Source organism: Mycobacterium sp. PO1, from assembly GCF_017312405.1.
Lineage (GTDB): Bacteria > Actinomycetota > Actinomycetes > Mycobacteriales > Mycobacteriaceae > Mycobacterium.
Map to the genome: position 1 here is coordinate 243 of NZ_BLTG01000011.1, position 57064 is coordinate 57306.

At 68.5% G+C, this 57064-nt stretch carries 52 protein-coding genes, 1 tRNA gene, 1 other RNA gene and 1 pseudogene (1 of these 55 running past the window's edge); 26 read left to right on the forward strand and 29 right to left on the reverse strand.

Annotated elements, in window-relative coordinates:
- The 3 genes and pseudogenes from J3476_RS27820 to J3476_RS04445 form a co-directional block, all read right to left on the reverse strand.
- Positions 1–266 (reverse strand): annotated as a pseudogene (locus J3476_RS27820) (BMC domain-containing protein); the annotation flags it as partial.
- Positions 267–269: 3 nt separating this feature from the next.
- Positions 270–1817, reverse strand: coding sequence for an aldehyde dehydrogenase family protein (locus J3476_RS04440; protein WP_207065331.1), 1548 nt, complete (start codon positions 1815–1817; stop codon positions 270–272).
- On the reverse strand, positions 1814–3094 hold the full coding sequence (locus J3476_RS04445) for an aminotransferase class III-fold pyridoxal phosphate-dependent enzyme (protein WP_207065403.1): 1281 nt from the start codon (positions 3092–3094) through the stop codon (positions 1814–1816). Before J3476_RS04445 ends, J3476_RS04440 begins: the two co-directional genes overlap by 4 nt.
- A 184-nt stretch (positions 3095–3278) precedes the next feature.
- Here J3476_RS04445 and J3476_RS04450 point away from each other — a divergent pair, with 184 nt between their 5' ends.
- Genes J3476_RS04450 through J3476_RS04465 form a run of 4 tightly spaced genes read left to right on the forward strand, consistent with a single transcriptional unit; the run spans position 3279 to position 9133 of the window.
- Entirely contained in the window at positions 3279–4811 is a 1533-nt protein-coding gene (locus J3476_RS04450) for an APC family permease (RefSeq protein WP_207065332.1), read from the forward strand.
- A 34-nt stretch (positions 4812–4845) separates the two neighbouring features.
- Positions 4846–7083 (forward strand): propanediol/glycerol family dehydratase large subunit, encoded by a 2238-nt coding sequence (locus J3476_RS04455; protein ID WP_207065333.1) that lies wholly within the window; start codon positions 4846–4848, stop codon positions 7081–7083.
- Positions 7080–7421, forward strand: a complete 342-nt coding sequence (locus J3476_RS04460; RefSeq protein ID WP_207065334.1) for a diol dehydratase small subunit — start codon at positions 7080–7082, stop codon at positions 7419–7421. Before J3476_RS04455 ends, J3476_RS04460 begins: the two co-directional genes overlap by 4 nt.
- The gene (locus tag J3476_RS04465) at positions 7418–9133 is read left to right on the forward strand and encodes a diol dehydratase reactivase ATPase-like domain-containing protein (protein WP_286182602.1); all 1716 of its coding nucleotides are present in this window, start codon (positions 7418–7420) and stop codon (positions 9131–9133) included. Before J3476_RS04460 ends, J3476_RS04465 begins: the two co-directional genes overlap by 4 nt.
- Here the strand turns inward: J3476_RS04465 and J3476_RS04470 are convergent.
- Positions 9130–10008, reverse strand: a complete 879-nt coding sequence (locus tag J3476_RS04470; RefSeq protein ID WP_207065335.1) for an LLM class F420-dependent oxidoreductase — start codon at positions 10006–10008, stop codon at positions 9130–9132. The two genes, J3476_RS04465 and J3476_RS04470, sit on opposite strands and share 4 nt — an antisense overlap.
- Positions 10009–10023: 15 nt before the next feature.
- Positions 10024–10674, reverse strand: coding sequence for an MBL fold metallo-hydrolase (locus J3476_RS04475; protein ID WP_207065336.1), 651 nt, complete (start codon positions 10672–10674; stop codon positions 10024–10026).
- A gap of 134 nt (positions 10675–10808) precedes the next feature.
- Here J3476_RS04475 and J3476_RS04480 point away from each other — a divergent pair, with 134 nt between their 5' ends.
- Entirely contained in the window at positions 10809–12611 is a 1803-nt protein-coding gene (locus J3476_RS04480; RefSeq protein ID WP_207065337.1) for an HNH endonuclease signature motif containing protein, read from the forward strand.
- Positions 12612–12615: 4 nt separating this feature from the next.
- Here J3476_RS04480 and J3476_RS04485 read toward each other — a convergent pair whose 3' ends face one another.
- Together J3476_RS04485 and J3476_RS04490 are read right to left on the reverse strand one after the other, a co-directional pair.
- Positions 12616–14970 carry an arylsulfatase gene (locus tag J3476_RS04485; RefSeq protein WP_207065338.1) on the reverse strand — a complete coding sequence of 785 codons (2355 nt, stop codon included), beginning with the start codon at positions 14968–14970 and terminating at the stop codon, positions 12616–12618.
- 56 nt (positions 14971–15026) lie between these two features.
- Positions 15027–16112 (reverse strand): ATP-dependent DNA ligase, encoded by a 1086-nt coding sequence (locus J3476_RS04490; RefSeq protein WP_207065339.1) that lies wholly within the window; start codon positions 16110–16112, stop codon positions 15027–15029.
- A gap of 59 nt (positions 16113–16171) precedes the next feature.
- Between J3476_RS04490 and J3476_RS04495 the strand changes: the two genes are divergently transcribed.
- Genes J3476_RS04495 through J3476_RS04510 form a run of 4 tightly spaced genes read left to right on the forward strand, consistent with a single transcriptional unit; the run spans position 16172 to position 19503 of the window.
- Positions 16172–17209, forward strand: a complete 1038-nt coding sequence (locus tag J3476_RS04495; RefSeq protein ID WP_207065340.1) for an ATP-dependent DNA ligase — start codon at positions 16172–16174, stop codon at positions 17207–17209.
- Positions 17209–18258, forward strand: a complete 1050-nt coding sequence (gene ligD / locus J3476_RS04500; protein ID WP_207065341.1) for a non-homologous end-joining DNA ligase — start codon at positions 17209–17211, stop codon at positions 18256–18258. Before J3476_RS04495 ends, ligD begins: the two co-directional genes overlap by 1 nt.
- 28 nt (positions 18259–18286) lie before the next feature.
- Positions 18287–18754 carry a hypothetical protein gene (locus tag J3476_RS04505; RefSeq protein ID WP_207065342.1) on the forward strand — a complete coding sequence of 156 codons (468 nt, stop codon included), beginning with the start codon at positions 18287–18289 and terminating at the stop codon, positions 18752–18754.
- Entirely contained in the window at positions 18751–19503 is a 753-nt protein-coding gene (locus J3476_RS04510) for a thioesterase II family protein (protein WP_207065343.1), read from the forward strand. Before J3476_RS04505 ends, J3476_RS04510 begins: the two co-directional genes overlap by 4 nt.
- A 5-nt stretch (positions 19504–19508) precedes the next feature.
- Here the strand turns inward: J3476_RS04510 and J3476_RS04515 are convergent, their stop codons facing one another.
- The 4 genes from J3476_RS04515 to J3476_RS04530 form a co-directional block, all read right to left on the reverse strand.
- On the reverse strand, positions 19509–20576 hold the full coding sequence (locus J3476_RS04515) for a dihydrodipicolinate reductase (protein ID WP_207065344.1): 1068 nt from the start codon (positions 20574–20576) through the stop codon (positions 19509–19511).
- A gap of 50 nt (positions 20577–20626) precedes the next feature.
- On the reverse strand, positions 20627–21640 hold the full coding sequence (locus tag J3476_RS04520) for a S1C family serine protease (protein ID WP_373889022.1): 1014 nt from the start codon (positions 21638–21640) through the stop codon (positions 20627–20629).
- A gap of 46 nt (positions 21641–21686) precedes the next feature.
- Positions 21687–22424: a hypothetical protein gene (locus tag J3476_RS04525; RefSeq protein ID WP_207065347.1), complete on the reverse strand. Its 738-nt coding sequence runs from the start codon at positions 22422–22424 to the stop codon at positions 21687–21689.
- Positions 22425–22484: 60 nt separating this feature from the next.
- Positions 22485–22570: transfer RNA gene (locus J3476_RS04530), tRNA-Ser, on the reverse strand.
- Positions 22571–22663: 93 nt separating this feature from the next.
- Here J3476_RS04530 and ffs point away from each other — a divergent pair.
- From ffs to J3476_RS04545, 3 genes are all read left to right on the forward strand, one after another.
- An RNA gene (gene ffs, locus J3476_RS04535) (signal recognition particle sRNA small type) lies at positions 22664–22758 on the forward strand.
- 32 nt (positions 22759–22790) lie between these two features.
- A complete protein-coding gene (locus tag J3476_RS04540) occupies positions 22791–24089 on the forward strand; it encodes an aminotransferase class I/II-fold pyridoxal phosphate-dependent enzyme (RefSeq protein ID WP_207065348.1) in 1299 nt (432 codons plus the stop codon).
- A gap of 27 nt (positions 24090–24116) precedes the next feature.
- The gene (locus J3476_RS04545) at positions 24117–26048 is read left to right on the forward strand and encodes a DNA polymerase III subunits gamma/tau (protein WP_207065349.1); all 1932 of its coding nucleotides are present in this window, start codon (positions 24117–24119) and stop codon (positions 26046–26048) included.
- A gap of 1 nt (position 26049) precedes the next feature.
- On the opposite strand, the gene J3476_RS04550 is transcribed toward J3476_RS04545, so the two are convergent.
- Positions 26050–26625 carry a TetR/AcrR family transcriptional regulator gene (locus tag J3476_RS04550; RefSeq protein ID WP_207065350.1) on the reverse strand — a complete coding sequence of 192 codons (576 nt, stop codon included), beginning with the start codon at positions 26623–26625 and terminating at the stop codon, positions 26050–26052.
- 124 nt (positions 26626–26749) lie between these two features.
- Here J3476_RS04550 and J3476_RS04555 point away from each other — a divergent pair, with 124 nt between their 5' ends.
- Together J3476_RS04555 and J3476_RS04560 are read left to right on the forward strand one after the other, a co-directional pair.
- A complete protein-coding gene (locus tag J3476_RS04555; protein WP_286182603.1) occupies positions 26750–27196 on the forward strand; it encodes an MmpS family transport accessory protein in 447 nt (148 codons plus the stop codon).
- Complete coding sequence (locus J3476_RS04560) at positions 27193–30111, forward strand: RND family transporter (RefSeq protein ID WP_207065352.1); 2919 nt, start codon at positions 27193–27195, stop codon at positions 30109–30111. The genes J3476_RS04555 and J3476_RS04560 overlap by 4 nt, the downstream gene beginning before the upstream one ends.
- Here J3476_RS04560 and J3476_RS04565 read toward each other — a convergent pair.
- From J3476_RS04565 to J3476_RS04575, 3 genes are read right to left on the reverse strand one after another with little or no spacing between them, the layout of a single operon-like run.
- Complete coding sequence (locus J3476_RS04565) at positions 30108–30479, reverse strand: phage holin family protein (RefSeq protein WP_207065353.1); 372 nt, start codon at positions 30477–30479, stop codon at positions 30108–30110. The two genes, J3476_RS04560 and J3476_RS04565, sit on opposite strands and share 4 nt — an antisense overlap.
- Before the next feature lie 17 nt (positions 30480–30496).
- Positions 30497–31816 carry a class I SAM-dependent methyltransferase gene (locus J3476_RS04570; RefSeq protein ID WP_207065354.1) on the reverse strand — a complete coding sequence of 440 codons (1320 nt, stop codon included), beginning with the start codon at positions 31814–31816 and terminating at the stop codon, positions 30497–30499.
- Positions 31813–33192 (reverse strand): FAD-binding oxidoreductase, encoded by a 1380-nt coding sequence (locus tag J3476_RS04575; RefSeq protein ID WP_207065355.1) that lies wholly within the window; start codon positions 33190–33192, stop codon positions 31813–31815. The genes J3476_RS04570 and J3476_RS04575 overlap by 4 nt, the downstream gene beginning before the upstream one ends.
- A gap of 67 nt (positions 33193–33259) precedes the next feature.
- Between J3476_RS04575 and J3476_RS04580 the strand changes: the two genes are divergently transcribed.
- A complete protein-coding gene (locus J3476_RS04580) occupies positions 33260–33733 on the forward strand; it encodes an SRPBCC family protein (RefSeq protein WP_152519935.1) in 474 nt (157 codons plus the stop codon).
- 12 nt (positions 33734–33745) lie between these two features.
- Here the strand turns inward: J3476_RS04580 and J3476_RS04585 are convergent, their stop codons facing one another.
- On the reverse strand, positions 33746–34477 hold the full coding sequence (locus tag J3476_RS04585) for an Rv3717 family N-acetylmuramoyl-L-alanine amidase (protein ID WP_163679625.1): 732 nt from the start codon (positions 34475–34477) through the stop codon (positions 33746–33748).
- A gap of 164 nt (positions 34478–34641) precedes the next feature.
- Between J3476_RS04585 and J3476_RS04590 the strand changes: the two genes are divergently transcribed.
- From J3476_RS04590 to J3476_RS04600, 3 genes are all read left to right on the forward strand, one after another.
- Entirely contained in the window at positions 34642–34980 is a 339-nt protein-coding gene (locus tag J3476_RS04590; protein WP_163672092.1) for a YbaB/EbfC family nucleoid-associated protein, read from the forward strand.
- An 11-nt stretch (positions 34981–34991) separates the two neighbouring features.
- Positions 34992–35603 (forward strand): recombination mediator RecR, encoded by a 612-nt coding sequence (gene recR / locus J3476_RS04595; protein WP_207065356.1) that lies wholly within the window; start codon positions 34992–34994, stop codon positions 35601–35603.
- 158 nt (positions 35604–35761) lie between these two features.
- On the forward strand, positions 35762–36649 hold the full coding sequence (locus J3476_RS04600) for a hypothetical protein (RefSeq protein WP_207065357.1): 888 nt from the start codon (positions 35762–35764) through the stop codon (positions 36647–36649).
- A gap of 7 nt (positions 36650–36656) precedes the next feature.
- On the opposite strand, the gene J3476_RS04605 is transcribed toward J3476_RS04600, so the two are convergent.
- Together J3476_RS04605 and J3476_RS04610 are read right to left on the reverse strand one after the other, a co-directional pair.
- Entirely contained in the window at positions 36657–37373 is a 717-nt protein-coding gene (locus J3476_RS04605) for a type 1 glutamine amidotransferase (RefSeq protein WP_207065358.1), read from the reverse strand.
- Positions 37370–38590 (reverse strand): Mur ligase family protein, encoded by a 1221-nt coding sequence (locus tag J3476_RS04610; protein WP_207065359.1) that lies wholly within the window; start codon positions 38588–38590, stop codon positions 37370–37372. The genes J3476_RS04605 and J3476_RS04610 overlap by 4 nt, the downstream gene beginning before the upstream one ends.
- 77 nt (positions 38591–38667) lie before the next feature.
- Between J3476_RS04610 and J3476_RS04615 the strand changes: the two genes are divergently transcribed.
- Entirely contained in the window at positions 38668–39669 is a 1002-nt protein-coding gene (locus tag J3476_RS04615) for a DEDDh family exonuclease (protein ID WP_207065360.1), read from the forward strand.
- Between the two features lie 9 nt (positions 39670–39678).
- On the opposite strand, the gene J3476_RS04620 is transcribed toward J3476_RS04615, so the two are convergent.
- The 10 genes from J3476_RS04620 to J3476_RS04665 form a co-directional block, all read right to left on the reverse strand.
- Entirely contained in the window at positions 39679–40062 is a 384-nt protein-coding gene (locus J3476_RS04620; protein ID WP_207065361.1) for a PLDc_N domain-containing protein, read from the reverse strand.
- A 111-nt stretch (positions 40063–40173) separates the two neighbouring features.
- Positions 40174–40650, reverse strand: coding sequence for a hypothetical protein (locus J3476_RS04625; protein ID WP_207065362.1), 477 nt, complete (start codon positions 40648–40650; stop codon positions 40174–40176).
- Between the two features lie 14 nt (positions 40651–40664).
- Complete coding sequence (gene leuA / locus J3476_RS04630; protein WP_207065363.1) at positions 40665–42482, reverse strand: 2-isopropylmalate synthase; 1818 nt, start codon at positions 42480–42482, stop codon at positions 40665–40667.
- Positions 42483–42717: 235 nt separating this feature from the next.
- Positions 42718–43374, reverse strand: a complete 657-nt coding sequence (locus J3476_RS04635) for an XRE family transcriptional regulator (RefSeq protein WP_152519932.1) — start codon at positions 43372–43374, stop codon at positions 42718–42720.
- Positions 43375–43432: 58 nt separating this feature from the next.
- The gene (locus J3476_RS04640; RefSeq protein ID WP_207065364.1) at positions 43433–44629 is read right to left on the reverse strand and encodes an FAD-binding oxidoreductase; all 1197 of its coding nucleotides are present in this window, start codon (positions 44627–44629) and stop codon (positions 43433–43435) included.
- On the reverse strand, positions 44626–45993 hold the full coding sequence (locus J3476_RS04645) for an FMN-binding glutamate synthase family protein (protein ID WP_207065365.1): 1368 nt from the start codon (positions 45991–45993) through the stop codon (positions 44626–44628). The genes J3476_RS04640 and J3476_RS04645 overlap by 4 nt, the downstream gene beginning before the upstream one ends.
- Complete coding sequence (locus J3476_RS04650) at positions 45993–46688, reverse strand: protein glxC (protein WP_207065366.1); 696 nt, start codon at positions 46686–46688, stop codon at positions 45993–45995. Before J3476_RS04650 ends, J3476_RS04645 begins: the two co-directional genes overlap by 1 nt.
- On the reverse strand, positions 46676–47584 hold the full coding sequence (locus J3476_RS04655; RefSeq protein ID WP_207065367.1) for a glutamine amidotransferase: 909 nt from the start codon (positions 47582–47584) through the stop codon (positions 46676–46678). Before J3476_RS04655 ends, J3476_RS04650 begins: the two co-directional genes overlap by 13 nt.
- Before the next feature lie 29 nt (positions 47585–47613).
- On the reverse strand, positions 47614–48939 hold the full coding sequence (gene glnT, locus J3476_RS04660; RefSeq protein WP_207065368.1) for a type III glutamate--ammonia ligase: 1326 nt from the start codon (positions 48937–48939) through the stop codon (positions 47614–47616).
- A 126-nt stretch (positions 48940–49065) separates the two neighbouring features.
- Positions 49066–49653 (reverse strand): nitroreductase family protein, encoded by a 588-nt coding sequence (locus J3476_RS04665; protein WP_207065369.1) that lies wholly within the window; start codon positions 49651–49653, stop codon positions 49066–49068.
- Positions 49654–49750: 97 nt separating this feature from the next.
- Here J3476_RS04665 and J3476_RS04670 point away from each other — a divergent pair, with 97 nt between their 5' ends.
- The 7 genes from J3476_RS04670 to J3476_RS04700 all read left to right on the forward strand — a co-directional run bounded on the left by J3476_RS04670 (position 49751) and on the right by J3476_RS04700 (position 56557).
- Entirely contained in the window at positions 49751–51016 is a 1266-nt protein-coding gene (locus J3476_RS04670; protein ID WP_152519040.1) for an aspartate kinase, read from the forward strand.
- 2 nt (positions 51017–51018) lie between these two features.
- Positions 51019–52053, forward strand: a complete 1035-nt coding sequence (locus J3476_RS04675) for an aspartate-semialdehyde dehydrogenase (RefSeq protein WP_163672080.1) — start codon at positions 51019–51021, stop codon at positions 52051–52053.
- Positions 52054–52108: 55 nt separating this feature from the next.
- Complete coding sequence (locus J3476_RS04680; RefSeq protein WP_163679616.1) at positions 52109–53185, forward strand: DUF4185 domain-containing protein; 1077 nt, start codon at positions 52109–52111, stop codon at positions 53183–53185.
- Between the two features lie 56 nt (positions 53186–53241).
- Positions 53242–53679 (forward strand): hypothetical protein, encoded by a 438-nt coding sequence (locus tag J3476_RS04685; RefSeq protein WP_207065370.1) that lies wholly within the window; start codon positions 53242–53244, stop codon positions 53677–53679.
- A 104-nt stretch (positions 53680–53783) separates the two neighbouring features.
- Positions 53784–55229 carry a catalase gene (locus J3476_RS04690; protein ID WP_207065371.1) on the forward strand — a complete coding sequence of 482 codons (1446 nt, stop codon included), beginning with the start codon at positions 53784–53786 and terminating at the stop codon, positions 55227–55229.
- A 120-nt stretch (positions 55230–55349) separates the two neighbouring features.
- A complete protein-coding gene (locus J3476_RS04695; RefSeq protein WP_207065372.1) occupies positions 55350–55715 on the forward strand; it encodes a nuclear transport factor 2 family protein in 366 nt (121 codons plus the stop codon).
- A complete protein-coding gene (locus J3476_RS04700; RefSeq protein ID WP_207065373.1) occupies positions 55712–56557 on the forward strand; it encodes an SDR family NAD(P)-dependent oxidoreductase in 846 nt (281 codons plus the stop codon). Before J3476_RS04695 ends, J3476_RS04700 begins: the two co-directional genes overlap by 4 nt.
- On the opposite strand, the gene J3476_RS04705 is transcribed toward J3476_RS04700, so the two are convergent.
- A protein-coding gene (locus tag J3476_RS04705; RefSeq protein WP_207065374.1) for a MerR family transcriptional regulator crosses the window boundary here: on the reverse strand, positions 56548–57064 show its 3' portion. 299 nt of this gene lie beyond the right edge of the window; the window shows 517 of its 816 coding nt (coding positions 300–816); the start codon falls outside the window, past its right edge; it ends in the stop codon at positions 56548–56550. The genes J3476_RS04700 and J3476_RS04705 overlap by 10 nt on opposite strands.

The following is a 57064-nucleotide window of genomic DNA, read 5'->3' on the forward strand; positions in this document are numbered from 1 at the left end:
GCGTCGGCGGCGGCCTTGACCGCACCCGTCTCACCGTGGAACTCCAGGTAGCCGAACTGGCGTTCCACCACCAGCACGCCCGCCTGGACCTCGGCGTGCTTGAGGGCCACATCGGTGACGCCTTCGATGTCCAGTCCCGGTGCCACCTCGATGATCTGGGCGGCGACATCGGCGCGCGGCAGAGCACCCTTGATCCAGGTGCCCAGATACGACATGGTCTGCGGCTGCAGCCTGTCGATGAAGATGAACGAACGTAGTTCAGCCACGGGTCACCTCTTGATGAGTTGGGCGAGCTCCTCGACGACCAGCGCGCGCAGCTCGGCGCGCAGCGTGTCGAGGGTCGGATCGGCAGAGCGGGACACCGGGGCGGGGCGCCTCGGCGGGACGGGAAGTGCCACGGAGTCGTCGTTGGAGGCGCGGGGATAGGCCGGCACCGCGGAGTCGGGACTGCGCCACGGCGAGATGGCGGCGAAGCTGGGCATCGACACGCCGGCGTCGGCGTTGTAGGCGATCCGCGTCCAGTTCAGCAGGTTGTCCGGACGCAGGTTCTCCCCGATTCCGCTGCGCCCCACGAAGCCGGTGCCGATCGTCATCGACGGCGCCAGATTGGTCTCGAGTCCGGAGCTGCCGGTGCTGTTGCCGACGTTGACCGACACCCGCAGCACAGGGACCTGCGCAGCGAATTCGGTGACGACACGCGGGTCCTCGCTGTGAATGGCCGCGGAGTGTCCGGCGCCGGCGATACGCACGACGGCGCGGGCGGCGCGAACTCCGCGGTGGGCGTCGGCAACCGTGGTGAAACCAATTACCGGGCAGAGCTTTTCGTGTGTCAACACCTCTTCGGAGATGACGTCGGTGAACGGCGCGACCAGCAGCCGGGTCTTGGCCGTCACCCGGACTCCCGCGCGCTCGGCGATCCACGCCGCCGATCGACCCACCACCTCGGTGTTCAGCGCGCCGTCAGGGAACATGTACTCCCGAAGCCGTTGCGTCGCCTCGGCGTCGAGGATGTGCGCTCCGTTGCGGGTCAGCGCCGAGCTCAGCTTCGCTGCGATGGCGTCCTCGGCGATCAGCACCGACTCGTTGGTGCACAGCACCGAGTTGTCGAAAGCCTTGCTGTCGACGATGCGGCGGGCGGCGGCCTCGATGTCGGCGCTCGCATCCACGAAGACCGGCACGTTGCCCGGCCCGACGCCCAGGGCCGGGTTGCCCGACGAATAGGCGGCCCGGACCACGCCGGTGCCCCCGGTCGCGACGATGACATCGGTGCGTTCATCGGCCATCAGCGCCTCGACCAGAGGAATCGACGGCTCGGTCACCACCGACACGATGCCGTCGGGCGCGCCGGCCGCGACTGCGGCCTCGGCCAGCAACTGGGCCGCATCGACCGAGCACTGGCGGGCCCGGGGATGGGGGGCGACGACCACGGCGTTGCGGGTCATCAGCGCCAGGATCACCTTGAAGTACACCGTCGCAACGGGATTGGTCGTCGGTGCCAGGGCGAGCACCACCCCGGCCGGACGCGGGATCTCGACGATCTTCTGCTCGACGTCGACACGGGGCGAGACGAAGTCCTGGCCTCGGTAGAAGTCGAGGATGCCGCGCGAGCAGGCCCGGTTCTTGACCACCTTGTCGGCGACCACGCCCATCTGGGTCTCGGCCACCGCGGCCGCGGCGAAGCGCTCGGCTTCGGCATGGCCGGCTTCGGCGACCGCGTTGACGATCGCGCTGACGGCACTCTGGTCGTACTCGGCGTAGGCGGCCGCGGCCCAGCGGGCACGTTCCAGCAGGTGGCCGGCCTGGTTGATGGTGGTCACACCTTTCTCCGTCCGGTAGCGGCGGCCTGAGCCCGGCCGACGGCGACGTCGAGTCGGTCCAGGACGTCCTCGCAGAGGTCGCGTCCCAGCAGCAGACCCGGTTTGAACTGCAGGACACGGGGATCCAGCGTCGAGAAGATGGCCCACACGCCGAGTTCGTAGAGTTCCCGCATCACGAACTTGGCGCCTTCGGGATGGTCGAACTCCAGCCCGATCACCACGCCGTTCTGCCGGATACCGACGAACCAATCGGGATGGTCGGCCTGGATCCGCGCCAGCCCGTGGGAGAAGATGTCGGCGATGTAGTGGACCGAGGACCTGACCTCGGGGCGCGAGGTGATCTCGAGGGTCTTGATTGCCGCGACACATCCCAGTTCCGCGCCGCCGAACGTGGAGATGTGGCCGAAGCCGTCCTCGTCGAGCCACTGGGCGGCGCGGTTGCTGAGCATCGCGGCGGTGATCGGGTACATACCGCCGGAGAGCCCCTTGCCCGACACCATGATGTCGGGGTCGATGCCGTGCTTGGTGATTCCCCACATCTCGCCGGTACGCATCAGCCCGGTCTGCACCTCGTCGGCGATGTAGAGCGCGTCGTAGCGCGTGCACAGGTCCCGCACCGCTTCCAGGTAGCCCGGCGGCGGAAGCGGGAACCCGTAGGTCGCGGGGATCGTCTCCATGATCACCGCGGCCACGTCGCGTCCGCGCAGCGCCTGTTCCATCGCGTCGACGTCGCCGAACGGCACCTGGATGAACTCGTCCGGCTGGTCGGCGAGGAACATCTTGGCGAACCGGTCGTCGCCGGTGGCGACCGCCAGACCGGTGTGTCCGTGATAGGCCTTGATGATCGAGACGATCTTGCGGCGCTTGGTCGCATGGCGTGCGCTCTTGAGCGCGATGTCGATGGCCTCGCCCCCGCCGGACCCGAACGCGACCTTGGAGATCGATTGAGGCGCCGACTCCACCAGCTTCTGGGCCAGCGCGGTGCGTGCCACGGACGGGAAGTGATGGTTACCGACGTCGAAGTACTGCATGCCCTCGGTGAGAGCCTGCATGACCTCGGGGTTGCGGTGACCCAGGTTGTAGGTTCCGCCGTTGAGGTGCATGTCGATGAGCCGGCGCCCGCTCATGTCCCACAGGAAGTAGCCCTCCCGCCGGTCGATGACGAGATCGACGCCGGTATCGGTCCAGAACTGGGTCTTGTCAGGATTCCAGAACTCTTTCGCGCGTTCCAGGACCTGGGTCTTGGACTCGAACGAGAACGTGCCGTAGTCGTACACCGGGCTCCCTGCCATGAGTGGTAAGTCCCGGCCAGCGTAAAAAGGTTGACCATTTGTGTCAATAGCGCGAACCGAAGCGTTCTAGCGGTTGCGCGATCTAATTGGTAGTGCCAATATACGCACGGTTGATGTGGTCTGGACCACAACAACTCCTACCGTTCACTGGGGAAGGTATGCACACAGGATGACTGATCGCGTCGTGGATCACGACAAAACAACAGGTGAACCGGTCCAACGGCTCAAGCGCAACGCTGTGGGGACCATCGGCGTCATTTTCATGGCGGTGGCCACGGCCGCGCCCATCACGGCAATGGTCGGTAACGTTCCGATCGCCGTCGGGTTCGGAAATGGTTCACATGCACCTGCCGGTTACATCGTCGCGACGGTGGTGCTCGGGCTGTTCGCCATCGGCTACGCCACGATGGCCAAGCACATCACCGCCACCGGCGCGTTCTACGGCTACATCTCGCACGGACTCGGCCGGGTGGTCGGGATGGCTGCCGGCCTGCTCATCACGCTGGCCTACGTGGTGTTCGAAGCGTCGCTGATCGGCATCTTCTCGTTCTTCACCCAGAACCTGGTGTCGTCGCTGTTCGGGATCACGATCCCCTGGATCCTGCCGGCGCTGCTGATGCTCGCGCTCAACGCGATCCTGACCTACTTCGACGTCAACCTCACGGCCAAGGTGCTCGGGGTCTTCCTGATCACCGAGATCGTCATGCTCGCTCTGGGCGCTGTGGCCGTGCTGGTGCAGGGTGGCGGGCCGGACGGCTTCGCGATCGGCGAGACGCTGAACCCGATCGGTGCGTTCACCCCCGCGGCCGTGGCAGGCGCCAGCGCGGGGCTGGGCTTGTTCTTCGCGTTCTGGTCGTGGGTCGGGTTCGAGTCGACGGCCATGTACGGCGAGGAGTCCAAGGACCCCAAGCGAATCATCCCGCGCGCGACCATGATCGCGGTGCTGGGCGTCGGTCTGTTCTATGTGTTCGTTTCGTGGATGGCCATCGCCGGCACCGGCCCGCAGCGTGCCGTCGAGCTGGCCCAGGACGCCGACACGGCCTCGGAGATCTTCTTCGGACCGGTGCGCGGCACCTACGGCGAGTGGGCGATCACGGTGTTCAACATCCTGTTGGTCTCCGGTTCGTTCGCGTGTGGCATGGCATTCCACAACTGCGCCTCGCGATACCTGTACGCGCTGGGTCGCGAGGGCCTGTCCGTCAAGCTGCAGCGCACCCTGGGGGCCACCCATCCCACCCACGGATCGCCCTACGTGGCGTCCTTCGTCCAGAGCGGCATCTCGCTGGTGCTGATCCTGGCGTTCCTGTTCGCGGGCATGGACCCCTACGTGCACATGTACACGCTGTTAGCGATCCTCGGCACCATGGCGATTCTGATCGTGCAGTCGCTGTGCGCCTTCGCCATCATCGCCTACTTCCACTTCCACAAGATGCATCCGTCCAGCGCGCACTGGTTCAAGACGTTCCTCGCGCCCCTGCTCGGTGGTTCGGGCATGCTCTACGTGGTGTATCTGCTGTGGGAGCACAAGGAGTCGGCGGCAGGGACGGCATCGGGCACGTTGCTGTTCAAGCTGACGCCGTGGATCGTGGTCGGTGTGTTCGCCATCGGTGCCGCGCTTGCGCTGTACTTCAAGTTCCGCGACTCTCGCCGCTATGAGCTGATCGGCCGGATCGTCTACGACGACAGCGAAGTTCGGGACTGATCCGCTGGCCACCAGGACTGAGGAGGAACGCGCCGTGCAAGAGCTGGGTCGATTCCGGGTGCTCGACGAAAAGCCGGTGAACCTCGACGGCTTCAGTGTCGCCGATGCCGACCTCGGCCTGGTGGCCATGCGCAGTCCACATGACCCGAGCCCGTCGCTGGTGATCGACGGCGGTGTCGTCACCGAACTCGACGGCAAGTCCGCCGCCGACTTCGACGTCATCGACGAATTCGTCGCCCGCTACGGCATCGACCTCGCGGTCGCCGATGAGGCGATGGCGCTCGACGACGCTGTGCTCGCGCGCATGGCCGTCGACGTCAACGTGCCGCGTGCGGAGGTGGTGCGGCTGATCGGCGGCACCACCCCCGCCAAGCTGGCCCGGGTGCTCGCCCTGATGTCGCCGGTGGAGATGCAGATGGCGATGGCCAAGATGCGGGCCCGTCGCACGCCGAGCAATCAGGCCCACGTGACCAACCAACTCGACGACCCGCTGCTCATCGCCGCCGACGCTGCGGCTGCGGTGGCCTACGGGTTCCGGGAGGTCGAGACGACGGTGCCGGTGCTCGGCGACGCGGCCTCCAACGCCGTCGCGCTGCTGATCGGCTCACAGGTCGGTACGCCGGGAGCGTTGGCGCAGTGCTCGATCGAGGAAGCGCTCGAGCTGCGTCTGGGGCTGCGTGGACTGACCAGCTATGCCGAGACCATCTCGATCTACGGCACCGAGCAGGTGTTCGTCGACGGTGACGACACTCCCTTCAGCAAGGCCATCCTGACCTCGGCTTACGCCTCGCGAGGACTGAAGATGCGGGTGACCAGCGGTGGCGGCGCCGAGGTGCTGATGGGCGCGGCGGAGCGTTGTTCGATCCTCTACCTGGAGTCTCGGTGCGTGTCGCTGGCGCGCGCCCTGGGCTCTCAGGGCGTGCAGAACGGCGGCATCGACGGTGTCGGGGTGGTGGCGTCGGTGCCCGACGGCATGAAAGAGCTCCTCGCCGAGAACCTGATGGTGATGATGCGCGACCTCGAGTCGTGCGCGGGCAACGACAACCTGATCTCCGAGTCCGACATCCGCCGCAGCGCGCACACGCTGCCGGTACTGCTGGCCGGAGCGGACTTCGTCTTCTCCGGATTCGGCTCGATCCCGCGGTACGACAACGCCTTCGCGCTGTCGAACTTCAACTCCGACGACATGGACGACTTCCTGGTGCTGCAGCGGGACTGGGGCGCCGACGGGGGCCTGCGCACGGTGTCGCCAGAACATCTGGCGGCGGTGCGCCGCCGCGCGGCGACGGCGGTGCAAGCCGTCTACCGTGATCTCGGGCTGGCGGATTACGACGACGAGCGGGTCGAGCAGGTGGTCGCCGCCAACGGGTCCCGCGACCTGCCGGCCGGGCACCCGAAGATGGTGGCCGAAGCCGCCGCGTCGATCGAGGCCCGACAGTTGACGGTGTTCGACGTCGTCGCGTCGTTGCACCGCACCGGCTACCCCGAGGAGGCCGAGTCGATCATGCGGTTGACCCGCGAACGCATGGGCGGGGACCAGCTGCAGACCTCGGCGATCTTCGACGACCAGTTCCGGGTGCTGTCCAAGATCACCGATCCGAACGACTATGCCGGCCCCGGAACGGGTTACGTCCTCGACGATGCGCGGCGCGCCGAGATCGACGCGATCCGGCAACAGCGCTCGACCGCCGAGCTGACCGCCGATCAGGCTGAGCACCAGGACCACGTCCTCGTGACCGAGGTCGAACCCGCCCGCCAGGGCAGCGACCCCCGCGAAGTGTGCATCGGCCTGTCGCCGACGTGGGGACGCAGTGTCTGGCTCAGCCTCTGCGGCCTCACGGTGGGCGAGGTCCTGCGACAGATCTCCGCCGGTCTCGAGGAGGAGGGCTGTGTGCCGCGCCTGGTCCGGGTGCGGTCCACGATCGATGTCGGACTGATCGGCCTGACCGCGGCTCGGCTGTCGGGATCGGGAATCGGGATCGGGTTGCAGGGCAAGGGGACCGCGCTGATCCACCGCCGCGACCTCGCACCGCTGGCCAACCTCGAATTGTTCAGTGTGGCACCGCTGCTCACCCCGCAGATGTACCGCGAACTGGGCAAGAACGCAGCGCGGCACGCCAAGGGGATGGCGCCGGTGCCCATCTTCACCGGCGGCACGGACGAGTCGATCTCGGCGCGGTATCACGCCCGCGCGGTGGCCCTCGTGGCCCTGGAGCGCCAGGCGTGTGAACCCGGCGAACCCCCTGTCACGGTGGAGGTGAGGCGGGCATGAACACTCGGCGCGAGATCCTGACTGTGGCGAACGCGGTCGACGGAAAGCTCGGGTTGACCCAGCTGCGCATGGACCCGGCGGTGCTGGCCCAGCAGGCGGTGGTCGCCGAGGACGGCGGTAATCCGCAGCTGGCCGAAAACTTCCTGCGCGCAGCCGAAATGGCGACGATGGACGACGAGGACGTGATGAACCTCTACGAGGCGCTGCGTCCGCACCGCTCGACCGGTGCCGAACTGGAGGCGCTGCGGGTATCGCTGGAGCGGCGGGGTGCGGCACGCTGCGCCGAGCTGGTGCGCCAGGCGGCCGACGCCTACACCCGCAGGGGTCTGCTGCGGTGACGACCCGTCGCGGGGTGATCGTCGCCGGCATCGACGTCGGCAATCACACCACCGAACTCGTGCTGTCGTGTGTGCACGACGGTGAGGTCACCCCGCAGGCTCACGGTCACGCGCCCACGCGAGGCCGTAAAGGATCGCTGGAGTCCCTGCAGGGTGCCGCGGCACTACTGCACCGGGTCGAGGTCGACACGGGGCTGTACGCCGACGATTTGGTGATCTCGGCGTTGCGGCCGGTCGATACCGCGACCGCCCCGATGCCGCCCGCGTCGACGCCGGGCGCCCCCGTGCGCAGTCTGCGCCGACCCGACGCCAGTACCGCGGGCGGCACCGGATACGGAGTGGGACGCCATGTTTCGCTGCATGCGCTGACGCAGGCGCCGAGCGATGAGCCGGTCGTGGTCTCCGTCGACTCGGATACCGATTTCGAGGCGGCGGCCTCCGCGCTGGCGGCGGCTGACCGGGGTGGCTGGCAGATCGTCGGGGTGCTGGCCGCCCAGGACGACGCGGTGCTGATCCGTAACCGCATCCCGTTCGACGTGCCGGTCGTCGACGAAGTCGACCTGAGCGGGGTCGCGCCCGATGCGCTGATCGCCGTCGAGGTGGTGGCCGAGGGCCGGGCGTACCGCGCCACGGCAGACCCGATCGCGCTGGCCGCAGCCCTGAAACTCCCTGCCGACAGGCTCGTTCAGGTGGCGGAGTTCTGCCGCGAACTCGCGGACTCTGCCGCCATCGCCGTCACCGCGAGCACCAGGCCCGCCGCGCCGCCCGACCGGGACGAGGACTTCGCCGACTGCCGGGTCGGGGGCGAGCTCCGCCGCTACTCGCTGGCCCACGCCCACGCCGTGTTGCGGCAGGCTCCGCCCGGCTGCGTCGAGTTCATCAGACTCGGGAAGGTGCCTACGGCCAAAAACGGCCTGGCGGTGCATGATGCGTTCTTCACCGACCTCGGCGCGGTGGACAACGGGGCGTGGCTGCGACGCGGTCTGGTCGAGGCGTCGGGCACCGTGGTGGCGCTGCTGGCCGCCGACGACGTCGACGACGCGGCCGCGACTCTGACGGAACTCACCGGTCGGCCCGCGCGAACCCTGGCCACCGAGCCCGAGGCGGCGGCGTGGGGTGCCCGCAGCACACCGGGCCTGCCCGCCGACACGATGGTCTGCGATATCGGCGGCGGCACCATCGATCTCATCGGTTCCGCGCGCTCGGTGGTGGCCGCGGGCGCGGGCGAGGCCGTCACCGTGGCGGTCGCTCACGTGCTGGGTGTGCCACGCGCGCTGGCCGAGCAGGTCAAGAGGTCCCCGGCCGTGCGCGTGGAGGGTCCGCATGTCGCGCACGAGGAAGACGGTCGGCGCGTGTTCCTGGATGCGCCGGCGCAGTCCGACGCGATCGGTCGACTGTGTACGAGGGGACCGGCCGGCCTGGTTCCCTTCTCGAGCCGGCTTGCGGCCGAAGAGTGGCGCAGTCTGCGGTTGGCCATCAAGCAGGAAACGTTGGCGGCCAACATCGCCCGAGCGCTTCGTGGGTTCGACCGCCCACCCTCGGCGTTGGTGCTGGCCGGCGGAGGTGCGCTGGACGATGAGCTGATGCGCTCTGTCTCGGAGGCGTTGCGGACCGTCCCGGTCGTCGTCGGACGCGCGAACGTCCTCGGTGTGCACGGTCCGCGGTTCGCGGTGGCCTCCGGGCTGGTGGAGATGTACGCCGCGGGTCGCTAGCGTCCCAGTTCGGCCAGCTTGGGCACCGCGGGGGACATGGCCTCGATCCAGGAAGCCGGTGCTCCTGTGGTCGGTGTGATGATCGCGGTGTCTATGCCGAGCTTGGCGTAGTCGGCCATGTGGGTGACGAAGGCGTCGAGAGTGTCGGGTTCTGGGCGAGGGTTGTTGGCCAGGATGGTCTTTCGGATGCTGGCGTAGTCTCGGCCGAGTTCGTCGCAGTGCCGGCGCAGCACGTCGAGCTTGTGGGCGACATCGTCGGGGGAGCTTCCGAACAGATTGCAGGCATCGCCGTACTGGGCCACCAGTCGCAGCGTCTTGCGTTCACCACCGCCGCCGATCAGCACCTTGGGGCGGTTGATCGGTTGTGGCGAGCACAGGGTCTCGGCGAGTTGGTAGTGCGTGCCCTCGAACGGCCCGTTGTCGGCCGGATCCCACATCTGATTGCAGATCTGCAGGGTCTCTTCGAGTCGTTCGAAGCGTTCGGCCAACGCAGGATAGGGCACCCCGAGGCCGAGGTGCTCGCGTTCGAACCACGCGGCACCGATACCGAGCACCGCGCGACCGCCGGAGAGGATGTCGAGCGTTGTGACGATCTTGGCGAGCAGACCCGGGTGGCGGTAGGTGACGCCGGTGACGAGCAGTCCGAGGTCGACCGAGGTGGTGTGCGCGGCCAGGTAGCCCAGCGAGGTGTAGCCCTCGAGCATGTTGGCCTCGGCGGGCAGGCCGGTGGGTTCGATCTGGAAGAAGTGATCCATGAAAGACAGCCACGTCGCGCCGGCTGCCTCAGCGGCCTGGCCGACGGCGGCGAGCTCGCCGGCGATCGCGGTGGGGCCGCCGTCGATGTCGAAGACGGGAATGTGGAATCCGAGGTCCATGTCCGCTGCAATGCGTCAGCTCCCGCGCGCATTCCTCGTGGCGGAGAAAAGGCCGTCGAGCGCTTGTGCGACGTGATCCTGCCACGTCCCGGGTTCGACGCGGTGCACCGCCGTGTCGCCCAGGAAAGCGCTGGAGATGACGACGTCCGGGCTCAGCGTTGCCAGCAGGCGCAGGCTCTCTGCCAAGGTGTGCCGGTCGCTCATGCCGTCCAGATAGCCGGCCCACCAATCACCGTCCGGGGTGCGGATCACGGTGTCCCCGGTGAACAGGTAGCGACCCTCGGCGCCGGGGACGAGGTAGCAGGTGCTCCCGGGGGTGTGGCCGGGGGTGGGGATGACCTCGACCCCGTTGCTGTCGACGTGACGGCTGCCGAGTGGGACGTCGACGCGGTGGTGCTCGGCGATGTCGTCGAGCTCGGCCAGCGGCGCGCGGAGCGTCGAACCGAACTGGCGGGCAATCCCTTTCAGCATCGGTCCGGCTTCGTCGCGGTGCGACAGGTAGTGATGGGTGACGCCGCCGAGGTCGGACAGTTGGTCGAACTCGGCGTCTGTGGCCGGCGAGTAGAACAGCGCATTGGCGGCCGTCCAGAGGTAGGCGTGGGTGGTCAGCCCGGGGAAGGGGTTGTCGGGTCGGGTTTCCCAGAGGTCTGTCAGGACTTGTCTCATGCGCTCAGAGTGCAACCTCAACAATTGTTCAGGTCAAGGGGTGGGTATCCCCAATCGCGAATTCATCCACAGGTTGCGCCTGGTAGCCGATTCGGCGGGTTCTTGGCGGCCGCGGCGAAAGTAGACTCGCTCATATGTTCGATGGTTCGCTCACTGGTCCGCCCGCGCTGGCACAGGCGTCGAACCGCGAACTGATCGACGCGATCGCCGGATGGTCGAGTGCCGCGGCCGCCGCCGAAGCCCGCAAATTCGCCGCGCTGGCCGAATGGCGAGGCCGCACCGCTGACTCCGACCCACAGCGTCAGAAGTGGGCGTGCGACCCGGTCGATGACGCAGCCGCGCAGGTGGCATGCGCGCTCAACGTCTCCCACGGCCGGGCGCTCACCCTGATGGACACCGGGGTTCTGCTGCGCGACAAGCTGCCCCGCCTCAACAACCGGTTCCTCGCCGGACAGGTCAGCGAGCGGGTGGTGGCCCGTATCGTGTGGCTGTGCGGGCTGGTCGTCGACGATCAGGTGTGGGCCGGGCTGGACGAACAGTTCGCTGCGGCCGCAGCCTCGTGGGGCGTGCTGTCCGGTGACAAACTCGACGCCGCGATCACGGTGTGGCTGCACACCCTGGACCCCGATGCGGTCCGCCAGGCTCGCGACCAGCACCGCAACCGGGATTTCCGCGTCGGGCGCCGTGACGACGTAACCAGCACCACCAGCGTGTTCGGCCGCGTCAACTCCATCGATGCGGCCATCGCCGCTCGACGTCTCAAGGCCATGGTCAACAGTGTGTGCCCCGACGACCCGAGAACCCTGGCCCAGAAACGCGCCGACGCGTTCGGCGCCGTGTTCGCGGGGGCATTTCACCTGAACTGCCAGTGCGGCAGGCCCGAATGCCTGGCCGCCACTGTTCCCGACGCCCGCGCCACCAGCGTCGTCGTTCACGTCGTCGCCGATCAGGCGTCCCTCGACGCCGCCCCTGACGCCGAACCCGAACCAGAGATCGACGTCCCGCCCAGAACCCGGTCGGATGCCGCTCCTGCGCCGCAGCCCGCAGCCGACCCCGGAACGAGCTCCGAGCCTCCGGACAGCCTTGATCCTGACCCCGCCCCTGGGCCGGCACCCGAGCCCACGGCCACCCCCGAACCGGCACCCACCTCGGTCAATGGGCCCCTGCACCTTGCCCGTCCGGCGGTGATTCTCGGGCTGCGGGGGGCCGTGCTGCCCGTGGCTCTGCTGGCCGAGGTCATCGCGCGCGGCGCCAAAGTTCGTACCGTAGCCGACCCCCGCGATCTCCCTGTCAACCCGGGCTATCGGCCGACCACAGCTCAAGACGAGTTCGTACGGTGTCGCGACCTGACTTGTCGCGTACCAGGCTGCGACCGGCCTGCGATTGACATCGACCTCGACCACAGCGCGCCCTGGCCTGCCGGGCCGACCCACCCGGACAACCTCAATGCCAAATGCCGTCTGCACCATCTGCTGAAGACCTTCTGGGAGGGCTGGCGCGAACAGCAATGTCCCGATGGGACGTTGACGATCACCACCCCCACCGGGCACGTGTACACCACCAAACCGTTCTCGGCGCTGCTGTTTCCGTCCTGGATCACCACCGGTCGGAGCGATGCGGCGCCACCCCGGCCAGCACCAGCCGCACCGCCCCCGAGCCCGGGGCGGGGACTGATGATGCCGCTACGCCAGCGGACCCGCGCGCAGAACCGCGCGGCGTACATCGTGCGTGCTCGCACGCACAACGCCATTGCGCGAGAACTCGACCGCGCCGCCGCGGAGAAAGCCGCGCAAGAGCGCCGCGCCCGGCGCGAGGCCATTCCCCACAACCCACGGGATCCCGGATGGCACGCCCGCCAGGAGGCTGTCGACGCCATCCGGAGCTCCATGAACCGCCCAATCGTGTACGGCCGCAGCGACGATCCGCCTCCGTTCTGACGGGTTACTGGCGGGCCATGGCCACCCGTAGCGCCTCCTGAGGAGACACGAGGTGGTTGTCTGCGACCGCCGCGTCGGCGATGGCGAGCTGAACACCCTTCACCCGCCCGGTGAACCGGGTGGCGCCCGCGCGGTAGTCGGGCGACACCGCCGATCCGGAGTCCAGGCCGACGTCGCAGCCGTCGTCGGCGGAGAAGATGATCGGCAGCGTGGCCTCGACCTCCCCGCTGCCCACCTGCTGTCCGTCCACGTACAGCGTGACCGTCCCGCCGCCGCCCGGAGTGTCGCCGCCGTGGTAGTCGAACTCCATCCGGACCTGATGATCACCCGCGGGCAGGGGATCCGCTGACTGGGCGTAGAAATGCCTGATACCGCCGAGGTTGTAGCAGTACTTCAGCTTGCCTTCGTGGGCATAGAGACTCCACCCGCCGATGTTCGCGCCCTGCGCGATGATGACGCCCTGCACCCCGGACTCCGGCACCACGATCTCGGCGGTCACCGAGTGGGACCTGTTCTTCATGTTGAGCACACTGTGCTCGGACAGGTGCCCCATACCGCCGAACAGCACCTGGGTGTTCCCACGGACCAGGACCGGCCGCCCCGCCACATCGGGGTTCATCCGCCGCGCCAGGTCGTCATCGAGGGGCAACACGTTGTAGCGGGTCGCCTCGATGAGCCACAACCGTTGCAGCTCATGCAGCTTGTCGGGCATCTCCCGGGCGAGGTCGCGGGCCTGGCTCCAGTCGGTGGTGGTGTCGTAGAGCTCCCAGACGTCGTCGTCGAATGACGGAACGTCCTCACCGATCAGCAACCACGGCGTCTTGTGCCTCGTCACCGCAGTCCAACCCTTGTGGTAGATCCCGCGATTGCCGAACATCTCGAAGTACTGCGTCTCGTGCCGGTCCGGCGCCGTGGCATCGTTGAACGAGTACAGCATGCTGGTTCCCTCGATGGGGGACTGCTGCACCCCGTTGACGAACAGCGGTTCCGGCAGACCGGCGACCTCCAGCAAGGTCGGCGCCACATCGATGACATGGTGGAACTGCCAACGCATCTCACCGCCGGACCCGATCCCCGCCGGCCAGTGCACGACCGTGCCGTTGCGGGTGCCACCCCAGTGTGACGCCACCTGCTTGGTCCACTGATACGGAGTGTCCATCGCATGCGCCCACCCCACCGCATAGTGGTTGTAGGAGTCGGGCCCGCCGAAGTCCTCGAGGTGCTCGGCGAGGAACTCGGGGGTTTCGAGGGCGGCCATGCCGTTGAAGTTCAGCATCTCGTTGTAGGTGCCGTTGATCGTGCCCTCGGCAGACGCGCCGTTGTCGCCGACGATGTAGTAGATCAAGGTGTCGTCGAGCACGCCGAGCTGCTGCAAGCTGTCGACGAGCCGGCCGACGTGGTGATCGGTGTACTCCAGGAAACCGGCGTACACCTCCATCTGCCGACGCAGCACAGGCTTGAGCTCCTCCGGCATCTCGGACCAGGCGGGGATCTCGGCGTGACGTGGTGTCAGCTCGCACTCCGGCGGTATGACACCGAGCTCCTTCTGGCGGGCGAAGGTCCGCTCCCGCAACGCGTCCCAGCCGTCGTCGAACTCGCCGCGGTATCGGTCCGCCCACTCCTTGGGGACGTGGTGTGGGGCGTGGGTGGCACCGGGGGCGAAGTAGACGAAGAACGGACGGTCCGGAGCCAGGGCCTTCTGCCGGCCGATCCAGCCGATCGCCTTGTCGGTCATGTCCTCCATGAAGTGGTAACCCGGGGTCTGGTCCACCTCGACCGGGTTGGTGCCCTCGAACAGCGTCGGATACCACTGGTTGGCCTCACCGCCGACGAACCCGTAGAAGTACTCGAAGCCGCCGCCGCCGGTCGGCCAAGCGTCGAACGGTCCCACTGGGCTGGTTTCCCACACCGGTACCTCATGGCACTTGCCGAACTGGGCGGTGTTGTAGCCATTGAGCTTCAGCGTGCGAGCGATCGGCGACATGGTGTTGGGCAGGATGGAGTTGTATCCTGGTGCACCGGTGGCGATCTCGGTGATGCCGCCCATACCGACCGAATGGTGGTTGCGGCCCGTGAGCAGTGCCTGCCGTGTCGGCGAGCACAGCGCCGTGGTGTGGAAACGGTTGTAGCGCAAGCCGTCATCGGCCAGCCGCTCCGCGGTCGGCGTGCGACAGGGACCGCCGAACGCGCTGGACGCGCCGAACCCGACGTCGTCGAGCAGCACGACGAGGACGTTGGGGGCGCCGTCCGGCGGCAGCACCGGCTGGATCGGCGGATAACTGGTATCGGGGTCCTTGGCGTCGAAGGTGATCAGTCCTTGGCGGGGCTCAGCTGGGATCGGAAGATGCGTCCGCTGCATGTCGAGGTCCTCGATTCGTGTCGCGGCCGAAGAGTTGATCTTGACCAACGCCGACCCTAGAGGGCAGGACCTCCCCGCGCACCCAGTCCCGGCACGATGTCATCAAGCCGGAACGTCACGGGACGGTCGAGTTGCTCGTAGGTGCACGAGCTGGGGTCGCGGTCCGGACGCCAGCGGTTGAACTGGGCGGTGTGGCGGAACCGCTCGCCTTCCATGTGGTCGTACCGCACCTCGACCACGCGCTCGGGGCGCAACGGGACGAAGGACAGATCCTTGCCTGCGTTCCACCGTGAGCCGCCACCGTAGCGGCGCACGGTCTCCGGGTCCATCTGCGCCGCCCAGTTCCAGGGATGCTCGTCGAACGAGGTGACCAACGGCTGCAGTTCGGCGAACAACGCCCGTCGACGCGCCATCGGGAACGCGCCGATCACCCCGACCGAGGCCAGCGTCCCGTCGTCGCGGTAGAGCCCGAGCAGCAGCGAGCCGATCGCATCGGCGCCCGACTTGTGCACCCGGTACCCCGCGACCACACAGTCGGCGGTCCGGGCATGCTTGATCTTGAACATCACCCGCTTGTCGGGCACGTATCGGCCGTCGAGCGGCTTGGCGATGATGCCGTCGAGCCCGGCCCCCTCGAACTCGTCGAACCAGCGGTTCGCGACGCGCAGATCGGTGGTCGCCGGTGTCACGTGGATGACCGGACCGCACCCGGACAGCGCGTCGACCAGCGCGGCGCGGCGCTCGGCGAACGGTCGCGGCGTGTAGTCGACGTCACCGAGCGCCAGCAGGTCGAACGCGATGAACGCCGCCGGGGTCTGACCGGCCAGCATCCGCACCCGCGACGCGGCGGGATGTAGCCGCAGCTGCAACGCCTCGAAGTCCAGCGCGTCGCCGGCGGCGATCACGATCTCGCCGTCGACCACGCAGCGGTCCGGCAACTCGGCGCGGGCGGCGTCGGCCAGTTCGGGAAAGTAGCGGGTCATCGGGCGCTCGTTGCGGCTGCCGAGCTCTACCTCGTCGCCGTCGCGGAACAGGATGGAGCGGAACCCGTCCCACTTCGGCTCGTAGGACGCGTCCGGTGGGATCGTGCCGACCGACTTGGCCAGCATCGGCGGCACGGGCGGCATGACGGGCAACTGCACGACGACCCCCCCGATGATTTGGTCCGGACACCCGAGTCTGTCAGAGGGTGGACGTAAGAATGGGGGGTGTGGACCTCCCCGTGCAGCCCCCACTGGAGCCGATGCTCGCCAAAGCTCAGGCCACGGTGCCGGCCGACGAGGGGGTCTGGTCCTACGAACCGAAGTGGGACGGGTTCCGGGCGCTGGTCTTCCGCGACGGCGACGACGTGCTGCTGCTCTCCCGCAGCGGCAAGGATCTGGGTCGCTATTTCCCCGAGGTCATCGACGCGGTACGCGACGAGCTCGCGCCGCGCTGCGTTCTGGACGGGGAGATCGTCGTGCCCAGGGAGATCGCCGGCCGGACACGGCTGGACTGGGAGTCGCTGAGCCAGCGCATCCACCCCGCCGAGTCGCGGATCTCGATGTTGGCCGAACAGACCCCGGCGCACTTCATCGGTTTCGACGCCCTCGCCGTCGGCGACGACTCGCTGCTGCGCGCGCCGTTCCGGGACCGTCGGGAGGCGCTGCGGGAATCCGTCGCGGAGAAACAGTGGTGCCATGTCACCCGCACCACCGAGGACCCGGAGCTCGCCACTCGGTGGCTCGCGGAGTTCGAAGGCGCCGGGCTCGACGGCGTGATCGCCAAGCGGCTCGACGGCACCTACCTGCCCGGCAAACGGGAGATGGTGAAGATCAAGCACCACCGCGACGCCGACTGTGTGGCCATCGGCTATCGCGTTCACAAGAGCGGCGAAGGGGTGGGCTCGATCCTGCTCGGTCTGTACCGCGACGACGGTGAACTGCAGATGGTCGGCGGTGCCGCCTCGTTCACCGCCAAAGCCCGGTTGGCGTTGCTGGCCGACCTCGAGCCGCTGCGCATCGGTGACGACCTGCGCGACGGCGAACCCAGCCGCTGGAACTCGGCGGCGGACAAGCGCTGGATCCCGGTGCGTCCCGAGCGGGTCTGCGAGGTGGCCTACGACCAGATGGAGGGCCTGCGATTCCGGCACGCGGTGAAGTTCCTGCGCTGGCGGCCCGACCGGGATCCCGCCGGCTGCACGTTCGACCAGCTCGACGTGCCGCTGAACTACGACCTCGACGACGTGCTGGAGAGATGATGGCAAGCGCTGCAACCGAACTGGACGTCGACGGGGTCGCGGTCCGGCTGACCAACCCCGACAAGCCGTACTTCCCGAAACTCGGCAAGGACGGGACGAAGGGCAAGCTCGTCGACTACTACCTCGCCGTGGCCGAACCGATGGTCACCCTGCTGCGGGACCGGCCGGTGCATCTGCAGCGGTTCCCCGACGGGATCGACGGTGAGGAGATCTACCAGAAACGGGTGCCGCAGAAGCATCCCGACTATCTCGAGACGTGCACGGTGACGTTCCCGTCCGGTCGCACCGCCGACGCGCTGAAGATCACCCACCCGTCGGCGATCATCTGGGCGGCGCAGATGGGCACCGTCACGCTGCACCCCTGGCAGGTGCGGTGCCCGGACACCGAACATCCCGACGAACTGCGCATCGACCTCGACCCGCAACCCGGCACCGGTTTCGCCGAGGCCGCCGAGGTCGCCACCGGGGTGCTCAAGCCGCTGCTCGACGAGCTCGGCCTGGTCGGCTACCCCAAGACGTCCGGCGGACGGGGAGTGCACGTGTTCGTGCGGATCGCCACGGACTGGGACTTCATCGCGGTGCGCCGTGCCGGCATCGCCCTGGCCCGCGAGATCGAGCGGCGCGCACCCGATGCGGTGACGACGTCATGGTGGAAGGAGGAACGCGGCCAGCGGATCTTCGTCGACTACAACCAGAACGCGCGGGATCGCACCTTCGCGTCGGCCTACTCGGCGCGCAAGACACCGATCGCGACCGTGTCGACGCCACTGAGCTGGGCGGACCTCGGCGACGCCGAACCCGACGACTACACCATCCGCACCGTCCCCGACCTCGTCGCCTCCCGGCCCGACCCGTGGGCCGGCATCGACGACGACGCCCAATCGATCGCACCGCTGTTGGACATGGTGGCCGCCGACGAGGAACGCGGGCTCGGTGACCTGCCCTATCCGCCGAGCTACCCGAAGATGCCGGGCGAACCGCCGCGGGTGCAGCCCAGCAAGAAGGTGGCCGAGCACTGGGACGAACACGGCAACCGGGTGAGCGACTAGCGCAAGCCCGCCCGATACCCTGCTGTGCATGCGGTGGACCGTCGTTCGTAAGCTGCTCGCCGCGCTGGCCATCTTCGGGATGCTGGCCTCCGGGATCGGCTTGGCTTCGTACGTGATCTTCAACAGTCCCGACCAGCAGGCGAGCGCGCCGGTGCGGACACCGCCGAAGCCGCCGCCCCCGTCGGTGCCGACCACCGACGAATTCCTGATCGGGGTGGTGGTCACCGCGCAGAACTGCGACCCGCCCGACGCGTGCGTGTACACGTACACCATCGATCCGCAGTACGTGGGGCTGCATCCGTTCCCGGACACTCCGTTCACCGTCGAGTACGAGGTCGCCGGGGGACACCAGCCGCAGCCCGGCAGCTTCACCGTCGAGGGGGAGAAGGCCCAGATCCTCAAGGACGTCAAGGTTGAGGGGCCGCCCGGCGCGCAACTCCAGGCCAGGGTCCTGCGCGTCTTCGAAGGGCGGCCGGAGGGAACACCGCCGCCATGACGACACCACCGGAACGCAGTCGCTGGATCCGCAACTTCCGCCCGGCCCCGGACGCCGGCATGCGGCTGGTCTGTTTCCCCCACGCGGGTGGGTCGGCCAGCTACTACTTCCCGATGGCCACCGCGCTGTCGCCCGAGTTCGACGTCTATGCGGTCCAGTACCCGGGCCGCCAGGACCGCCACAGTGAGCCGTTCGTCGAGTCGATCGCCGAGCTCGCCGAACAGGTGGTGGACGAGCTGCAACCGGTCCTGGACGCGCCGGTCGCGCTGTTCGGGCACAGCATGGGCGCGGTGCTGGCCTTCGAGGTCGCCCACCGGCTCGAGGCCCGCGGCGGCCGACGGCCGGCCGTCGTGTTCGCATCCGGGTCGCGCGCACCGAGTCGCTACGGCGACGAGCAGGACCACAAGAACGACACCGACCTGATCCAGGTGATGCGCGACCTGGGCGGCACCGACCCCCGGGTGCTGAACAATCCCGACATGCTGGCCACGTTCCTGCCGGCCTTCCGCAACGACTACCGGGCACTGCAGGCCTACCGGCAGGCGCCCACGGTCGCGATCGGCGCGCCGATCGTCGTGCTGACGGCCACCGACGATCCGAAGACCAGCCTCGCCGACGCCCGCGCCTGGCATGAGCACACGGCGGGCGGCGGCGACGTGCACACCTTCACCGGCGGCCATTTCTTCCTCGAGAAGCAGCCGCAACGCGTCATCGAGGTCGTCACCCGGGCGCTGCGCGCGAACGGCTGACGGTGCTAGCGGGGCACCACCCCGCGCGGCTGGGGCAGCGGCAGGTCGTTGTAGGTGGCGATGCCCGGGGCCGCGGCGACGACGGCCGGAATGGCGTGGATGGGCGGCATCGCCGTCATGATGTGGCCGAGCACGAAGAAGTCCTCGAGAGTCGTGGCGTTCTCGATCATGTCCGGCGGGGGCAGGAAGCCGACCTGCATGTTCACGGTGGGCCGCCCGTCGATGGTGATCTTCCAGCCGTCGCCGTCGAGTTGCCAGTCCGGTTCCAGCGTCTGGCCTTTCTTCCAGCGCACGTTGATGTCGATGACGGTGCGCCCGTCGATGCGGCCCTGCCAGCTGGCGAACACGCCGGCGACGTGGCCGGCCTTGATGGTCCACGACGCCATCGGGAGGTCCTCGGTGGTCTGGGCGTATTCGGACTCGCAGACGATCTCGTCGAGCTCGATGCCCAGCGCGTCGGCGACCAGCTGCACCGCCTCGGCGAACACGGCGGTGCCCTGGGCGGCCATCGGCTCGAGGGCCGGATCGTCGATGGCCATGTCGAAGCCGACGGGCCGCTCGGTGTCGGGGGAGTCGTAGAGGGTGGTGTCGGCGGATTCGGCGATCGTCACCTTGTCGATGCGATCGCACGCCGTACCCGCCACGATGGCCAGCAGTTCGGCGAATCCGGGGCTCACCCCGGAGCCGAACAGCGTGGATCCGCCGCGCTGGCATGCCTCGGCGAGTTTGTCCCGGCCGTCGCCGAGGTTTCCGCCGGTGATGAACGACGCCGAGGCGACCACGTTCACGCCGGCCTCCAGGATGCGGACGAGCTCGTCGACGTCGATCCACATCGGGTTGTACACCACCGCGTCGGGCTTGAGGGCCAGCAGTGCGTCCACGTCGTCGGTGGCGGCGACGCCGATCGGACCGATACCCGCCAGCTCCCCGACGTCGCGGCCGACCTTATCCTCTGACCAGGCATAACAGCCGATCAGTTGGAGCGTGGGGTTGCGCGCGATCGCCGCGACCGAGCTCTTGCCGACATTTCCCGTCGTCCATTGGACGACCCGATGGGGAGCAGTGTTGGGCACTCGCTCAGCATAGGGTCAGCCGGACGACGGCCCAGGCCGTTTCCGGTGATTCAGGGCGTCAGTACGGCTTTGCCGTCCCTCGGCACCCCGGTGCTGTCGACCCACGTCAGGTCGAGCACGTCGCCGGGATAGTGCCGGTCGAGCACGCGGGTCAACGTGTTGGTCGAGTCCAGCGTGACTCCGTCGAGCACCAGCAGCACATCGCCGGCGCGCAGGCCCGCCAGGTCGGCCGGTCCGCCGACCATGACCTCCTGGATCAACACACCCGGTTGGTCGCGCGGCGTGGTGCGCACCCCGACGCCGAGCAGGACCGGCGGGCCGATGTGCACCTGGTCGGAGGCCATACCCGCCTGGATCTGTCCGGCGATGCCGATCGCGTCGTTGATCGGGATCGCGAACCCCTTGCCGCCCGGACCCATCCGGAAGTTCACCGACGCCGCCGTCGTGATGCCGACGACCTGCCCGGCGCCGTTGACGACCGGTCCGCCGGAGTCGCCGGCACGCACCGGCGCGGCGAACTCGATGAGCCCGGTCAACTCGTCGGAGGTGCCGGTCAGGGTGTCCTCGGCCTGCACGGTCCGGCCGAACCCGGTCACGGTGCCGACCTCACGGGTCAGCGGCGCCTCGCTGCCCATGGCGTTGCCCAGCGCGACGACCGGCTCGCCGGGAACCAGGACATTCGCATCACCGATGACCGCGGGAGTCAGTCCGCCGGCGCCGATGAGCTGGATGACGGCGATGTCGCGGTCGCGGTTGTAGCCCACCATCCGAGCCGGGTAGGTGCGCCCGCCCACGGTGCCGGTGACTCGGTCGGCTCCCTGGACGACGTGGAAGTTGGTCAATACCTGACCGTTGGGTTCCAGCACGATGCCGGTGCCGGCGCCGATGACGCCCTGGTACTCCACGGCGGTGTCGAGGCGCACCACCGACGGCTCAGCTGCGGCGGCCGCAGCGATCGGGTCGGCAGGCGCGGCCGCGGCCGGGGCGACCGGCGCGACCAGGGTGAGGACCGCCGCCAACAGGATCGGCAGCAGTCGAACGCGGGGAAACAGGCCCATACCCATCAATAGTGGCTGCGCATGCCGCCGCTGTCGATGTGGCCTGCTGCGCTCAGTCCTCGACCGCGACATTGCCGCGGGCCTTCTTGCGTCGGCCCAGCAGCGTTCCTTTGCCGGTGGGACGCCGATTCTGCAAGGTGGCGTCGCTGTCGGTGGTGGCGGACTCCGGGGCGGTTTCGGGCCCGGCCGTCACAGTTGGTTCATCAGTCGCCGTCTCGGCATCGGCGTCCTCGGTGCCCTCGGGATCGTCGGTGTCCTCGGTGTCCTCGGTTGCCTCGGTGGCCTCAGCGTCCTCGGTGTCCTCGGCGTCCTTCGAGCCGCGGCGCGACGTGCGCTGCTTGACCTTCACCGGTTTGGGCGGCGGCGGGGGCAGTTCGGCCACGTAGGCCAGGTAGAAACCGAACATACCGAGGAGGGCGACAGCGGCCGCGGCACCGTAGATGCCGAACAGCCATTGCCCGGCCGTGTTCAGGGACAGCCAGATCTCGCTGACGGCCGCGCCGATGATCAGGGCGCCGGCCAGCACGTGCAGGACGATCGAGAGGGTGCGCAGCTTCAGCGCCAGCGCCGGGGTGCCGAACTCGGGCTTGCGGGTGCGCAGCAGCGTGAACACCACCGGAAGCGCGGCCAGACCGATCAGGGCACCGGTGACGATGCGCATCGCCGTGCCCAGCGTGTGAGACGTCTGCCCCATCAGTTCCGGAGTTCGGGGCAGCACGAAGAAGAAGTAGAGGACACCGGCGGCAAGGGAGAACGACGCGTGCCAGATCACCGCAACGGTGCGGCCCATAAGCCTCCTCGATCGTGGTGCCCGGGATGCGGCCGGGTGGGCCGCACCCCGGGCTGAGTGCGGAGGATGCGGGATTTGAACCCGCGAGGGCTGTTAACCCAACCCGCGTTCCAGGCGAGCGCCATAGGCCACTAGGCGAATCCTCCGCCGGTCATGGTAACCGACGGCCCCGGCCGGCTACCAAAACCACGTCACGTCCTCCTCGCCGCAGCCCGCCCGGACGCGGGTTATAGACTCGGGTCGGACCCCGCGCGGCGTCCATCCTGTGAACTCCCCCAGGGCCGGAAGGCAGCAAGGGTCAACGGGCTCTGGCGGGTGCGCGGGGTCCCCTGACGTTTCGAGAGTCCATACGGCGAAAGGCCAGCGGTGTCGTTTGAGTCCCTGGGCCGCGACGAACTGCTCGCCCAGCATGAACTGCAGCAGCGCAACTACACCGAACTGCAGGCCAAGCGCCTGACCCTGGACCTGACCCGCGGCAAACCGTCCCCCGCGCAGCTGGATCTGTCCAACGCGCTGTTGAGCCTTCCCGGTGACGGCCCCGACGCCTACCGCGACGGTGACGGCACCGACACGCGTAACTACGGCGGGTTGCACGGCCTGCCCGAGCTGCGGGCCATCTTCGGTGAGTTGCTCGGCATCCCGGTGCCCAACCTGATCGCCGGCAACAACGCCAGCCTCGAGCTGATGCATGACGTCGTGGTGTTCTCGCTGCTGCACGGCGGCGTGGACTCGCCGCGCCCCTGGATCGACGAACTGCGCGACGGCCCCGGCGTGAAGTTCCTGTGCCCGGCGCCCGGTTACGACCGCCACTTCGCGATCACCGAGAGCCTGGGTATCGAGATGATTCCGGTTCCGTTGCGTGAGGACGGTCCGGACGTCGACCTGATCGAGGAGCTCGTCGCGGCGGATCCGGCCATCAAGGGCATGTGGTGCGTGCCGGTGTACGCGAATCCCACAGGTACCACGTACTCGTGGGATACGGTGCGCCGTCTGGTCCAGATGGACACCGCGGCAAGTGATTTCCGGCTGATGTGGGACAACGCCTACGCGGTGCACACACTCACCCACGAGTTCGTCAAGCAGGTCGACGTGCTCGGGCTGGCGGCGGCGGCCAACCACGCCAACCGGCCGCTGGTGTTCGCCTCCACGTCGAAGATCACCTTCGCCGGGGCCGGGGTCAGCTTCCTGGGCGGCTCGCTGGGCAACATCGCGTGGTACCTGCAGCATGCCGCCAAGCAGACCATCGGGCCCGACAAGGTCAACCAGTTGCGGCATCTGCGCTTCTTCGGCGACGCCGACGGGGTGCGGCTGCACATGCGACGCCACCAGGAATTGCTCGCCCCGAAGTTCGCGCTGGTCCTGGAGATCCTCGAGGACCGGCTCGGCGACGCCAAGATCGCGTCGTGGACCGAGCCCAAAGGCGGCTACTTCGTCAGCCTCGACGTGTTGCCCGGGACGGCCAAGCGCACGGTGGCGCTGGCGAAGGAAGCCGGTATCGCGGTCACCGAGGCCGGTGCATCGTTCCCGTACCGAAAAGACCCGGACGACAAGAACATCCGCATCGCGCCCACGTTCCCGGGCACCTCCGATCTGCGCACCGCCATCGACGGACTCGCGACGTGCGCATTGCTGTCGGCGACAGAGTCACTGCTGGCCGACACGTAGTCGGTCGGGGTCGGTAGCCTCTTCGGCGTGGCTCTCTACCGCAAGTACCGTCCGGCGACTTTCGCAGAAGTCATCGGCCAGGAACACGTCACCGAGCCGCTGTCGACCGCGCTCGACTCCGGCCGCATCAACCACGCCTACCTGTTCTCCGGGCCGCGCGGCTGCGGCAAGACCTCCTCGGCGCGGATCCTGGCCCGGTCGCTGAACTGCGTGCAGGGGCCCACGGCCAGTCCGTGCGGCGTGTGCGACTCATGCGTCGCGCTGGCACCGAACGGCCCCGGCAACGTCGACGTCGTCGAGCTCGACGCCGCCAGCCACGGCGGTGTCGACGACACCCGCGAACTGCGTGACCGCGCGTTCTACGCGCCGGCCCAGTCGCGCTACCGCATCTTCATCGTCGACGAGGCCCACATGGTCACCACGGCGGGGTTCAACGCCCTGCTCAAGATCGTCGAAGAGCCACCCGAGCACCTGATCTTCGTGTTCGCCACGACCGAACCGGAGAAGGTGCTGCCGACCATCCGGTCGCGCACCCACCACTACCCGTTCCGCCTGCTGGCCCCGCGCACCATGCGCACACTGATCGAGAAGATCGTCGCCTCCGAGCAGGTCGAGGTCGACGACGCGGTGTACCCGCTGGTCATCCGCGCCGGCGGAGGATCGCCCCGCGACACGCTGAGCGTCCTGGACCAGCTGCTCGCCGGTGCCGAGAGCAACCGCATCGGCTACCAGCGCGCGCTGGCTCTGCTCGGCGCCACCGACATCGCGCTGATCGACGATGCGATCGACGCGCTGGCCGCCGGCGACGGTGCCGCGCTGTTCAGCGCGGTCGAAGGTGTCGTCGACGCCGGTCACGATCCGCGTCGCTTCGCCACCGACCTGCTGGAGAGATTCCGGGACCTGATCGTCATGCAGCTGGTGCCCGACGCGGTCACCCGCGGAGTGGTCGACGGTCCCGAGGACGTGCTGGAGCGAATGCGTGAACAGGCTTCCAAGCTCGGCACAGCCACGCTGACCCGCTACGCCGAGGTGATGCACGCGGGGCTCGGTGAGATGCGGGGCGCCACCGCGCCGCGTCTGCTTCTCGAGGTGGCGTGTGCCCGGCTGCTGCTGCCCTCGGCCAGCGACACCGAGGCGGCGGTGCTGCAGCGTGTCGAGCGCATCGAGAAGCGACTCGAGATGTCGATTCCCGCCGGCGAAGAGGCGTCGGCCGTCGTCGCGCCACCGAAACAGTTCGTCCGCAAGACCGTCCGGGACGCCCAGGCCACGGCCGAGGAGGCCGGGCCCGCCCCCGCTGCTCAGGCACCCCCGGCCGCTGCACCCACTGCACCGGCGCCTCAGCCTCCCGCATTCCCTGCGGCGCAGCCTCCTGCGGCCCGGCCCCGCGAACCTGCCCCGGCGCCTCAGCCTCCTGCGGCCCAGCCAGCTCCGCCCCCCGCACCCGCCGCGCCTGCGGCCGCGGCGCAACCCAACGCTGCCGCGGTGCGCAGTATGTGGACCACGGTGCGGGAGAAGGTGCGCGAACGCAGCCGGACCACCGAGGTGATGCTCGCGGGCGCGATCGTCCGGGCGGTCGAAGACAACACGCTGATCCTCAGCCACGAGTCGGCGCCGCTGGCCAAACGTCTCTGCGAGCAGCGCAACGCCGACGTCATCGCCGAAGCCCTGCGCGACGCGCTCGGCGTGAACTGGCGGGTCGTCTGCGAAGCGGGGGCCGCCCCGGCGGCCGCGCCCGAACCGGCCGCGCCTCGGCCCAGCGCCCCCGCGACCGAGCCGGCCGCACCCCGGCGGCGCGTCCCCGAACCTCCGCCACCCGAACCCGTGCCCGAGGACGACGAAGAAAGCATGCTGGCCGAAGCGGGCAACGCCGACCCGCATGTTCCGCGCCGCGACCCGGAGGAAGCCGCGCTGGAACTTCTGCAGAGCGAACTGGGCGCGCGGCGCATCGACGGCGCCTAGTTCAGCTCTGCCCGGTGAACCCGAGGCTGGGGAGCAGGACCTGGTCGACCAGTATGCGTACGGTCTCCTGCGTCGGCGCCCGCCCGGAGATCAGGGACCGGAACACCAGATAGCCCGGCATCAGATCGAAGATCTCGTCGTCGATCGGAGCGTCGATCTCCCCGCGCTCGATTGCCTCGGCGAGAACCTCTTCGATCACGAGCTTGCGCTGGTGGACGAATTCCTTCTGCATCGCCTCGCTCAGCCGCGGGTTGTGCGACATCTCGTTAAGCACCGCGCGCATGGTGGCGCCGTGCTCGCGGGCGTGGTTGCAGACACCGGCGCCCATCGCCAACAGGTCACCGCGCAGCGACCCGGTGCGGGGAGGGACAGCCGACACGCGGGTGCCCTCGATGAATGCCGCCAGAACCAGATCGGCTTTGGTCGGCCACCGGCGATACACGGTCGACTTGCTGGCTTTCGCCTGGACCGCGACAGCCTCGACCGAGAGTCGGTCGTAGCCGTGTTGTCGCAGCAGGTCGAGTGTGATCGTGAGCAGCTCGACTTCGCGGTCTGTCCAGCTCACAGCACCTCGCATGTCGTCACCGCAGCAGTTGCGGTCGGCAGTACGGTACCGTACCGTACGCTCAGGGTCCACTCAGGCGGGCGATGGCCCTAGGGTGTGCGAGGCGGTGCTGGCTTGGTCATCGAAAGGCTTTGGGGTGAGCAACTTTTCGGTCGGCGCCGTGGCGAAACGCTATTGGACGGTCATCGTGGCCGTCGCCGTCGTGGCTGTTGTCGGATTCAGCATCTACCGGCTGCACGGCATCTTCGGCTCCGACAATGTGGTGTCCAAGCCCGGCGGCGAAGCGCTGGAGAACACCGGCTACAACCCCAAACGGGTGCTGTTGGAGGTGTTCGGTTCGCCGGGCAGCGTGGCCACCATCAACTACCTGGACGAGAACGCGCAGCCGCAACGCGTCGACGACGCGCCGCTGCCGTGGTCGCACACACTGACCACCGATGAGCCGACCCTCTACGCCGACCTGCGTGCCCAGGGGGACGGCGCCACCATCGGCTGCCGCATCACCGTCAATGACGTCGTCAAGGACGAAAGGTCGACCTCCAACGTGAACGGCTACATCTCTTGCCTGGACAAGACCGCGTGAGCGAGCATCGGGTCGAGGACGCCGTCGAGGGCTCGCGGCCCGCCCGCGTCATCCGGCGTCTCGCCGTACCGATCCTGCTTCTCTGGATCGCCGTCGCCGCGGTGTCCAACATCGTCTCGCCGCAACTCGAGGTGGTCGGCGCGGCACGATCGGTGCCGCTCAACGCGGCCGACTCGCCGTCGATCGAGGCGATGCGCCACATCGGCCAGGTCTTCGACGAATTCGACTCCGACAGTGCGGCGATGATCGTCCTCGAAAGCGACCGGCCGCTCGGCGCGCAGGCTCACCGGTACTACGACACGCTGGTCGAGCGGCTCGAGCAGGACACCACCCATGTCGAGCACATCCAGGACTTCTGGGGCGATCCACTGACCGCGGGAGGTTCGCAGTCCAAGGATGGCAAGGCCGCTCTGGTGCAGCTCTACCTGGCCGGCAACCAGGGCGAGGCCCTGGCCAACCAGTCCGTCGACGCCGTCCGCGACATCGTCGCCGACATGCCGCCGCCACCCGGGCTCGACGTCTACGTCACCGGCGCGGCACCGCTGATCGCCGACAACTTCGAGGTGGGCAGCGCAGGCACCCACAAGGTCACCGCCATCACCTTCCTGGTCATCGCGGTCATGCTGCTGATCGTCTACCGCTCGGTGACGACGACTCTGATCATGCTGGTCACCGTTCTCATCGAGCTCGCTGCGGCTCGCGGTGTCGTCTCGACGCTGGCGCACTGGGGTGTCATCGGCCTGTCGACGTACTCGACGAACCTGCTGACCCTGCTGGCCATCGCCGCCGGCACCGACTACGCGATCTTCGTCGTCGGGCGCTACCACGAGGCCCGCGGCAGAGGACTCGACCGGATCTCCGCCTACCACGACATGTTCCGCGGGACCGTACACGTCATCGTCGGCTCCGGTCTGACCATCGCCGGGGCGGTGGCCTGCCTGGCATTCACCCGGCTGCCGTACTTCCAGACGTTGGGCATCCCCGCCGCCCTCGGTGTGCTCGTGACCCTGGCTGCTGCCCTCACCCTGGGGCCGGCCGTCCTGCTGATAGCCGGCCGCTTCGGACTCCTGGAGCCCAAACGCACTGTGCGAAGGGCGGGTTGGCGCCGGATCGGCACCGCGATCGTGCGGTGGCCGGGGCCCATCCTCGTCGTGTCGTGCGCGATCGCGCTGATCGGTCTGCTGGCCCTGCCCGGATATAAGACCAGTTACGACGCCCGGCCCTACCTGCCCGACTACGCGCCCGCCGTCGTCGGATATGCGGCCGCGGAACGCCATTTCTCCGAGGCCCGGCTCAACCCGGAACTGTTGATGATCGAATCCGATCACGACATGCGCAACCCGGCGGACATGTTGGTACTGGAACGGGTGGCGAAGGCGGTGCTGCACACCCAGGGCATCTCCCTGGTGCAGTCGATCACCCGGCCGCTGGGTACCCCGATCAGCCACAGCTCCATCCCGTTCCAGATCAGCGCGCAGAGCGCCAGCCAGATCATGAATCTCAGCTACCAGCAGGCCCGCGGTGAGGACCTGCTCAAGCAGGCCAACGAGATCACCAACACCATCGACATCCTCAAACAGCAACTGGCGCTGCAGCAGGCAAGCGCCGCGGCCACCCACGAACAGACCGAGGCTTTTCACGACACCGTCACGATCGTCGAAGACCTCCGGGACAAGATCGCCAATTTCGACGATCAGTTCCGGCCCATCCGCAATTATTTCTATTGGGAACCACACTGTTTCGACATCCCGATGTGCGCGGCGTTGCGGTCGGTGTTCGACTCCATCGACGGAATCAGCAGTCTCAGCGACCAATTCGCCTCGATCACAGCGAGCCTGGACAAGCTCGATGCGCTCCAGCCGCAGCTGCTGGCGTTGTTGCCGCCGCAGATCGCGATCCAGGAGCGCAACCGGGATCTGACGCTGTCCAACTACGCCACCACGACGGGGACCAACGACCAGAGCGAGGAGGCCCTGAAGAACGCCACGGCAATGGGCCAGGCCTTCGACGAGGCCAAGAACGACGACTCGTTCTATCTGCCGCCCGAAGCGTTCGACAATCCCGACTTCAAGCGCGGCCTGAAGCTGTTCCTCTCACCCGACGGCAAGGCCGCCCGGATGATCATCACCCACGAGGGCACGCCGGCGACGCCCGAGGGCATCTCCCACATCGACGCCATCAAGAACTCGGCGTTCGACGCCATCAAGGCAACACCCCTGTCGGACGCCAAGATCTACGTCGCGGGCACCGCGTCGACCTACAAGGACATCCAGGACGGCGCGAAGTACGACCTGCTGATCGCCGCGATGGCGGCGCTGGCCCTCATCCTGCTGATCATGATGTTCATCACCCGAAGCCTGGTGGCGGCCATCGTGATCGTCGGAACGGTGGCGCTCTCGCTGGGCGCGTCGTTCGGGCTGTCGGTGTTGGTGTGGCAGTACATCTTCGGGATCCAGCTGTACTGGATCGTGCTCGCCCTGGCCATCATCCTGCTGTTGGCGGTGGGAGCCGACTACAACCTGCTGCTGATATCCCGTTTCAAGGAAGAGATCGGGGCCGGACTGAACACCGGCATCATCCGCGCGATGGCCGGCACAGGGGGCGTTGTCACCGCTGCCGGACTGGTGTTCGCCGCCACGATGTCGTCGTTCATCTTCAGCGACCTGCTGGTGCTGGGCCAGATCGGCACCACCATCGGGTTGGGTCTGCTGTTCGACACCCTGATCGTACGGTCGTTCATGACACCGTCGATCGCGGCGATCCTGGGCCGCTGGTTCTGGTGGCCGCTGAACGTGAGGACCCGGCCTGCCAGCGGCATGCTTCGCCCGTTCGGTTCCCGCAACGCTGTGCGCGCGCTCCTCAGCCCGCCGACGGGTGGCGCTGGGCGCCGGACCGCCCCGCCTTCCGGGAGCTAGCTCTTTTCCGGCAGCACCAGCATCGGCAGCACCAGCGTGGCCACCGCGGTGACCAGCCACACCACCACCGTGGCGCCGACCCACGAACCGATACCGCTGATGCTCAAGCCATTCGACAGCAGCGACGCGAGCAGCAACGCGACGAACGTCGAGACCAGGCCGATTCCGCCGAGGAACGCCGAGGCGTACTTGGTGGCCATCTTCAGGAACAGCGGCGACAGCAACGCCTGCGCCACCGTGAAGACCACCACTGCGGCGACGAACCCCCACGCCGACAATCGCACTCCCGGTACCACCAGGGACGCCACCACCAGCCCGATCGCCGACGAACCCAGGAACACTGCGACACGCAGCAGGAAGCGGATCACGGGATCAGCCTAGAACGTCAGGCGGCCCACCAGGGGCGCAATGGAAGACCGCCGTCGTGACCGTGCGCGTCGAGTTTGACCGCGAGCACCTGGTGCAACTGGATCGCGTTCTGCTCGAATCCCACCCGCGAGCCCGCCATGTAGAGACCCCACACCTTCGCCGTGGCGATCCCGACCTCGGCGACCGCGTCGTCCCAGTTCGCCACCAGGTTGGCGCACCAGTCACGCAGCGTCATCGCGTAGTGGTGGCGCAGGTTCTCCTCGTGCACCACCTCCATGCCGACGTCCTGGATCTCGGTGATGATGCGCCCGGATCCGGTGAGCTCCCCATCGGGGAACACGTAACGGTCGATGAAGCTGCCGGCGGCGGGGCCGTGCCGGTTGTCGTGGCGCGTGATGCAGTGGTTGAGCAGCAATCCGCCCGTGCGGAGCTTGGACTGCAGGAACCGGAAGTAGCTCGGGTAGTTCGCCACCCCGATGTGCTCGGTCAACCCGATCGAGGACACCGCGTCGAACTGCGACTCGTGCACGTCGCGGTAGTCGCTGTGGCGCACCTCGGCCAGATCGCCCAGGCCTTCTTCGGCGATGGCCTTCTGAGCCCACTCCGCCTGCTGGGCCGACAGCGTCACCCCGATGGCCTTCACGCCGTGGCGGGCGGCGTAGCGCACCATGCCGCCCCAGCCGCATCCCACGTCCAGCAGCCGGTCACCCGGGCGCAGACGCAACTTCTCGAACACCAACCGGTACTTGTTGTCCTGCGCCTCCTCCAGCGATGCGTCCGGACGCGGGTAGCAGGCACAGGTGTAGGTCATCGACGGGCCCAGCACCATTTCGTAGAACCTGTTGGACACGTCGTAATGGTGGTGGATGGCGTCGGCATCGCGGGTCTTGCTGTGCCGCAAACCTTCTGCGATGCGGCGCCAGCGCGGCAGCGCCTCCTGCGGCGGCGGGGAGATGGGCCGCAGATGCTCGATGCCGATCGAACGGATGATCTGCGCCAGCACGCGGGCCGGCGGCCGTTTGAAGGCCAGTTTCTCCACCAGTGCGGTGAGAAGTTCGTAGGGGTCACCGGGATGCACACCGTGCAACTCCAGATCACCCGAGATGTAGGCGCGCGCCAAACCCAGATCACCCGGGGCGGTCGCCAGGTAGGTGGTGCCGCGCGGCGTGCGCAGATCCAGCCCTACGGACGCGTCCTCGGGACCGGCGCTGCTCCCGTCGTACGCGGTGAACCTCAGCGGCAGCCGACCCGCGGCGAAGATCTCGAGGATCTCGGCCAGGGTCAGCTTTCGGTCATCGTCGTGGCCCTGCGTGGTGTGTTCCCGAAACGTGGTCATTGTCTTCGCACCGCCTTCGCGTACAGATCGAGAAACCGGGAATCCGGGTCGTAAGCCTTCTTCACCGTCATGTAGGTCTCACCGCCGTAGAGCGCGGCGAACTCGTCGGCGGCATAGAACGCGTCAGAGTACAGCGACTTGTGGCCGTCGAGGTCGCTGACCTTCCGTTCGATCATCTTGTTGGTGTACCCGGGCTCGGGCCCGATAGGCACCGAGGACCAGAATCCGACGTTGACATAGCTGTGGTGCGGCCGGATCGGGTACAGCGGCCAGCTGCGATCGTCACGAAGCCGCAACGGGCACAGCCAGATCGGCTCGATCGGCACGGTTTCGAGGAACCAGGTCAGGAACTCCACGGTGCGCTCGATCGGCACCTCGACGTCCTGGACCACCCGTTCGCGGGGCGGCCTGCCGTTTCGTTTCTCGATCCGATCGGCGATGTCGAAGCGCTGGTCGTAGCCGATGAGCTTCCAGTAGAAGCTGCTCCGCCTCAACCGGCGCGGCCACCAGCGGCGGATCCGCGGGTTCTGCGCACCGAACGCCCGGGAGCACCAGAACCAGTCGGTGTCCCAGCGCCACAGGTAGTCGTGAATGGTGAGCCGGTCATGCTTCTCGCCCGCCGCATGCTGGATGGACCGGTAGTAGATGTCGGCGCCGGTGTAGTCACTGACGGGGCCGGGCGTCGCAGTCTGCACACCCAGGCACAGATAGCTTTCCTCGGCGCTGAACACCACGGCGTCGACGTAATCCACCCGAACGCCGTCCAGTCCACCGGTTTCGACGATCCGGTCCATGGTCTCGATGAGTGCATCCAGCGAGTCGAACCGCAGATGGCGCAGCGCGACAAACGGTTTGACCGGTTCCAGCTCGATCCTCAATCGCACCGAATAGCCCAAGGTGCCATAAGAATTGGGGAACGAACGGAACAGGTCGGGGTTCTCGTCGGCAGATGCGCGCACCACCTCGCCGGTGCCGGTGAGGATGTCCATCTCGAGCACCGACTCGTGCGGCAGGCCGTTGCGGAACGATGCCGACTCGATGCCCAGACCGGTGACTGCGCCACCGAGCGTGATGGTCTTGAGCTGCGGCACCACCAGTGGTGACAGCCCGTGCGGCAGTGTGGCGGCGACGAGATCCTCGTAGGTGCACATGCCCTCGACGTCGGCGGTGCGCTGCTCGGGGTCGACGGAGATGACGCCGGTCAACCCGGAGGTGTCCAGGCCCGGCGCGGAGGTCTTGGCGCGGGTGCGGAACAGGTTGGAGGTCGGTTTGGCGAGCCGCACCGTCGCGTCGGCGGGGATGGCGCGATAGCTCTCGAGGAGCCGCTGCACGCCGAGCGCGTGAGCAGCCCGTGCGTCGGTCGGGGCAACAGACACACATATACGCTAGTCCGCGGTGGCAACCGATGCGACCGCACCGGGCTTTGACAAGGAGTTCTCACTGATGGCACAGGTCAGCGCGACCAGCACGGACTTGATCGACGCCGACCCGGCGACGGTGCTCGGCGCTGTCGCCGACTACGAGGCGATGCGTCCGAAGATCCTGTCCTCGCACTACAGCGGCTACCGGGTACTCGAGGGCGGCCAGGGAGCGGGCACCGTCGCGGAGTGGACGCTGCAGGCCACCAAGTCGCGGTCCCGCCAGGTGAAGGCCACCGTCGACGTCGCCGGCCGCACCGTCATCGAGAAAGACGCCAACTCGTCGATGGTGACCAACTGGACCGTCGCCCCGGCCGGTCCCGGCTCGTCGGTCACGGTGAAGACGTCCTGGACCGGGGCGGGTGGCATCGGCGGCTTCTTCGAGAAGATCTTCGCGCCGATCGGTTTGCGCCGGATCCAGGCCGAGGTGCTCGGCAACCTCAAACGGGAGGTCGAGGGCACCGTGGGCCTGGAGGGCACCGGCGTCGACGCCGAGTGACCCGGGCCCGGCTCAGCCCCGCTGGGCGGCCAGGAACGCGGCGATGCCGCGCACGACCGCCTCGGCGTACTTCTGCCGCCCCTCGGGTGTCTTCATCAGCGCCGAGTCGGCGGGGTTCTTCATGTTGCCGAGTTCGACGAGGATCGACGGGTACTGGGCCAGGTTGAGCCCGGCGATGTCGGAACGCGGGTTCAGCCCCGAGGATCCGATGTAGGTCGCCGGGGGAATGCCCGAGCCGGCCAAGGTGTCGCGCATCGTGCGCGCGAACTGCACCGCGGGCCCTGCCTGCGCCTGGTTCAGTGGCGGCGACGAGTACAGCACGTGGAACCCGCGGCCGGTCGCCGGCCCGCCGTCGGCGTGGATCGACACGATGGCGTTGGGCTGGATGGAGTTGGCCAGCGCCGCCCGCTCGTCGACGCACGGGCCCGGACCGCTGTCGTCGCCGCGGGACATCGCGGTGCGCACGCCCAGCGCGGTCAGCGCCTGGCGGATCCGCAGCGTGGTGTCCCAATTGAAGGTGTGCTCGGGATAGCCGTCGTCGGTCGCGCTGCCGCTGGCCTGGCAGTCCTTCGTGCCGCCACGTCCGGTGGGAACCTGTCTGCTGAGCGTGGCCGCGTCGTTGGTGCCCTGGTGGCCCGGATCGAGGAAGACGATCATGCCGGCGATGCTGGTGGGTGCGGCTTGCGCGGGGCTGGCCAGCGTCGACGCGGCGACGAGTAGTGCGGCCGCCAAAGCCGAGGCCATCCGCGCACCGACACGCAGAGTTGCTGGTACGTGCACCGCGCCACGGTAGCCCGCATGGAGACTAGGCTGAAAGGCCGAAGCGTCGCTTCTGGGCGAGCGCAACCAAGTCGAGACAGTTATGCAATCAAACGTGCAACTGTGCAACAGGACCAAGAGGATGAACCATGCAACCTGAGGGCCAGGGCCAACCCGATATGTCCGCACTCCTCGCGCAGGCGCAGCAGGTGCAGCAGCAGCTGATGGAGGCCCAGGAGGCACTCGCCACCGCCGAGGTCCACGGCCAGGCCGGCGGCGGTCTGGTCCAGGTCACCATGCGCGGCAGCGGCGAGGTGGTGGCCGTGTCCATCGATCCCAAGGTCGTCGACCCCTCCGACGTCGACACGCTGCAGGACCTGATCGTCGGGGCGATCGGCGACGCCGCCAAGCAGGTGACGATCCTCGCGCACGACCGGCTCGGACCGTTGGCCGGCGGGATGGGCGGGCTCGGCCTGCCAGGCATGTGACGTCCCCGTAGATGTTCGAAGGACCCGTCCAGGATCTGATCGACGAGCTGGGCAAACTGCCCGGTATCGGGCCCAAGAGCGCCCAGCGGATCGCGTTTCATCTGCTGTCGGTCGAACCGCCTGACATCGACCGGCTCACCGCGGTGCTCGGCAAGATCCGCGACGGGGTGACGTTCTGCGAGGTGTGCGGCAACGTCAGCGACGAGGAACGGTGTCGAATCTGCAGCGATCCGCGCCGCGACGCGTCGCTGGTGTGCGTCGTCGAGGAGCCCAAGGACGTGCAGGCGGTGGAACGCACCCGGGAGTTCCGGGGGCGCTACCACGTGCTGGGCGGGGCGCTGGACCCGCTGTCGGGCATCGGACCCGATCAGCTGCGGATCCGCGAGCTGCTCAACCGCCTCGGTGAGCGTGTCGACGGTGTCGACGTCGCCGAGGTGATCATCGCGACCGATCCGAACACCGAGGGGGAGGCCACGGCGACCTACCTGGTGCGGATGTTGCGCGACATTCCCGGACTGGCCGTCACGCGTATCGCGTCGGGCCTGCCCATGGGCGGGGATCTGGAGTTCGCCGACGAGCTCACGCTGGGACGCGCGCTGGCCGGCCGCCGCGCGCTTGCCTGATTCGCGGCTCGCCGCGGTGGCTTGATTCGCGGCTCGCCGCGGTGGCTTGATTCGCGGCTCGCCGCGGCGAGATCCGACTTTTGCAGAGCCCCACTCGGGCGATGCCTGCAAAACTCGGATCTCGTGGGCTTGTCGGTGGGGCTTGCCACCCTCTGTCCATGGGGAAAGTCATCCTCGGCGGCGAAGCCGTCAAGGCCGGGGTGGTCACGCGCCACGAACTGCAGCGGTCCTACGCGCCCTTGTATCGCGGCGTGTATGTCCGCAGGGGTGCGGAGGTGACACTGCGCGACCGCACCATCGGGGCCTGGCTGGCCACGGGACGCAGGGGTGTCGTGGCCGGCGTCGCCGCCTCGGCTTTGCATGGCGCGCCATGGGTCGACGCGGAACAGCCGGTCGAGATCTCCGGCGTCAAGTGCCTGCCCCAGCCCGGTCTCGTTCCCCGCGCCGAGCAGATCGCCGATCACGAGACCACTCACCGCGCCGGTCTGCCGGTCACCACGCGGATACGCACCGCCTATGACCTCGGGCGGCACCTCGACCGAACGGAGGCCTTGGCCCGCCTCGACGCACTGATGTGGAATCAGTGGTTCGACGTCGCCGAGGTGCTGAAGCTGGCCGAGCGCAGACCGCGCGCCCGCGGGTTGACCCAGCTGCGGCAACTGCTGCCGCTCGTCGACGGCGGAGCCGCCTCGCCGCGCGAGAGCCGGATTCGACTCTGGTTGACGGACTGTGGCTTTCCCCGGCCGCACACCCAACACCCCGTGGTGGTCGGATCACGGCCGGTCGCGTTCCTGGATTTGGCTTGGCCCGACTACGGGGTGGCTGTCGAATACGACGGCGACCATCACCGCAAGGACCGCAGGCAATACGTCAAGGACATCGAGCGGTTGCGCATGCTCGACGAACTGGGCTGGATCGTCATCCGGGTGATCGCCGAGCAGCGGCCGAAAGAGTGGCTCGACCGGGTCGAGAAGGCGTTGCTGAATCGGGGCTGCCGGTTCGACGTCACCGACCTGCAGAGGTTCGTCCGGCTGACAGCGGCCTGATCCGCGGCTACACCCGCCGGGGCGCGGCGAGGCGTTCCCGACGCAGCTGCGCCACCTCCGGTAGCTCCAGCGGAGTCAGCGGGCCGACCACCTCGGCCAGCAGATGGTCGGCCAGTTCGGGATTGCGCGCCAGGCAGCAGCCGTGCAGGTAGGTGGCGATCACGCTGCCCTGCACCGCACCGTCGATGCCGTCACCGGCGCGGTTGCCCGCGCCTTTGGACACCGCAGCCAGCGGTCGGGCCTGCGGCCCGAGAACTGTTCCGCCGCGGTGGTTCTCGAACCCGGTCAGCGGCTCGCTGAGCGCGTCGATCAGCGGTGTCGCAGCCACTTCGCCGATGGTGCGTTCGGGCTGCGGAGACGTGGTGACGTCCAGGACACCGACGCCGTCGACGCGTTCCCCGGCCGACGTCTCGTACCAATGGCCCAGGACCTGGATGGCCGCACAGATCGCGAGCACCGGGGCCCCGCGCGAAACCGCTTGCTGCAGGCCGGGATAGCGGATCAGATGCTTGGTGGCCAGCCGCTGGGCGTAGTCTTCGGCGCCGCCGAGGGTGTAGAGGTCGAGCTCGGCAGGCACCGGGTCGTCGAGGGTGATCTCCACGATTTCGGCGGCGATTCCGCGCAGCCGCAGACGTTCCCGCAGCACCACCGAGTTGCCGCTGTCCCCATAGGTGCCCATCACGTCGGGCAGCACCAGCCCGATCCGCACCGCCGACTCGGTCATGGCAACCGCCGGTTCAACTGGAGGAACGCCGTGTAGTTGGCCAACACCTCGACGTGCCCGGGCGGGCACGACTCGATCGCCCGCATCGTGTCGTGCACCAGGGTGTGCTCGACGCCGGCGTAACCGAGGCGCACCGCCAGATCGGTGCCGCGCTCGCCGGCGGCCACCACGGCCGTCGACTCGAAATGCTCGAACCGCACGTCCCACAGCCACGACAGGTCCTCCCCGTCGGGGACCTGGCCGTTGACCGCGATCACCACCCCCGCCGCGTCGCGGTCGACCATCGACAGCGCCTCCTGCCAACCGGCGGGATTCTTGGCCAGCAGCACCCGGGCCGTGTGTGCGCCCACACGCACCGTCCGGTACCGGCCCGCGACCTCGTCGACGGCGGACGCGGCGGCCACCGCGGCGGCGGGATCGGCGCCCAGGGCGACCGCCGCGGCGACCGCCTGGGTGGCGTTGCCGCGGTTCACCGCGCCCGGCAGCGTCAGCGTCATCGGCAAGGACAGGCCGTCGGGGCCGTGGATGTGGGTGTCGTCGAACCACCAGTGCGGGGTAGGCCGCTTGAAGTCGCACCCGGTGGAATACCAGTGCGCCTGCTCGCGGACGATGATCTCCCCCGAGCGGGGACAGCTCACCGAATCACCCGCCCACCCGCCGCCGGCGGCCACCCACACCACGTTCGGGCTGTCGTAGGCGGCCGACGTCATCAGCACGTCGTCGCAGTTGGCGACGACCACTGCGCCCGGGTGGCGGGCCAGGCCGGCGCGCAGCGTGCGTTCGATGTGGTTGATCTCGCCCACCCGGTCGAGTTGGTCGCGGGACAGGTTCAGCAGCACCAGCACTGCGGGGGACACCGCATCCGACACGTGCGGGACGTGCATCTCGTCGACCTCGAGCGCGGCCAGCGACGCCGTCGGGGCCGCGGCGAGCGCGGCGACCAGCCCGGCGTCCATGTTCGCGCCCTCGGCGTTGGTGGCGACGTCGCCCATCGTGGCCAGCGCGGCGGCCGTCATCCGCGTGGTCGTGGACTTGCCGTTGGTACCGGTGATGACGACGGTGCGCCGGCCCTGGCCGAGCTGGCCCAGGATGGATCGGTCCAGCGTCATCGCGACCAACCCGCCGATCATCGCGCCGGCGCCCCGGCCGGTGATCCGCGACGCCCACCGCGCGGCGGCACCGGCCGACAGCGCGACGCGACCGCGTGGGGTGACCATTCCGGGGAGTTTAGAAGAAGCGCCGACACGCGGCTGATGGAGCAGGCCTTGTCAGGGGTGCGTGCCATGCTCGAAACGTGAGCTCAACCGGTGGATGCGAGTGGGGAAGACCCGCCGACCAGCCCGGAACCGGCTGGGCTGTGGTGGACGTCGAGACGTCCGGTTTCCGGCCCGGTCAGGCGCGCATCGTCAGTGTCGCGGCACTGGCTCTCAGCGACGACGGCAACGTCGAGAAGAGCCTGTACAGCCTGCTGAACCCCGGCGTCGACCCCGGTCCCACACACGTGCACGGGTTGACCGCCGAGATGCTGGCCGGTCAGCCGACGTTCGGTGACGTGGCGGCCGATCTCGTCGAGGTGCTGCGGGGGCGCACGCTGGTCGCCCACAACGTCGGGTTCGACTACTCGTTCCTGGCGGCCGAGGCCGAGCTGGTGGACGTCGAGCTGCCTGTCGAGGACGTGATGTGCACCGTCGAGTTGGCCCGACGGCTCGATCTCGGCCTGGCCAACCTGCGCCTGGAGACGCTGGCGCGGCACTGGGGGATCAGCCAGATGCGCCCCCATGACGCACTGGACGATGCGATGGTGCTCGCACAGATCCTCAAACCGGTGCTGGTCCGCGCCCGGGAGCGCAGGGTGTGGCTACCGGTGCACCCGGTCACGCGCCGATCCTGGCCCAACGGGCGGGTGACCCATGACGAGCTGCATCCGCTGAAGGTGGTGGCGGCGCGGCGACCGTGCCCGTACGCCAATCCCGGCCGTTTCGTGCCGCAACGGCCGCTGGTGCAGGGCATGCGCGTCGGCCTCGCCGGGGTGCAGGGCCGCACCTACGAGGAGCTCCTCGAACGGATCCTGCACGCCGGTCTGGCCTACACCGAGACGGTCGACCAGCACACCTCCCTGATCGTCTGTGACGAGACGAGCCCCGAGCAGGGCAAGGGCTACCAGGCCGCCGGCCTCGGTGTGCCGCTGGTCTGCACCGCCGACTTCATCGACCTGCTGGACACGGTGGTCGGCGGCGCCGACATCGAGGCGTTCACCGACACCACCACCGTCGACGACCAGTTCACGCTCTTCTGAGGGCCGCTCTCAGCTCAGCGCCTTGGCCTTCAGCGTGTCGAATTCGGCCTGCGAGATCGTGCCGGTCTCCAGCAGGTTCTTGGCGTCGGCGATCTCCTGAGCCGGAGATCTGCCCGCGGCATTCTTGATGTAGTCGTCGGTCTCCCGCTTGGCTGCCATCGCCTGCTCGCGGGCCCGCTCGGCCATGCCCTTGCCGCGGGCGATCAGGTAGACCAGCGCCGTCAGGTAGGGCAGCACGATCAGGAAGATCACCCAGATCGCCTTGACCCAGCCGGAGGTCTTGTGGTCGCGCCAGAACAGGTCGACCAGGATGTTGAACAGGATCATCAGGTACGCGATGAACGCGAAGATGACCAGCGTGGTCCAGAGGAAGTCCCAGAACGTATTCCACATGACGGCTACTCCTTAACCGTGGTCGGTGCTGTCTGCGCCGGCGTCAGTTAAACACGGGCCGGGGGAGGGACGGAGCAGGGTCGCCGGGTTGTGACGGCGTTGTGATGAGGGTCATCGGCTGTTCAGACGCTGGCGCAGCACCGAGGCCAGCGACTCGCCGCCGGTGCGGTAACCCCTGATGGGAACGTGTGTCACCGGGTCGAAGAAACCGACCCTGCCGAGCTGCTCGGCCAGTCGGCAGCGAAACCCCGGCTCAGCGCCGGGCCGGAACACGATCCGCACATGCGACTTCGCCAGGAATCCGACCGGCGTGAACTCGGCGACGTCCGCCCAGCGGTAGGCGCGCCCGGCGTGGGTGAACCCCTGCTCACCCAGCACCAGGCCGTCGGTGGCCAGCGCCTGCACGGCGGCGACGAACACGGTGCCGAACATCGCCAGCGCGACCAGCACCAGCGGCAGGTACACCAGACCGGTGACCCCGGCGACGGCAGCACCCCCGAGCAGAAGCGCGGCGGTGATCGCGACGCTGGAGCCGACCAACTGGAACAGCCAGTGCGACCGTGCCAACGGCACGACGGTTGTGCTCACCGCTGCCGTGTCACTCAGCCCTGCGCGAGCCGCGCGGCGCGGTTGACCGCCGACACCACCGCGCGCAGCGACGCCGTCGTGATGGACGTCGCGATGCCCACGCCCCACACGGTCCGGCCACCGATCGAGGCTTCGACGTAGGCGGCGGCCTGCGCCTCCTCGCCCGAGGACATCGCATGCTCGGAATAGTCCAGCACGTTGATGTCGAAGCCGACCGCACCGAGCGCGTCACAGAACGCGGCCAGCGGACCGTTGCCGGCGCCGATGATCTCGCGCTCGACCCCGTCGATCTTGACCACCGCGGTGATGGTGTCGGTGCCACCGTCGACCTCGGCGGCGTCGACCTTCTGGCGCATCCGCTCCAGCGGGGTGATGGGCGCCAGGTACTCCTCGTAGAAGGCATCCCACATCACCTTGGGCGACACCTCGCCGCCCTCCCCGTCGGTGATCTGCTGGATCGCCTGGCTGAACTCGATCTGCAGCCGCCGGGGCAGCGCCAACCCGTGGTCGGCCTTCATGATGTAGGCGACACCGCCCTTGCCGGACTGCGAGTTGACCCGGATGACGGCCTCGTAGGTGCGCCCGACATCCTTCGGGTCGATCGGCAGGTACGGGACCTGCCACAGGATGTCGTCGACGTCCGAATCCTGTTCGTCGGCAGACACTTTCATCGCGTCCAGGCCCTTGTTGATCGCATCCTGGTGGCTGCCGGAGAACGCGGTGTACACCAGGTCGCCGCCGTACGGGTGACGCTCGTGCACGCCCAGCTGGTTGCAGTACTCGACGGTGCGGCGGATCTCGTCGATGTTGGAGAAGTCGATCTGCGGGTCCACCCCGCGGCTGAACAGGTTGAGACCCAGTGTGACCAGGCAGACGTTGCCGGTGCGCTCACCGTTGCCGAACAGGCAGCCCTCGATGCGGTCGGCGCCCGCGGCGTAACCCAGTTCGGCCGCCGCGACGGCGGTGCCGCGGTCGTTGTGCGGGTGCAGGCTCAGGATGATCGAATCCCGCGGGCTCAGATGCCGGTTCATCCACTCGATCGAGTCGGCGTAGACATTCGGCGTGGCCATCTCCACCGTGGCAGGCAGATTGACGATCAGCGGGACCTCCGGCGTCGGCGCCACGATGTCGGCCACCGCGTTGCAGACCTCGACCGCGTACTCCAGTTCGGTGCCGGTGTAGGACTCCGGGGAGTACTCGAAGCGCCAGGCGGTCTCGGGATACTTCCTGGCTTCCTCGACGCACAGCCGGGCGCCGTCGGTGGCGATCTTCTTCACCGCGTCGCGGTCGGCGCGAAACACCACCCGGCGCTGCAGGATCGACGTCGAGTTGTAGAAGTGCACGATCGCCCGGGGTGCGCCGGCGCAGGCCTGGAAGGTGCGCTCGATCAGTTCGGGGCGGCACTGGGTCAGTACCTGGATGGTGACGTCGTCGGGGATGGCGCCGTCGGTGATGATCTCGCGGACGAAGTCGTAGTCGGTCTGGCTGGCCGACGGGAAACCGACCTCGACCTCCTTGTAACCCATGCGCACCAGCAGGTCGAACATGCGGCGCTTGCGGGCCGGGCTCATCGGGTCGATCAGCGCCTGGTTGCCGTCACGCAGGTCCACCGCGCACCACATGGGCGCGGTGTCGATGACCTTGTCGGGCCACGTGCGGTCGGGCAGCCGGATGGGCTCCACTTCTTCGTCGAAGCTGCGGTAGCGGCCGACGGGCATCTGCGAGCCGCGCTGGGTGTTCCAGGCGGGCTGGCCGGGATGGGGTGCGCCGGCGGGGGTGCTGATGGTGCGGACGGACGCGAACGCGTCGGTGCTGGTGAAATTCTCGGTCATGATGTTGCGCTCTCAGGTCTGGGGGACTTCGACCGGCGCATCGCGAAACACCCGCGACGGGAAGCCGGTCTGATCAGACCCCGTCGCGGCGTCCGAGAAGGAGCACCCGCTGCACGCGACTCACTGTACTCCCGGGCTGCGAGATGCCCAAATGCGTCTCACCCCCGTTGAGACTGCGGTCAGCGTGCCCGCTACTCGCACTTTCCCGCGCTGGCTGCAGTCTGAACGGCAACCGTCAGACCTGGGAGTCGGGGAACGCGATCACCGACAAAAACCTGATCGGCACCTCGACCAGGTCGACGGGGCCGTGCGCGCCCTCGCCGTCGAGCTGCAACGAGTCGCCGGCATGCAGCCGGTAGACCGTGCGGCTGTGGCTGTAGTCCATGACACCTTCGAGCATGTAGATGAACTCGGTGCCCGGGTGCTGGAACAACGGGTAGGTCTGGCTCTTCTCCGACAGCGTGACGTGCAGGCACTCGAGGCGTTTGTGTTCCCCGCGCAGCGAGCCCAGCAGCTGGTACTCGTGGCCCTCGCGGGTGCCTTCCCGCACGATGCGCGCGCCGGTGCCGGACTTGGTGAACGCGGCCGGCCGCTCCACGTCGGCGCCGCGGAACAGGCTGGTCACCGGCACATCGAACCCCTTGGCGAGCAGCGCGAGGGTGGACAGGCTGCACGAGGTCTGGGCGTTCTCGATCTTGCTCATCATCGCCTTGGAGATCCCGACGCGCGCGGCGGTCTCGGCGACGGTCAACCCCTGCTGCAGACGGAGCTGACGGACGTTGTGTCCGATCGCCGCCTCGATCTCGAGTTCGTCGACGGGGGCGGCGGGGTCGCGGTCCCGGGCCGTGCCCGACCTGTTGCGAAGCAACGAATCGGATTCTGCGCGAAGCAACGAATCGGATTCTGCGCGAAGCGGGTCGTTGCCGTCGGAGGAGTCCACAGCTAGATGTCTAGCGCATCTCACCCGCTCCGACGTAGGGGTAGGGGGTGGTGAGCAGCTCGCCGTCGGCGAAGCGGGAGAAGCGGAAGTCCGATTCCGGGATGCGCGGGTCGCTGCTGCGACCGTCGATCACGAGGTCGGCGACCAGCCGGCCGACCGCCGGCGCGATCTTGAAGCCGTGTCCGCTGAAGCCGGCAGCGATCACCAGCCCGTCCAACGGGCCGGGGGAGATCACCGGGTTCCAGTCCGGTGTGACGTCGTAACAGCCGGCGTAGCTGCTCGAGATCGCCGCGTCGGGGAAGCCGGGGAAGCGGGTGCCGACCTTGTCCACGGTCACGTCGACGAACGCCTCGGTGGCGCGGTTGAGGTAGCTGTCGGGGTCGGCGTCCTCGGTGTGCGCGAGGTCGCTGTTGCCGAACAGGATCTCCCCGCCCACCTCGGGGCGCACGTACTGCAGCGACACCAGATCGGAGAACACCGGAAGCCGGCTCACAGCGGCGCTGTCGATACCGGGATCGATCAGCACGATCTGTTCGCGGACCACGCGGATCGGCATGTCGATGCCGTAGGGCGCCAGGAACGGCCGGGTCCACACCCCGGTCGCGACGACCACGGTGCCGGCCGAGATCTCGCTGCCGTCGGCCAGGCGCACACCGGTGACGCGCTCGCCGTCGACCAGCAACCCGGCGGCCGGGCTGCCCTGGCGCACCCGCGCTCCGGCGCTGCGCGCCGAGGCGGAGAACGCCTGCGCGGTCTGGTAGGCGTCGCCGTACCCGCCGCGGGACTCCCACCCGAACGCCGCGAACGGGGTCAGATCGGCGTAGGGCCACAGGCGGGCCACCTCGGCGTGGTCGATCTCCTCGGTGTCGACTCCCACGGACCGTTGTGCGGCCAGGCTCTTGCGCAACGCGTCCACGTTGGCGTCGGCGACGCCGACGACGTAGCCGGTCTGCCGGAACCCGATGTCGGTGCCGAAGAGATCCTGGGCGTTCTCGAACACCTCCAAGCCCGCGGCGGCCATGGCGGCCAGCGAGCTGACGCCGTAGTGGCAGCGCACGATTCCGCTGGACTTGCCCGTCATCCCGGAGCCGACGGTGCCGCGTTCGGCGACCACCACCTCGGTGACGCCGCGCCGGCTCAGCGCCCACGCCGCCGCGCAGCCTTCCAGACCGCCGCCGATGACGACGACGTCCGCGGTCTCGGTCACCGCTGCGCCCCCGGGATCCAGTCGGTCCCCGCCAGCGGAACCCGGGCCATCGCGGCGGCCTCCACGTTGACCGCGACCAGGTCGTCGGGTTCGAGGTGGCAGACGTGGGCCTTACCGCAGGCCCGCGCGATGGTCTGCGCCTCCATCGTCAGCACCCGCAGATAGTTCGCCAGCCGGTGACCGCCGGCGACCGGGTCCAGCCGGGCCGCCAGCTCGGGATCCTGCGTGCTGATGCCCGCGGGATCGTTGCCGTCCTGGTAGTCGTCGTAGAAGCCGGCTGCGCTGCCGATCTTCTCGTAGTCGGCGGCGTAACGCGGGTGGTTGTCGCCGAGCGCGATCAGCGCCGCGGTGCCGATGGCCACCGCGTCGGCGCCCAGCGCCAGCGCCTTGGCGACGTCGGCCCCGTTGCGGATGCCGCCGGAGACGATGAGCTGCACCCCTTTCCGGTCTGCGGCGCCACCGGCCGCGGGGCGGTGCACGCCGAGTTCCTGCAGCGCCTGCACGGCCTGGGGGATGGCGGCCAGCGTCGGGATACCGACGTGCTCGATGAACACCTCCTGGGTGGCCGCGGTGCCGCCCTGCATACCGTCGACGACGACGACGTCGGCGCCGGCGTGCACGGCGAGCTTGACGTCGTAGTAGACGCGCGACGCGCCGACCTTGACGTAGATGGGCTTCTCCCAGTCGGTGATCTCACGCAGCTCGTTGATCTTGATGGTGAGGTCGTCGGGGCCGGTCCAGTCCGGGTGCCGGCACGCCGAGCGCTGGTCGATGCCCTGCGGCAGGGTCCGCATCGCCGCGACGCGCTCGGAGATCTTCTGGCCCAACAGCATTCCGCCGCCGCCGGGTTTGGCGCCCTGGCCCAGCACGATCTCGATGGCGTCGGCCTTACGCAGGTCGTCGGGGTTCATCCCGTAGCGGGACGGCAGATACTGGTAGACCAGCGTCTTGGACTGCCCGCGTTCCTCGGGAGTCATCCCGCCGTCGCCGGTCGTGGTGGATGTGCCGACCTCGCTGGCGCCGCGTCCGAGCGCCTCCTTGGCCGGTCCGGACAGCGCGCCGAAGCTCATGCCGGCGATCGTGACCGGGATGTCCAGGTGCAGTGGATGTTTGGCGAACCGATCGCCGAGCACCACGTCGGTGGCGCAACGTTCGCGGTAGCCCTCCAGCGGGTAGCGCGACATCGACGCGCCGAGGAAGAGCAGGTCGTCGAAATGGGGCAGCGCCCTTTTGGCGCCCCAGCCGCGGATGTCGTAGATGCCCGTGTCGGCGGCGCGCTGGATGGCCGCGATGGTGGTGCGGTCGAAAGTGGCCGATTCGCGCAACCCCAGTCGGGCGCGGGAATCCGGGTTCTGTGGCGTCATCAGTAGGCACTCGTGTTGTCGGCGTGGAAGTGATACAGGGTGCGCGCGGACCCGTAGCGGGTGTAGGCGGCGGTGTCGTCGTCGTCGAATCCGGCGGCCTTGAGAAGCTCGGCGAGTTCTCGATGATGTTCGGGGTCCATCGGTTTGGCGATGCAGTCCGCGCCGAGGGATGCGACGTCACCGCGCACGTACAGGCGTGCCTCGTAGATCGAGTCGCCCAGCGCCTCTCCGGCGTCGCCGCGGACCACGAGGCGCCCGGCCTGGGCCATGAACGCGCTCATGTGCCCGACGCTGCCCCCGACCACGATGTCGACCCCTTTCATCGAGATGCCGCAGCGGGCCGCGGCATTGCCCTCGATGACCAGCAGGCCGCCGTGCGCGGTGGCGCCGGCGGACTGCGAGGCGTCGCCCTTGACCCATACGGTGCCGCTCATCATGTTCTCGGCGACCCCGGTCCCGGCGTTGCCGTGGATCACCACGTCGGCGCGCTGGTTCATGCCCGCCGCGTAGTAGCCGACGTGCCCGTCGACGGTGACGGTCACGGGTGCGTCGAGGCCGACGGCGACGTTGTGCGCACCGGCCGGATGCCTGACGACGAACTCGCCGGTCAGCTCGGGGGCGTGCAGAGCGGCGTTGACGTCGCGAAGCGGCGTGTTGCGCAGATCGAACTGTGTTGCGGGCACTATCTGCTCCACGCGTACACCACCTCCGGTTCGGGTTCCCAGATACGGGCCTTCTCGACGCCGGGCAGCCCGGCCAGTGCCCGGTATTCGCTGCCCATCGCCACCCAGTCGTCGGTCTCGGCGATCACCGCGGGCTTGCAGGCGATGGCGTCGCGCACCACGGCGAAGGAATCGCGGTTGGACACCAGCAGCGTGTAGAAACCGTCGAACGTCGCGCACAGCGCCTTCAGTGCGGTCTGGACGTCGAGTCCGTCGGCGAGCTGTTTGGCGATGAACCTGGCACCGACCTCGGTGTCGTTCTCGCTGTCGAAAGCGATTCCGGCCGAGCGCAGTTCGCGACGGACGGTGGCGTGGTTGGCGAACGACCCGTTGTGCACCAGGCATTGGCCGGAACCGACGGCGTAGGGGTGGCAACCGGCCGGGGTCACCGCCGATTCGGTGGCCATCCGGGTGTGCCCGACACCTTGCCAGCCCTGGGCCTTCGCCAGGCCCCAGGCATCGGTCAGTGCGCGGGGATGACCGACCCCCTTGAGCACCGCCATGTCCGCGCCGAATCCGGCGATCAGCGCCTGCGGGTACGCCGACCGCACAGCGGCCAGCAGCTTTTCGGACTCCACGGCAGCCGACAGCAGGAAGCTGTCGTCGACGGCGACTCCGTCGACGTCGGAACCCAGTTCGGCCGCGACCGCAGCGGTGACCGCGGCGATGTCGGCGGTGGTTCCGGGGGCGAGTTCGGCGATCGAGACGCAGCCCTGGCCGGGCGGCGACCAGGTCGGGTCGCCGTAGACGGCGACGCCGGCCGAGTCGCTGCCGCGCTCACCCATCTCGCAGAGCATGCCGGTAAGCAGTTCACCGAGTCGGGGGTTGAGCTCGGGGTTGCGCAGGTGCAACCCGACGATCCCGCACATGTGTTGATTCCCTTCTGGTTTCGGGCCGCTCAGAACGCGGTCAGGTAGTTGTCGATCTCCCACGGGCTGACCGCGCTGTGGTAGGCGAAGAATTCGTCGCGTTTGACCCCGGCGAAGTAACCGGCGACGCCGTCTCCCGCGGCGTCGAGCACACCGCTCACCACCGGGTCGGCCTCGAATTCCTCCACCGCGTGCAGCAGGGTCGGGGGCAGTGCCTTGGTGCCGTTCCCGCCGCCCACCGGGCCGGGATCGGTGCTGCGTTTGATGCCGTCGATGCCGGCGCCCAGCGCCGCCGCGATCGCCAGATAGGGGTTGGCCGATCCGTCGCCGCCGCGCAGCTCGATGCGTTCGCAGTCCGGCACCCGGATGTAGTGGGTGCGGTCGTTGCCGCCGTAGGTGGGCAGTCGCGGTGCCCAGGAGGCGCCGGACGAGGTGGAGGTGGCGCCGGTGCGCTTGTAGGAGTTCACGGTGGGGGCGACGACGGCCTGCAACGCGCAGGCGTGGTCGAGGACGCCGCCGATGAAGCCGTAGGCGGTTTCCGACAGCCCGAGTCCGCGGTGGTCCTCGGCGGCGGGGTCGGCCGGGAAGACGGGGTTGCCTCCGCTGGTCAGCGACAGGTGCAGGTGCAGCCCGCTGCCGGTCTTGTCGGCGAACGGCTTGGGCATGAAGGTGGCGATCATGCCGCGCTCGGCGGCGATCATCGACAGCAGGTAGCGCAGCGTGACGACCCGGTCGGCGGTGGTGAGCGCCTCGGCGAACTTGAAGTTCTGCTCGAACTGGCCGTTGCCGTCCTCGTGGTCGTTGGCGTAGTTCGACCAGCCGAGGGTGTTCATCGCGGCCGACACCGCGGTGAGGTGCTCATACATCCGGGTCACCCCGCGGGCGTCGTAGCAGGGCTGGGCGGCGGTGTCGGCCGCGTCGGCGACCGACACACTGCCGTCCTGGCCGCGTCGCAGCAGAAAGTACTCGACCTCGGCGCCCACCCACGGCTCGAAACCGGCGTCGGCGCACTGCTCGATCAGCGACTTGAGGATCACCCGCGGGGCGTAGGGCCAGGGCGCACCGTTGACGTACGGGTCGCAGTGCACGATCGCCAGGCCGTCCTTGATGAACGGGATCGGGGTGAACGATGCCGGGTCGGGCATCGCCATCAGGTCGGGGTCCTTGGGTTCCTGGCCCATCGCGCCCACGGCGTATCCCGCGAACCCGACGCCCTCGGTGGCCAGCATGTCGACCGCCTCCACCGGGACCAGCTTGGCGCAGGGCTTCCCGCGCAGGTCCACGAACAGCGCGAGGATGAATTTCGTTTCAGACTGTGTGCACAACTCGGCCAGTGTGGCCAGGTCTTCCGGCATGTCGACCACCCTTTGTCTCTTGTTGTGAATCAAAGTATCACCCAAGGAAACATATCGCAGTGTGAGCGATGCCCGCAGGTCGAGCCGGTGGTTTTCCGGATCAGGCCGGCGGGCGGGTGGTGCTTGTCAGAGCTGCGCCCAGTTCAGGACGACGTCCTCCAGGGGCAGGCGCCGGCGGGGCTGGCCGTCACGCTCGGCGATCTCCGGGGCCACGTCGGCGTAGTCACCGAGGCGGCCCACCGCGATCACCACCAGTGGACGCAGCTGCCCGGACAGTCCGAAGGCCGCGCAGGCGCCCTCGGTGTCGAACCCGGCCATCGGGTGCACGATCAATCCCCGCGAGACCGCTTCCACCGACAGATTGGCCAGCGCAGCGCCGGCATCGACGGCGGCGTAGCGCTCGGTGCGGTCGTCCTCGCCGTCGTCGGCGCACACCAGGATCAGCGCGCTGGCGGCCGTGGCGTAGCTGTTGCCGCGCCGCAGCAGCCCGGCAAGTGTGGTGAACACCTCGTCTGCCCGTCGGCCGACCAGGAACCGCACCGGTTGCCGCCGGCCCCAGGTCGGTGCCCAGCGCGCCGCCTCCAGCACCCCGACGAGGTCCTCTTTTCCCAGCTCGGCGGTGGGATCGAAGGCGCGGGGACTCCAGCGCGCGGCGATGGCCGGCTGCACCGGAACCGAGGTGTCGGCCGTGCGATCGGAGGGCGCGTCAGGCACCGCACGGAGGCTACCGGCCCCGACCGGCGGTGGAAATGCAGGTGGGGGGTGCCTCTATCCTTTATGTGATCTCCCCCCGAACTGGAAAGGTTTTCTTGTGGCGCTCGTCGTACAGAAGTACGGCGGATCCTCGGTGGCTGACGCCGATCGCATCCGCCGTGTGGCCGAGCGCATCGTCGAGACGAAGAAGGCCGGCAACGACGTTGTCGTGGTCGTCTCGGCGATGGGCGACACCACCGACGAACTTCTCGACCTGGCCAAGCAGGTGTCGCCGGCGCCGCCGGCCCGCGAACTCGACATGCTGCTGACCGCCGGTGAGCGCATCTCGAACGCACTGGTGGCGATGGCGATCGAGTCCCTCGGCGCGCAGGCCCGGTCGTTCACCGGTTCGCAGGCCGGCGTCATCACCACCGGGACGCACGGCAACGCCAAGATCATCGACGTCACCCCGAGCCGGCTGCGCGACGCGCTCGACGACGGTCAGATCGTGTTGGTCGCCGGGTTCCAGGGCGTCAGCCAGGACACCCGGGACGTCACCACCCTGGGTCGTGGCGGTTCCGACACCACGGCCGTCGCCGTTGCCGCGGCGCTCAAGGCCGACGTGTGCGAGATCTACACCGATGTCGACGGCGTGTTCACCGCCGACCCGCGCATCGTGTCCGACGCCCGGCGGCTCGACACCGTTTCCTTCGAGGAAATGCTGGAGATGGCCGCCGCCGGCGCCAAGGTGCTGATGCTGCGCTGCGTGGAGTACGCCCGCCGCTTCGACCTGCCCATCCATGTCCGCTCGTCGTACACCGACCGGCCGGGCACCATCGTCAAAGGATCGATCGAGGACATCCCCATGGAAGACGCAATCCTGACCGGAGTCGCCCACGACCGCAGCGAGGCCAAGGTGACCGTCGTCGGGTTGCCGGACATCCCGGGCTACGCCGCCAGGGTGTTCCGCGCCGTCGCCGACGCCGACGTCAACATCGACATGGTGCTACAGAACATCTCCAAGGTCGAGGATGGCAAGACCGACGTGACCTTCACCTGCTCGCGGGAAAGCGGCCCGGGCGCGGTGGCCAAGCTGACCGCGCTGCAGGACGAGATCGGGTTCACCAAGGTCCTCTACGACGACCACATCGGCAAGGTGTCGCTGATCGGCGCCGGCATGCGGTCGCACCCCGGCGTCACCGCCACGTTCTGCGAGGCGCTGGCCAACGCCGGCATCAACATCGAGTTGATCTCCACCTCCGAGATCCGGATCTCGGTGCTGATCAAGGACGCCGAGCTGGACCGCGCGGTGGCGGCGCTGCACGAGGCGTTCGGCCTCGGCGGCGACGAAGAAGCCGTCGTCTACGCGGGAACGGGGCGGTAGCTATGGTCAGCATCGGTGTGGTCGGCGCGACCGGCCAGGTCGGCCAGGTCATGCGCACGCTGCTCGCGGAGCGCGACTTCCCGGCCGACGAGGTGCGCTTCTTCGCCTCGGCGCGCTCGGCGGGCAAGAAACTGGAGTACCGCGGTGAGCAAATCGTGGTCGAGGATTCCGAGACTGCTGATCCGTCCGGTCTGGACGTCGCGCTGTTCTCCGCCGGTGCGACGATGTCGCGCGTGCAGGCACCGCGGTTCGCCGCCGCCGGAGCCGTCGTCGTCGACAACTCCTCGGCGTGGCGCAAGGATCCCGACGTGCCGCTGGTCGTCTCGGAGGTCAACTTCGAACGCGATGCCGGAAACCGTCCCAAGGGCATCATCGCCAACCCCAACTGCACGACGATGGCCGCGATGCCGGTGCTCAAGCCGCTGCACGACGAGGCAGGGCTGGTCCGCATGATCGCCTCGACCTACCAGGCGGTCTCGGGCAGCGGTCTGGCCGGCGTCGAAGAACTGTACGGTCAGGTCAGCGCCGTCGGCGCGGACAGCCGTGAGCTGGTCCACGACGGTCGCGCGGTGGACTTCCCGGCGCCCGACAAGTACGTCGCGCCGATCGCGTTCAACGTCCTGCCGCTGGCCGGGTCGCTCGTCGACGACGGCTCCGGGGAGACCGACGAGGACCAGAAACTCCGTAACGAGAGCCGCAAGATCCTGGGTATCCCGGAACTGGCGGTGTCCGGCACCTGCGTGCGGGTTCCGGTCTACACCGGGCACTCGCTGTCGATGAACGTCGAATTCTCGCAACCGTTGTCGGTGGCGCGAGCCACGGAGATCCTCTCCGCCGCGCCCGGGGTGACGATGGTGGACGTGCCGACGCCGCTGGCCGCGGCCGGGGTGGACGAGTCGCTGGTCGGCCGGATCCGCCAGGATCCGGGTGTGCCCGACGGTCGCGGCCTGGCATTGTTCGTCTCCGGTGACAACCTGCGAAAAGGCGCTGCACTGAACACCATTCAGATCGCCGAGTTGCTGGTCGCCAAGCTCTGATCCAGCCGTGCGCCGCCACCGCATCGCCGCCGGGATGCTCTCGGCCCTGCTGATGATGCTCTCGGCCCTGCTGATGTGGCACGCGGCGCCCACGGCGGGAGCGACACCGGTCGAGCTACCGCCGCTGCTGCCCGGTCAGGTGCTGCGGATCGGCCCCGCCGCCGGGACCGGAACGCTGACCGCCGACTACGGCATCGGTGCGACCGACCTGTGCGAGTTCCTGGAGTTCCCGAGCGGGATCCTGCAGGTCTGCGGGGACAGCTTCGCCGGACAGGGCGTCGGGTACGGCGGCTGGTATTCACCGGTCGCGCTGCACGTGGTGGGGGACTCGCTCGACGACGGGGGCGGGGTGCGCTACGACGGTGTCACCGGGGTCGCCACCCCGTTGCTGGCCGACCCCACCCCGGCGGGCACCTCCCAGCTGCCCGCCGGTGTCATCGAGATCAACCGCGAGAACTACCTCATGGTGACCACCACCGAGGCACTGCGGCCGGTGAGCTCCCGGTTGGTCAAGGCGCTCCCGGGCCGGGGTGACTGGCCGACGGTGCCGGGTTCGGAACGCGACGCCGGCTACGCGCAGGGCCGACAGACTCAGATCAGCGGCTACTACGATCCGATCCCCACCGCCGAGTCCGAACGGGGCTGGGTGTATCTGGTGGCCAACAACTTCGACCGCAGCGGGCCCGTCGAGCTCTACCGCGCCGGCCCCGATTCGTTCACCGATCGCGACACATGGCAGGCCTGGAGCGGCGCGCAGTGGGGTGGTGAGCCCGCGCCGCTGTGGGACGACATGGTGGGGGAGATGAGCGTGCGCCAACTCGACGGCCGCACCGTGCTGTCCTACTTCAACGCCACCACGGGCAACATGGAGATCCGGGTGGCCGACGACCCGACCGGGCTGGGCACGGCGCCGGTGACCACGGTCGTCGTCGCCGCGCCCTGGCCCGACCCGGCCGAGGTGCTGCCGCCACCGCAGGACAACCGCCTCGCCCAGCCCTACGGCGGGTACATCGCCCCGACCTCGACGCTGGATGCGGTGCGGGTGTTCGTCAGCCAGTGGAACACCATGCCGCGCGGCGGCACCCCCTACCGGGTGATCCAGTACGCGGTGAACCCGCTCAAGCCCTCATAGCTGATTCACAGCCGCCACCTATCCGCAGCTGTGAAACGGAGCGCAGGATCGACGGCATGAGCGAATCGACTCCGCCGCCAGAATCGTCCGAGCCCGCGACCGGCCCCGTCCTGACACCGCCATCGCCGCCGGCGGCACCACAGCCGCCCGTTTATCACTCTGCGCAGCCGCAGTACGCGCCCGCACCGGACAACAACCGGCTCAACAAGGTCGCGGCCTGGGTGGGCATCGTCGCCGGCTCGGTGATCATCGTCGCGGTCATCTTCGGCACCGGCTTCTTCGTCGGCAAGGAGGTCGGCGAGGGACCCCGCGGCGACGGCGGCCACCACATGATGCTGCGGCCCGCCGCTCCGATGTTCCCGATGGGCCCGCGCGGCGACGTCCAGCGCGGCCCCGGCTTCCCCGGACCGTTCGCCCCCGGTGGCCCCGTGATCGAGATTCCGGGACCGGGCGGGCAGGGCGATTCACCGTCGCCGGGCCGGCCGGGAAATTAGTATCGCCACCGGGTTAAAGGCACCCCGCCGCGGGGGTACCCGCCCCACAGGACGTGACGGTGGCACAGCCCCGTAGCCGCGACGTCTCGAGGAGAAGAGGGAGCATGGCCGAGAAGTACACGACGACCGACAGCGGCGCGCCCGCGCCCAGCGTCGAGCACTCACTGACCGTCGGATCCGATGGGCCCATCCTGCTGCAGGACCACTACCTGATCGAGCAGATGGCCAACTTCAACCGGGAGCGCATTCCGGAACGCCAACCCCACGCAAAGGGTGGTGGTGCCTTCGGCCAGTTCGAGGTCACCCAGGACGTCAGCGCCTACACCAAGGCGCGGTTCCTGCAGCCCGGCGCCAAGACGGAGATGGTGGCCCGGTTCTCGACCGTGGCCGGAGAGCGCGGCAGCCCAGACACCTGGCGTGACCCGCGCGGATTCTCGCTGAAGTTCTACACCGACGACGGCAACTTCGACATGGTCGGCAACAACACCCCGGTGTTCTTCGTGCGTGACCCGATGAAGTTCCAGAACTTCATCCGCAGCCAGAAGCGGATGGCTGCGAACAATCTGCGTGACCACAACATGCAGTGGGACTTCTGGACGCTGTCGCCGGAGTCCGCGCACCAGGTCACCTGGCTGATGGGTGACCGCGGTATCCCGAAGACCTGGCGGCACATGAACGGCTACTCCAGCCACACCTACAGCTGGATCAACGACAAGGACGAGCTGTTCTGGGTCAAGTACCACTTCAAGACCGACCAGGGTATCGACTTCCTCACCCAGGAGGACGCCGACCGGCTGGCCGGCGAGGACGCCGACTACCACCAGCGCGATCTGTACAACTCGATCGAGGACGGCAACTTCCCGTCCTGGACGCTGCACGTGCAGATCATGCCGTTCGAGGACGCCAAGACGTATCGGTTCAATCCCTTCGACCTGACCAAGGTGTGGCCGCACAGCGACTATCCGCTGCACGAGGTCGGCAAGATGACGTTGAACCGCAATGTCGTGGACTACCACGCACAGATCGAGCAGGCCGCGTTCGAACCGAACAACATCGTGCCCGGCACCGGGCTCAGCCCGGACAAGATGCTGCTGGCGCGGGGGTTCTCCTACGCCGACGCGCACCGCGCGCGGCTCGGGGTCAACTACAAGCAGATCCCGGTCAACGAACCCCACACCGAGGTGCGTGCCTACAGCAAGGACGGCGCGATGCGGATCCGCAACGCCACCGATCCGGTGTACACGCCGAATTCGATGGGCGGGCCCGAGGTCGACCCCAAGCGGGCGGCCGAGGTGCACTGGGCGGCCGACGGTGAGATGGTGCGGACCGCCTACGCGCTGCGCCAGGACGACGACGACTTCGGCCAGGCCGGCACCATGGTTCGCGACGTCCTCGATGATGCGGCCCGGGAGCGGTTGGCGCACAACATCATCGGACACGTCTCGGAAGGCGTGAAGGAGCCGGTGCTGTCCCGGGTCTTCGAGTACTGGAAGAACGTCGACCCCGAACTCGGCAAGAAGGTCGAGGAAGGCGTCCGCAACGGGGGCTAGGTTGGATCAGCGTTCGGAATCGAGTGACACGGGCGGTCACCCACGCGGTGGCCGCCCGTGCCATTGGCGCCCCGAAGTCGTGCTTGACTCTCTCCCTGCGGGAGACCCCAGCCTGGGGGCATGACATCAGACAGCACCGAAGCGACCGTCATCGGCTGGGATCAGCTGCCAGGACCGATCACCACGTACCTCGTCGCCCACGCCCGCCGCGACACCGGCGGGGCCCTGGCGGCGTTCACCACCGACGCCGTGGTCACCGATGAGGGCCGTGACCATCACGGCGGCGCCGAGATCGAGGCGTGGCTGAACAGCTCGGGCGACTCCTACTCCTACACCACAGAATTCACCGGTGCGAGCACCCTCGCCGCGGCGTCGTTCGACGTCGTGCAGCATCTCGAAGGTGACTTTCCCGGGGGCGTCGCCGACCTGCATTACCGATTCACCCTCGAGGGCGGTCGAATCAGCCGGCTGGTGATCGAGCCATGACACGACGATGGTTCATCACCGGCGGCACCCCGGGTGGATTCGGGATGGCCTTCGCCGAGGCGGCGCTCGAGGCCGGCGACCGGGTGGTGCTCACCGCCCGACGGCCCGCCGAGCTGCGGGAGTGGGCGCAGGGCTACGGCGGCCGCGTCCACGTCGTCGAGCTCGACGTCACCGACGCCGCACAGATCCACGCGGCCGTCGACGCGGCGCACCAGCGCTTCGGCGGTATCGATGTGCTCGTCAACAATGCCGGCCGGGGCTGGTACGGCTCGATCGAAGGCATGGCCGACGCGCAGGTACGGGCGATGTTCGAGCTGAACTTCTTCGCGGTGCTCGCCGTCACCCGGGCCGTACTGCCGGAAATGCGCCGCCGCGGCAACGGATGGATCGTCAACATGTCCTCGGTGGCGGGGCTGACGGGGGTGGCCGGCTTCGGCTACTACAGCGCAACGAAAGCCGCGGTCGAGGCGGTCACCGAGGTGCTCCGTGAGGAGGTCGCTCCGCTGGGCATCAACGTGCTGGCCGTCGAACCCGGAGCGTTTCGCACCCAGGCGTACGCCGGGTTCGCCGAAGAGCCGGTCACCGAGGCGGTCAGTGACTACCGCCCACTGCTCGAGAGCGTCCGCGCCGTCATGGTCGAGCAGGACGGGCACCAACCCGGGGACCCTCGGCGTGGCGCGCGTGCGGTGATCGCGGCGATGGCGCAGCAGCCACCACCGCACCGGCTCGTGCTGGGCAGCGCCGGCTTCGACGACGTGATCGCGACGCTCGAGCAGACCCTGCTGGACCTTCGCGCCAACGAAAATCTCGCCCGCGGAGCAGATTTCGTTGATCAGTCATGACGAGACAGCCGGAACACCGGCCAGCCGATCTCGGTGCGCCACGATGCGGGCTCGGGCGTGTCGCGCGGCCCCACCACGTAGGTCTCGTGAATGGGGCCGGCGACGGTCAACGCGTGATCGACCACCCAGGATCCCAGCTTTCCGTAGGTGACGTCGATGTCGTCATGGGGCCCCGGGTGAACCGTGACGGCGAGCTCGACCTCCGGTAACTCGACGACCTCGATGCGTCCGGATGCACGCGGATTTCGGACCGGGCGGAAGACCGTCAGAGCCCCGGCGCCCTGGACGAACAGCTCGTTGGAAAACTGGCCACCCGGCGGGCCGGTGCGCTCCTCGGGGGCGAAGACGCCATCCAGCTCCGCCATGGCCGCGTCGTACCACGCCAACGAGTCGGCGAGCCGTACATGACCGGTGATGCCGGCAACGGTGCGCTGCGGCAGCGTCCGTACGTCGATCGGCAGTCCCACCGGTTCGGGATGCAGCAGTCGCCGCAGCGAGACGACGGCC

Bases quoted from the DNA above. Each gene is read 5' to 3' on its own strand.
- J3476_RS04450 (WP_207065332.1), top strand. From the start codon at position 3,279: ATGACTGATCGCGTCGTGGATCACGACAAAACAACAGGTGAACCGGTC.
- J3476_RS04460 (WP_207065334.1), top strand. From the start codon at position 7,080: ATGAACACTCGGCGCGAGATCCTGACTGTGGCGAACGCGGTCGACGGA.
- J3476_RS04470 (WP_207065335.1), bottom strand. From the start codon at position 10,008: ATGGACCTCGGATTCCACATTCCCGTCTTCGACATCGACGGCGGCCCC.
- J3476_RS04475 (WP_207065336.1), bottom strand. From the start codon at position 10,674: ATGAGACAAGTCCTGACAGACCTCTGGGAAACCCGACCCGACAACCCC.
- J3476_RS04480 (WP_207065337.1), top strand. From the start codon at position 10,809: ATGTTCGATGGTTCGCTCACTGGTCCGCCCGCGCTGGCACAGGCGTCG.
- J3476_RS04485 (WP_207065338.1), bottom strand. From the start codon at position 14,970: ATGCAGCGGACGCATCTTCCGATCCCAGCTGAGCCCCGCCAAGGACTG.
- J3476_RS04495 (WP_207065340.1), top strand. From the start codon at position 16,172: ATGGGGGGTGTGGACCTCCCCGTGCAGCCCCCACTGGAGCCGATGCTC.
- ligD (WP_207065341.1), top strand. From the start codon at position 17,209: ATGGCAAGCGCTGCAACCGAACTGGACGTCGACGGGGTCGCGGTCCGG.
- J3476_RS04505 (WP_207065342.1), top strand. From the start codon at position 18,287: ATGCGGTGGACCGTCGTTCGTAAGCTGCTCGCCGCGCTGGCCATCTTC.
- J3476_RS04510 (WP_207065343.1), top strand. From the start codon at position 18,751: ATGACGACACCACCGGAACGCAGTCGCTGGATCCGCAACTTCCGCCCG.
- J3476_RS04520 (WP_373889022.1), bottom strand. From the start codon at position 21,640: ATGGGTATGGGCCTGTTTCCCCGCGTTCGACTGCTGCCGATCCTGTTG.
- J3476_RS04525 (WP_207065347.1), bottom strand. From the start codon at position 22,424: ATGGGCCGCACCGTTGCGGTGATCTGGCACGCGTCGTTCTCCCTTGCC.
- J3476_RS04550 (WP_207065350.1), bottom strand. From the start codon at position 26,625: ATGCGAGGTGCTGTGAGCTGGACAGACCGCGAAGTCGAGCTGCTCACG.
- J3476_RS04570 (WP_207065354.1), bottom strand. From the start codon at position 31,816: ATGACCACGTTTCGGGAACACACCACGCAGGGCCACGACGATGACCGA.
- J3476_RS04580 (WP_152519935.1), top strand. From the start codon at position 33,260: ATGGCACAGGTCAGCGCGACCAGCACGGACTTGATCGACGCCGACCCG.
- J3476_RS04585 (WP_163679625.1), bottom strand. From the start codon at position 34,477: ATGGCCTCGGCTTTGGCGGCCGCACTACTCGTCGCCGCGTCGACGCTG.
- J3476_RS04590 (WP_163672092.1), top strand. From the start codon at position 34,642: ATGCAACCTGAGGGCCAGGGCCAACCCGATATGTCCGCACTCCTCGCG.
- recR (WP_207065356.1), top strand. From the start codon at position 34,992: ATGTTCGAAGGACCCGTCCAGGATCTGATCGACGAGCTGGGCAAACTG.
- J3476_RS04600 (WP_207065357.1), top strand. From the start codon at position 35,762: ATGGGGAAAGTCATCCTCGGCGGCGAAGCCGTCAAGGCCGGGGTGGTC.
- J3476_RS04605 (WP_207065358.1), bottom strand. From the start codon at position 37,373: ATGACCGAGTCGGCGGTGCGGATCGGGCTGGTGCTGCCCGACGTGATG.
- J3476_RS04610 (WP_207065359.1), bottom strand. From the start codon at position 38,590: ATGGTCACCCCACGCGGTCGCGTCGCGCTGTCGGCCGGTGCCGCCGCG.
- J3476_RS04620 (WP_207065361.1), bottom strand. From the start codon at position 40,062: ATGTGGAATACGTTCTGGGACTTCCTCTGGACCACGCTGGTCATCTTC.
- leuA (WP_207065363.1), bottom strand. From the start codon at position 42,482: ATGACCGAGAATTTCACCAGCACCGACGCGTTCGCGTCCGTCCGCACC.
- J3476_RS04645 (WP_207065365.1), bottom strand. From the start codon at position 45,993: ATGACGCCACAGAACCCGGATTCCCGCGCCCGACTGGGGTTGCGCGAA.
- J3476_RS04655 (WP_207065367.1), bottom strand. From the start codon at position 47,584: ATGTGCGGGATCGTCGGGTTGCACCTGCGCAACCCCGAGCTCAACCCC.
- glnT (WP_207065368.1), bottom strand. From the start codon at position 48,939: ATGCCGGAAGACCTGGCCACACTGGCCGAGTTGTGCACACAGTCTGAA.
- J3476_RS04675 (WP_163672080.1), top strand. From the start codon at position 51,019: ATGGTCAGCATCGGTGTGGTCGGCGCGACCGGCCAGGTCGGCCAGGTC.
- J3476_RS04680 (WP_163679616.1), top strand. From the start codon at position 52,109: ATGCTCTCGGCCCTGCTGATGTGGCACGCGGCGCCCACGGCGGGAGCG.
- J3476_RS04685 (WP_207065370.1), top strand. From the start codon at position 53,242: ATGAGCGAATCGACTCCGCCGCCAGAATCGTCCGAGCCCGCGACCGGC.
- J3476_RS04690 (WP_207065371.1), top strand. From the start codon at position 53,784: ATGGCCGAGAAGTACACGACGACCGACAGCGGCGCGCCCGCGCCCAGC.
- J3476_RS04695 (WP_207065372.1), top strand. From the start codon at position 55,350: ATGACATCAGACAGCACCGAAGCGACCGTCATCGGCTGGGATCAGCTG.
- J3476_RS04700 (WP_207065373.1), top strand. From the start codon at position 55,712: ATGACACGACGATGGTTCATCACCGGCGGCACCCCGGGTGGATTCGGG.